Origin of the sequence: Ruminiclostridium hungatei, from assembly GCF_002051585.1 — a bacterium.
GTDB classification, from domain to species: Bacteria; Bacillota; Clostridia; order Acetivibrionales; family DSM-1351; genus Ruminiclostridium; species Ruminiclostridium hungatei.
Genome location: NZ_MZGX01000012.1, coordinates 1 through 57,671, shown reverse-complemented (window position 1 = coordinate 57,671; position 57,671 = coordinate 1). Strand labels below are relative to the sequence as shown.

The following is a 57,671-nucleotide window of genomic DNA, read 5'->3' as shown; positions in this document are numbered from 1 at the left end:
CCCATCTACGGGGTCAAGAATCCACGTATACTTTCCCAGGGTAAAATCGTTGGCTTTGGTTTCCTCTGCAATAATATTGCTGTTTGGAAGAATACCACACAAGCCCTTGATAACTTTTTCCTGTACCATTAAATCAATCTCTGTGACAAAATTAGCATCACCGCTTTTGGTGATGATCTCCCTGCCCTCCATGTCGGAAAGCAGAAGAGCGCTTACTTCCCTGACCAGCTTCTCAGCCTGGTCCAATGCGGTATCCAATAAACTCTCCATCTATTTTTTCAACTCCTGATATCTCTTTATCTTTTTGGTTGTTGTCTTTTCAAATTCAGTGTCCCTCAATGTAAACTCCTTGACATATTTGTAAGTCACAAGTTCTTTGTTTATCCTCTTGACCTCCGAACTGATTATGGAATGAACATCCATCTGCGGAAGCACATTGTTGGCCATATCCTCTTCAATCTTTTCCTTGTCGGGTACAATCTGGGCACAGACTATAACATCATCCTTCCCGTCCGTACCGTAAACCAGGGACTCTTTGATATAATCACTCCTGTTCAAAAGTGTCTCAATCTCTTCAGGGTACACATTCTTTCCGTTTTTTGTTACAATGACATTTTTCATTCTTCCTGTTATATGAATAAAACCGTCGGAATCCAAAAAGCCCATATCACCGGTATAGAACCAGCCGTCTCTTATGGCGGCGTCTGTTGCCTCTTTATTTTCATAATAACCGGACATGACACTTGGTCCCTTGACCTTTATTTCACCCACGCCTTCATTGTCAGGCATGTCTATAACAACACTCAGCCCCGGCAAGGGAAGTCCTGCCGCATCGTCCTTAAACCAGCAGTCCCTGTTCAAGCCCACAATGGGTGCACATTCAGTGAGGCCATAGCCCTGTACCAGCTTTATGCCTATTTCCCGGAACCCCCTTGAAACCTGTGGGTCAATGGCTGCTGCACCGCTGATGAACATCCTCAGATGCCCGCCCAGTGCATCGTGAATTTCGGCAAACAGCTTTCTGCGGATATCAAAACCAAACACTCCCGCAAGCTTGCTCAGCCTTATTCCCATTTTGAGCTTTCCCGGTCCGCCCGGCTTTTTGGCTACCTGGTTCATCAACTGCTTGTAAATTGACTCGAAAACAAGCGGTACCCCATTCATCATTGTACAGCCCGATTCTCTGAGGTTCTTCACTATATGCCGGAGTCCTTCGCAAAAAGCCACCGTGCAGCCTCTGTACATCTGACAGAGAAAACCGCAGGTACACTCATAGGTATGGTGCATGGGCAGCACCGAAAGAAATACGTCCTTATCGTCTATATAAAGCATGGAGCACATGGCCATGAGGTTTTCCGCAATATTCCTGTGGGACAGCATGACTGCCTTGGATTTGTCGGTAGTACCCGAGGTAAATAATAAGATATTCATGGCCTCTCTATCCACCTCTGCCTCAGTAAAATCTCTGTTTCCCTGGTCCAGAAGCTCGTACCCTTTTTTTATCAGACCCGAATATGCTATCTGGCCATTTGAATCCTCATCTGCATCCATGTTGATAAAATACTTGCAGCTTGTAATATTCTTAGAAATATTTTCAATATTTCCAGAAACCGCTCCCGAAAAAATAATCGCATCTGCATGGCTTCTTTGCAGACAGTTCTCAACTTCATTCTGTGGAAGTTCCTTGTCAAGGGGAACTATTATTCCTGTTCCGTTGCAGGCCGCCAGGTATGAGGTTGCCCATTCATATCTGTTCTCACCTATCAAAGCAATTTTCTTACCCTTAAGACCAAGACTCATCAAAGCTGTCCCCAAAGCGTCAATATCTTCCTTGAACTTTTTAAAGGACACGGGAACATAGTCGCCGCCAGTCCTGGGCTTTACCAGGAATGCAGCCTTATCTGCATATATCCTTGAGCTCTGTTCAATCATATCCTTCAGATCCGAAATCTTTCTTACTTCATACAACGGTTTGTTTTTCATTGACGGTACTCCTCCGATTTGCAAATTAGTGCTTAACAATTTTTCGTAAACATTTTATCACATATAAGCTTATCTTAATAGCATAATATTATTAAGCATCTATGGCAAATGGAAGGTTTGCTCAAACATGGATAACAGTGCCAATCGACCTTTATTTCTTACTTCTGAAATAGGTCAGGTATTCCATACAAAATTCGTCCTTACCGGCAATCATTTCGGAAATAAATATCGTACTCTGTATTTGTTCATTTGTTATGTCAACTATGCCGCTGTCCAGGCCTGCATAAATTGCCGTATTGAGAAAGGCCGCATTTATATCCGGCCTTTTTGGCAAGCCAAAGGATACATTTGATACCCCGCATATAATATGAATATCAGACTGTGCTTTCCTCAAAGCCGCTATTGTATCAATGGTCGTTTTTGCATTCTCATTTTCCACCGCAAGGGCTTCCGCCAAAACATCAATATATATCTTGTCCTCCGGAACTCCTGCCTCCTGAAGTATTTCCACAAGCTTCAACGAATTTTCCAGCCTTTTTTCGGAGGTTTTTGGAATTCCGTCCTTATCTATGGGCAGGCCCACAATACCGCATTTGTGGCTTTTTACAACAGGCAGCAGCTCATTTATCCTGTCCTGAAGTGTTATTGAGTTGATAATCACATCTCTGCCGGTTATCCGGCCAATTGCCTTTTCTATTACCGCGGGGGAAGGGGAATCCAGCATTATACCGCAATCGGTGCTTTCCAGTACGATACCCAGCACATATTCCAGCATTTCCGTTTCCTGCTCTCTGAAAATCGCCGTATTGATATCCAGGTAATTTGCACCTGCCTCCTGCTGAGCAACGGCAATTTTTTTAAGTTCTTCGCTATTCCTGGCTTTCATGAGCTCAAAAATCCTTGGAATGGAGCTGTTTAACTTTTCACCTACAATAATCATTCATTTATCTCCTTAATACTTTTAATCAACCGGCATACCACTTGAATCCTCTTAAGCGGGGTCATTATGTAAAAACCGGATACATGTCCATATAATTTATTTATACACTTCAGAGAGTGTTCTATACCAAGCAGCTCTGCTTCCTCCCTGCTCTTGTCACGAAAGCTTTCTACGGTGTCTTCGTCGATTTCTATTCCGGGAACCTCATTATTAATAAATTGGGCATTCTTATAGCCCACTATGGGCATTATACCTGCAAAAACCGGCACCTTTAATTCCTCTATCGCTCTTATGGTATTATTTACAGCCGCTTCGGTATATATGGCCTGTGTCAGGAAAAAGCTTATTCCGTTTTCAAGCTTTTTGGCAGAACGTCTCAGTTCCGCATCAAAATTGGGGGCATTTACATTTAATGCCCCGCCGATTTCAAAGGAAGCCTCTCCGAATATGTTGGCATTCAGACTGGAAACGTAATTTGCCAGGTTTGAGGAGTTCATGCTGAACACACCCTTAATATCCTTCCTCTCAATATTTGCAATGGGATCGCCGGTAACCACAAGTATGTTTCTTATACCCTCAATATTCAAAGCCAGCAGGGTTGCCTTTATACCCAGCAGGTTCTTATCTCTGCAGGTAATATGCGGCATGGCAGGCAAGCCTGCCTCCCTCTGCAGTTTTGCAGCCATGATTGAGCTGTCTGCCCTGGCCTTAGCCAGCGGGGAATCTGCTATGGTTATCATATCCGCACCGGCTTTTTTCAGCAGGAAGGCGTCTCTGAGCATATACTCCCAATTGGTATCAAAAGGCGGGTCTATTTCCACCAGTATGGGCTTTTTCTCAGAAACCAGCCTGCGGAGCAGCGGCTTATCTCCGGTTTTGCCTGTGGCTTTGCCGCTCTGTTGTTCCGGACTGCCCGCGGTGCTTATGTTGTCTGCAAGCAGTTTTGCAGTGACAGCTATGTGGTGGGGAGTTGTTCCGCAGCAGCCTCCCAAAATCCTTACTCCCATGTTCTTCAGTTCCAGCATTTTGCCGGCAAAATACTGGGAATTGTCCACGTAAACGGCTCTTCCGCGCTCCGAGGCAGGGTATCCCGAATTTGGCATTATGCTCAAAAGCCTGCCGTCAAGCTCCAGGGAGCTTACCAGCCTGCACATATGAGCAGGACCGCTTATGCAGTTAAAACCGCAGGCATCAACCAGCCCGCTTGCATTAACCCTGTTGAAAATATCCTGATAAAACAAGCCTTCCTTGGTATACCCATCGGGATAAACGGCAAAGGAAGCAATTATCCCTGCACTTGGTTTTTTTAACCGTATATATGCAGAAATTTCAAGAACAATATCATATTGCGGAAAGGTTTCAAAGAGAAAATTCTCAGCACCGCAGGAGAGAAAAATATCCGCCAGCTTTTTGTATTCTTCCTCCTGGTCAATAACCTGGGCGGAGGGGATGGGGCCGATATCTGCAAAAACAGCCACTTCCCTGTTTCCAGCGGCACTCAAGGCAATTTCAAAACCTTTTTTTATGATCAGTTCCACCTCTGCCTGCTCACAGGACAATGAAAACCTGTTGGCAGCAAAGGTATTTGTTTTAATGGCATTGGCCCCGGCTTCAATATATTCCTTATGTATCTCAAGAATTGCCTGGCTGTGTGTCAGATTAGCGGCCTCACAAGCAATCTCCCCGTTGTATTTGGATGAATAATAGGTCCCCATGGCACCATCAAACAGAAAATAGTCCTTACCTTCAAATATATTCATAACAGCACATTTCCTTTGCTTTAAAGACGAAAGACAGGGAAAATCCATATCCTGCACGCCTTATATCCTTTGAATCATTATACGTTTAGTTGCTGCGCCAGTCAAGAAACGTAGCACGAGGGTTCCATGAGGTTCAATGAAAACCGGTATTATACCCAATGGTTATTGTGGTTTTTATTTAAAGAGTGTAAAATAATGAATATACCTGTAAAGGAGTTGTGTCATATGGATATTGCCGCATTGTCAGTTTTGAAATCCCATGCCTCCATGGGCCAGGCTGTGGGCCTTGCCATAGCAAAGCTCTCTATGAACACGGCAGAGCAGGCCTCTGAAGCCATGAAGAAAATGATGGAACTTAGCGTCAATCCCAATCTTGGGGCCAAGTTTGATCAAAGCGTGTGATTCTATTTTCCAAAAATACGGGCGGCTATGCCCTTTGCAGTTTCTGTGGCAGCAATGCCTCCCATGGCTGTTTCCCTCAGTTGATAAGGCAGCATTTTTCCCACCTTGTACATGGCCTCCACCACCTCGTCAAACGGAATATTGCTTTTGATGCCCGAAAGGGCCAGGTCGGCGGAAGTAATCGCATTTACAGCCTGGGACGCATTTCTTTTTGCACAGGGAACTTCAACAAGGCCGGCAACCGGATCGCATATGAGCCCCAGAATATTTTTAAAGGCTATTGCCGCGGCGTTGAGGCTCATCTCAGGTGTACCGCCGGCCAATTCAACAGCGGCGGCGGCACTCATTGCAGCGGCAGCACCGCATTCTGCCTGGCAGCCTCCCTCTGCTCCGGCAACGGTGGCATGCTTTACTATGATTGCTCCTATGCCGGAGCAGGTAATCAGTCCCCTTACAGCGCTTTCCTCTCCCAGACCCAGCTTCTCGCACACAGATATAACAACCGCAGGCACTATCCCGCAGGAGCCGGCCGTGGGTGCCGCACAAATCCTGCCCATGGAAGCGTTTACCTCACAGGAGGAAAGCGCTCTGGCCATAACTTTTCCCATGAACTCTCCTGACAAGGTTTTTCCTGTTCCGGAGAAAGCATTTATCCTTCCGGAATCTCCCGAAATCATACCGCCCACAGTTTCCAGCGGTTCCTTCAACGCTCTTTGAGCCGACTCCTTCATGACCAGGAATCTTTTTCCCATGGCCTCCAGTATCTCCTGCTCCGACTTTCCCGAGTTCTCCATCTCATTTTCAATGATAATATCCGACAGTCTCGAATTTCTTGCCGCCGCCAGCTCCAAAAGTTCTTTTCCATTGCCGTACATAAGCCCTCCCCGGCATCAGATGCCTTTCTCCACAGCAAAATTCATAACCTTCACATCATCTACATATTTTATTTCCGAAAGCCGTTCAATGATTGACAGGGAAATCCTGTCGTCGGTCTCAATTATTGTGGAGGCTTCAGAGCCCTTCCCCTTTCTGCTGACCCGCATAACTGCGATATTAATATTGTTATTTGCCAATAAAGCGGTTATCTCGCTGATAACGCCCTTCTTATCCCTCATTTTTATAATTATTACGGGATTTTCCGCAGTTATTTCCACCTCAAAGCCGTCTATATTGGTTATGAGAATACTGCCTCCCCCCACAGAAGCGCCTGTAATCCTGTGCTGACGGTTATTGCTGCCGGTTGTCTCCACAAGCACCGTATTTTCATGTGCGTCGGACAGTTCCACCTCCCTGAACCGGTACTCCATACCTTTCTCCCGGGCAATACTAAAAGAATTGCGAATATCCTCATCATCCTCCCTCATCCCCAGTATGCCTGCCACAAGCGCCTTATCGGTGCCATGCCCTTTATAGGTTTTTGCAAAGGAGCCGTGAAGTCCGAATACGACGCTGACTACATCCTCATCCGCCACAGCTCTGGCTATGCGTGCAATTCTTGCAGCTCCGGCCGTATGAGAGCTGGAGGGACCTATCATAACAGGGCCCAACACTTCAAAAATGCTTGTTTCCATATTTGTCACCCTTCCTTTTCTGAAGCCTTTAAAATTTAATCAAAGGTTATGTAGAAAATTTTCTGCCCCTTCGCAGTACATCCGCAGTCCGCATATATAATTTGCCCGTTTTTTCAACAAATAATATTTATACCTGTGGAAATAGTATTGCAATTTGTATTGCAAAAAAGTATAAGAGGGAATATAATGAACATTGTTCATAAAAAAGGAGATGAATCATGCCTAAAAACCTAACCAATGTAAAAGAGGATATTCTGGCTGTCACACGTCAGATGATAAAAGAAACGGGCTATTCCGAACTGAATATACGGAATATAGCCGCGCGGTGCGGTGTGGCCACAGGAACCGTATATAACTACTACAGCTCAAAAAACCAGATAATTGCCGAAATACTTTTAAACGAATGGAACCTCATGTTAAGAAGGGTGGACCAGAGTACCAGGCACTCTGCACCCCGGATTGACAAGCTGAAAATCATATATGATGAACTGAATAATTTTATGATCAATGTTCATGGAAAGTGGTTTCAGACTCATCCTGTTGAAAATACTGAAGAAATGAATGTGAGCAAGCTCAATGAGAAGAGAAAGCTGCTGCGGAATCAAATATCCGAAAAGGTCCTTGCCCTTGTACAGCCGGCGGCCGAAAAAAAACAGCACTCCCGGGAGGCTGTGGATATCAGTGATATTATAGCCCACGTACTCATTTCATACTCAAATGAAGAAGCTGAGTTCAGCAGACTCAAGCCGGCACTGGCAGCTCTGCTGGAACAACTGGCAGATGCGAGCATTTAGTAAAGGAGACTTTTTTATGCCACTGGACAGCAATCCGGCAAAACCGAAGCTTGGAATGATAATGTTCCTGTATATGCTGGGAATATTTATGGGAGCCATTGACACCGGAATCATAACCCCTGCCAGAACAGTCATACAGGCCAATCTTGGAGTTGGAGACAAACTGGGCATCTGGATGATTACCATTTTCACACTGGCTTATGCGGCTTCCATTCCCGTATCAGGCAAACTGGCCGACAGGCTGGGAAGAAAGCAGGTCTATCTGGTCTGTATAAGCTTGTTTGGAATAGGTTCGCTTATCTGCGGCCTTTCCGCAAACTTCAGCAGTTTTCCCATGCTCCTGACCGGCCGCGTTATACAGGCAGTGGGAGGCGGAGGAATAATGCCCATAGCCAATGCAGAGTTTGGAACAACCTTCCCCGAGGACAAAAGGGGTATGGCTCTGGGACTTCTGGGGGGAGTATACGGGCTTGCCAACATACTTGGTTCATCGCTGGGAAGTGCAATTCTGGATATCTTCGGTATTGAGAACTGGCAGTTTCTGTTTTACATAAACCTGCCCATCAGTATTGTTATTATCATTTTCGGAATAATTTTCCTGCCTTTGAACAAAAATAGCCACCAGCCTGGAAAAATAGACATATTAGGTACCATAGCAATTATCTGCATGATAATGTCTTTGATATACGGACTTAAAAACATTGACTTTTTCAACTTCACAGCCACCTTGCGGACCACAGCCGTTTACCCCTTCCTCCTTTTATTCCTGCTGCTTTTGCCGGTATTTGTATTCCTTGAGAGACGGGCACAGGACCCTGTTCTCAATCTGAAATACTTCACCTCGCCAAAGGTGCTGATTACTCTGGCAGCAGGCTTTTTCACAGGTATTTGCATGATGGGGATGATATTCGTACCTCAATTTTCGGAAAATGCACTCTGTATAGCAACCGGCAAGGGAGGATATTTTGTAACGATACTGGGTCTGTTTACTGCCATCGGCGCCCCTTTGAGCGGCAGGCTGGTGGATAGGCATGGCGCCGGCAAGGTACTGGCAGGAGGCTTTGTTGTATCTCTGGCAGGCTCACTTTTTCTTGCCTTTGTGGCAACCGGAGCAAACAACCTGGCCACAGTACTTATAAGTCTGGCCCTTATTGGCACAGGTCTGGGCTTTGTCATGGGCTCACCCCTCAATTACATGATGCTGGGCAATACAAAAAAGGAGAATGCAAATTCGGCACTGGCCGCTCTTTCACTGGTAAGGTCCATAGGAACGGTTATTGCCCCCTCAATCATGATAGGCTTTATCTCCCAGGCGGGAATTGCAGCCCAGCAGGAGCTGCTTGTACTGCTCCCCCAGCCAACAGCGCCGGTAATATCCCAGGCAGTGGAGCTTAAGAAAACCCTTGAGGACATGAAGAAGGAGCCCAGAATGGCCGCCATGCTTAAGGACGTAGAAATCCCGGAGCTGAGCAAGGTCAACGGTATGAGATTTGATGCAGGCGGCACCGGCAGCCTGCCCAGGGAGCTTTTAAGGTCTTTGCAGTCCTCTGATGTGACAAATATAACTGAAAAGGCAAAGGAGCTATCCGTTTACATGTACGATCGGAATACTCCCCAGGTTATTGAACAAATCCAGACAGGCCTGCAGAAGGGAATTGACGGTATCAGCAAGGGAATTTACGGAATTGACGCGGCTATATCACAAATGGAAGGTGAAGCCGTAAATAATAACCAGTATGCCATGGCCGCAGCAGTAACCACCATGAAAAACCAGAGGTCTGTTATGACGGACTCCATGGCCAAAATGGAGGAATTGAGAAAAATAGTTCCAGGTGCCTTTGAAGACGCAAAAAAGGATTACCTGGCAAAAATCGAAAGTATGCAGCCACAGCTTCAGAAATCCTTTCAGAGCTCATTAAGCAAAGGCTTCAGACAAATGTATCTGACAGTGGCAGTGTTCTGTATCCTTTCCATACTTCTGCTGCTTATGTACCGCGAGCCTTCCGGAAAACGGGAATAGCAAAGCATCTGTAAGGAGCCGGGATTTTATATCTCCGGCTCTTTACATTTTATTTACACTATTGTGCATAGCATTGACGTTGGCTGTGTCCATACCTTAACATATAGGCATGGACTTTAATTTGGCAGGTACTTTATCAGCCTTTGCCTATTTTATGTAAACCATAATACTCCTTTCACTTTACTTTACAAACATTTTCTTAAGAGACTATACATCAAAAATATAAAAAAACAGGGTCAAGGTTATATTCGGGGGGACAAAATGAATAAAAATCGCATTCCGGTACAGGTCATAAAAACAACACTGGTACTCCTTATCTGCCTGCTGCTTCCTTTTCAGGTTCTTGCAGCAGCCTGGGATGCCTACGCCAAATATATACCGGACTATACTCCTGTAACCAAAAGCCAGTTGCGCGGTGCCTGGATAAGCACAGTGGTAAACCTGGACTGGCCCTCCTCCAAAACTAAAGCAATTACCGACAGCAGCCTAAGAATTCAAAAATCCAAGGAAGAACTGATAATATTATTGGACAAGGCTGTTTCCCTTAATATGAATGCGGTATTTTTACAAGTGCGTTCCACAAGTGACGCCTTATATAAATCCGAGCTGGTGCCCTGGTCACGGTATCTTACGGGAACCTTCGGGAAAGACCCCGGCTTTGATCCCTTGCAGTTTGCCATTGAAGAGGCTCACAAAAGGAATCTTGAACTGCATGCCTGGTTTAACCCCTACAGAGTATCCATGGATACAAGCGAAGCAACCAAAAGCTCTCTCAATATTTCCAAAAGTGTTTATAAGGAGCATCCGGACTGGATCAGAACTGCCAGCAGCAGGTTTGTTATAGACCCGGGAATTCCCGATGCCAGAAAATGGGTTGAAGACTGTGTTATGGAGGTTGTAAATAAATACGATATAGACGGAGTACACTTTGACGATTACTTTTACTATGAGGCTGTAACAAATGAAATGGGAGACGACGCGACCTTTCAGAAATACAACAATGGGCAATTTGCAAAAAAGGCGGATTGGAGAAGGAACAATACGTATCTTCTGGTAAAGGAACTATCCTCCAAAATCCGGGCTGCAAAGCCCTGGGTCAAATTTGGTGTCAGCCCCTCCGCTATCTGGCGCAATAAAAAGGATGACCCGGCAGGTTCAGACACAAATTCCTCCTACACAAACTATGACAAATGCTATGCGGATACCCGGAAATGGGTAAACGAAGAGCTGATAGATTATATCTGCCCCCAGATATACTTCACTTATGCAAATCCGGCTGCTCCCTATGGCGTTCTGGCGGACTGGTGGGCCAAAACAGTACGGAATAAAAAGGTGCATTTATATATAGGGCAAGCCCTATACCGGGTGAATGAGGGAAGCACTTCCAGTGACAAGGACTTTTCCATTGAAAACGGAGTGCCTGAAATGTCCCGTCAGATAAAGCTTAATACTGTCCATCCTGATATAAAGGGCAGTGTCATGTTCAGAATGAATAATTTTTTTGAAAGCCCCAGACAGGCTGCTGTAGCTGCCTTGCAGACTGATTTGTGGTCTTCCCGGGCCCTTGTTCCCGTCATGCCCTGGAAGGGCGGGCGCGCCCCCGGCATTCCCGCCGGAGGTGCTATTGGTTCAAACCCGGCAGGCATAAAGCTCACCTGGACGGACAACGACACTGCAACAGCGTATTTTGCAATATACAGGTACTCAAGCAGCGAAACCCCGGACATAACCTCGGATGAGAGTTCAAAAAGGCTTATTGCCACCGTAAGAAAAACAGCTTCCGGAATACAGCAGTTTACCGATACCTCCGGAATCTCAATGAATGGAGTCACCTATGTGGTTTCCTCCCTGGACAGGCTCCATAACCAGAGCAAGGGACTTATAATAAACAATAAGTCCAGGTATTTCAACGATGTGGGGCAAAATGTATACTGGGCTATAGAAGCCATTGACAGGCTGTACGAAAAAGGTGTGGTTGCAGGTGCAGGCCAGAATGCCTTCCTGCCCATGAGCAACACTAAACGCGGTGACTTTCTGCTCATGCTGACAAAGGCCTTGGAGCTGAAGGGAGAAGCAGGAAATAACTTTACGGATGTACCCCTGGACTCGTATTACTATAATGCCATTGGAGCTGCAAAGTCCCTGGGGATTACGGCAGGTACGGGAAACGGGAAATTTGAGCCAAAAGCAAACATATCAAGACAGGATATGCTGGTGCAGGTATATAAGGGGGTACAGGCTGCGGGCATTTCCCTGGCACCTGCCTCCGGCTCTGAGCTTGGCAAATTTACCGATGCCTCACAGGTCAGCAGTTATGCAAGGGAAGCCCTGGCGGTTATGGTCAAAAACGGCATAGTGAGCGGTTCCGGCTCAAAACTAAACCCAAGAGTCATGGCCACCAGAGCAGAAATTGCTGTTGTCCTGTCTAAACTGAAATAAACGGGAAGGACAGATTTACTTTTTAAAGTATCTGTTCATTACGGCGGCAGATATCTTTGCCGCCGCGGTTCCTCCGTAGCCGCCTTCCTCCACAAGCACGGCAACGGCTATCTGAGGATTCTTATAGGGTGCAAACCCAATAAACCAGCTATGGGGTGTTTTGCTTTCCACATGCTGAGCGGTGCCGGTTTTTCCGCACACCTGGACTCCGCTCACCTGTGCCCTTGTGCCGGTCCCCTTTTCCACAACCTCCCGCATGTACCGGCTTATTTCAGCGGCATAGCCCTCTGAGGTAACCTGTTCCAAGGCGGAAGGCTTAAGTTCCCTGACAGTTTTCCCGTCGTAATTAACCACCTTGTTCACCAAAACCGGTTTCATCATGGTTCCGCCGTTTGCCACGGTCTGCGCCACCAAAGCCATTTGCACCGGAGTTGCCAGAATTTCAGCCTGTCCTATTCCGGCTTGAGCCAGATTTCCTTTTTCTGAAGCCTTGTATTTGGGAAACCAGCTGTTGTCTATTATTATACCGTCTGCAGGTATATTTCTGTTAAACCCGAATTTACCGGCAGTTTTAAAAAGCTTTTCTTCAAGACGTATTCCCAGGTTTCCAAAGAATACGTTGCTGGATTTTATCATGGCCTGTTCGAAATTGATCTTTCCCATTGCCTTTCCCTTGTCATTGCTTAAAGTATAGTCCTTTCCCAGTACCAGCTTTCCCTGGTCGTTAAAGGTCTCCTCCACCATACCCGTGATATTTTCCAGAGCGCTTATACCGGTCACCACCTTGAAGGTGGACCCCGGAGGATAGAGACCGGAGACAGACCTGTTCAAAAGAGGCCTTTGTTCGTCTGCACTCAACTTCTTCCAGTTGCTTTCCAGAGCATTGGGATCATAGGAGGGCTTGGACACCATGGCAAGAATCTCCCCTGTATCAACCTTTATTACCACAACCGAGCCCCTGGAAGAACCCAGGGCATCATACGCCGTCTGCTGCAAGCCGAAATCCAGGCTGGTGTAAACGTCGTCTCCCTTTTTATTCACCGCTTTTAAGCCATTGCCCACCCATGCCGCCAAAGAAGCGGATATGTTGCTGGACAAATAGCTGTCATACAGGTTTTCAAGCCCGGAGATGCCATACTGGGGATCGTAGTAGCCAAGTACCTGTGCTGTAGCCGGTCCTCCCCTGTAGGTTCTTCTGTACGTTCCGTTTTTTGTTTTCTCACTGACCGAAAGCTCTTTTCCGTTTCTGTCGAAAATGGTCCCTCTGACCACCTTGTTGCGTATATCCCACATTCTTTTGTTATCAGGCCTGGTGGATATTTCAGGGCCTCTGAAAAGTGTGAAATATGCCAGGTAGCTGATAAGAATCACAAATACTACAAGAAAAATTGCCATTACCCTTTTTATATTTACAGTCAGATTATCCATCCTGAGTATCACCTTCGTCCCCTTCCGATACCTTTTGTATTATGCTTAAAGCCAAAAAGCTTATTAACAGGGAGGTTCCCCCGTAGCTCACAAAAGGAAGCGTTATTCCCGTCAATGGAATAAAACCGGTTACGCCGCCTACTATTACAAGTGCCTGAGTGGCTATCATGACGCTGAGTCCCGCAGTCAGAAGCTTTGTAAAATTATTCTCAGCATGTATGGCACTCCTAATGGACCTGTAAAACAGGAGGAAATGCAGTATTAATACGGCCAGACCCATGAGCAGTCCCATTTCTTCACAGATTACCGAGAAAATAAAGTCGGATTCATTGACAGCCACATAGCCGGGATGCCCCATACCCAAGCCTCTTCCGAAAAGGCCGCCCATTGCGATGGCATACATGGATTGCACCAGTTGGTAGCTTTCGTTATAGACATAATCCCAGGGATTGAGCCATATCATAAAGCGCCTCCTGATATGGCCGAAAACGGCATAGCTGGCCAGTCCTCCCCCGCTGAACAAGCCAAGGGAAATAAGTACGTAAAGCTTTTTAGACGTTGCAAGGTATACCATGGTCACTGCCACCGCGAATATTATCAGCGCCGTCCCCAGGTCTTTCTGCAGCACCATGAAGCCCAGTGCCACTATTATTACAATACCGGGCTCAATAAGCTGTTTCCTTGAGGTTATATGGGACAGGGCAGTGGACAGATAAAGAATAAGGAATATCTTTCCGAATTCAGAGGGCTGGAAACCATAGGTCGTCCCTATCCTGACCCAGTTCTTCGCTCCCAGTATCTCCACTCCTATAAAGGTGGCCATTGCCATGAACAATATGGTTCCAGCCAGAAATACATATCTATATTTTGCGTACTTTACCAGTCCTTTTTTCAGATAGAGCACCACAAACAGGAACATTACTATACCTATTACCAGCCAGCCGAGCTGCTTTACGGCGGTATCCCTGTCAAGCCGGAACAGCATTATGATTCCGATGGAGCAAAGCATTGCCGCCAGGAGAAATATAAGCCTGTCACCCATGGGATAATACTTTTTAAGCACCCAGGAGGTCACGGCAATAATAGCCGTTATAACCCCAAAAAACACCCCTGCTGTGGGGTCTATGGGTTTTCCCAGAAAAGCGAGATTAAGAAATCCGAAAAATAAGAATAAATATATTAAAAGCTGTAAGGTTCTAAGTCGTTTTGTCATTGTATCAGCCTGCCGCAAAAAATCCGGTTGGCAGCAATTCCTTTCATAAACTACACATCATCAGAAACAACCAGTACCGTTTGGGATATACTTATCTCATCCCCTGGCTGCAAACTTTTTTTGTCAACCATAACACCATTTATAAAGGTGCCGTTGGTGGAGTTGAGATCCTCCAGCATATAGCGCCCGTCTTCAAAATATATTTTTACATGGAAGTTGGAAACAGACGGTGAAGGCAGTACCATCTGGTTTTGCCTGTTTCTTCCTATGGTCAGTTTATTGCCAATGGGAATAGTATCTCCTTCAACAAAAGCCCCTCCGTCTCCGGGGTATACAAGCTTGAGTCTCCAGCCAAGATTTTTCCCATTCTTGAGCCCGCCCCGCTTAACATCCCTGGACATAATCTTAAGGGCCTGAACTATGATTATATATATTAATACGATAAGTATTATCTTCAGCAACACACCAAAAAAACTCAAGTCCAGTAAGTCAAATTTCATAAAAACCTCCTTACTCCATGTTTTACACTATTATATACAAATACTCGGGATTTTACAAATTGTCTGCCGGCTTAAAAAGTCTCCAAAAATAAAAACAGCATGTCATCAAATTAAGTGATGACATGCCTTTTTTTATTTTTTCTATTTTACATATGAGCAGCAGTAGTCTGTCAATTCCGTTACCTTGAGCTGGAATTTGGAATTTGACTTTACTTCAAACTCCTGTCCCGCTTCCACCGACAGCCAGTTTTCTGCTCCAGGCAGCAGCACGTCCAGCTTTCCTGCCAAAATCTCTATAATTTCCTTATCTGCTGTTCCGAATTCATATTCACCCGGCATCATTATGCCAAGGGTCTTTCTTTCCCCGCTTCCAAAAACCACTGTTCTGCTTGTAACCTTACCTTCGAAATATACATTTGCCTTCTTTATGATATTCACATTTTCAAAATTATCCATAGCTGACTCCGTTTCAAAATTTATTTATGAAAGATTATCATATAATCACCCCTGTGTCAATCTCCTCTGATACCTGAAAAGAGTCATATCCAGGCCTGAAAAAATACGCTTGTAATTGCTGTTAAGAAAAAGCTGGCACTTTTGTGGTATAATATTGTATTATTATAGTATAATACATCTTTAGATACTGGATGAGGTGCGATTATGCAAAATTTTATAATCCCGTTGCTGGCTGTACTGAATATATTTGGCTTTATACTTGTATCACTGGACAAATTCAAAGCGAAAAACAAACTGTGGAGGATACCTGAACGCTCCTTCTTTCTCCTTTCAATACTGGGAGGCAGCATAGGCGTTTACATAGGTCTTTTTCTATTTCATCATAAAACCAGAAACTGGTACTTCATGACATTGATTCCATTTATAATCATGGCTCAGACCATTTTCATATATTACCTGGTCAATAAGTAGAGGATCTTTTATAAGAAAGATACCTCTTTTTATTTTCTCCTGCAAAGGGATTGGGGACCCTGCCGGTAATAAACCTGTCTTATTGTGAATAGCATTTAATAATAAGGCAAAAATGGAGCTACCGCATGGGACTTGACAAATTTTATAAAAATTCCGCAATACTGACTATATCCAACTTAATTACCGGCTTTATAGGCTTCGCATTCTCAATAATTCTTTCAAAAAAGCTTGGGGCAGGCGGTCTGGGTCTCTACGGCCTTGTAATGCCGGTTTATTCCCTGCTTTTGTGCCTCACCGCAGACGGTTTGGTCACCGCCGTTTCGAAGACCTGTGCCGTATACAACAGCAAAAAGGATTACCGGAACCTTCACAGGACCGTAAAGGTGGCAATCTGCTTTTTAGGGTTGTGGAGCATAGCTGTGGCTGTGCTTGTCTTTATAAATGCCTCCAATATCAGCAGCTTTTTCATTAAGGACAGCCGCGCGGCAGATGCCATACGGGTTATCTGTCCTGCACTTGTCTTCATACCCATGTCCGCCATATTTAAAGGTTTTTTCTACGGATTTGAAAAATTCACCATTCCGGCAGGCATTGATATTCTTGAAAAATGCATACGTGTAACCATACTTCTTGCGGTAATGGCAATTTTGTCGGTAAAAAATATAAAAGGAGCCGTAACCACGGCATATTTTGCTTTGGCAGTTGGTGAGTCCATAAGCATGCTGATGCTGTTTACAGCTTTTAAGCTTTTTTCCCGCAAGCTGGTTTCTGTGAAGGCGAAGGTGAAAAATCCGCTGCAATTGCTGACAGATATATTAATAATTTCCTGTCCTCTTAGTCTGAACGGTTTCTTATCCTCTATTCTCAATACCGCATCTACCCTGATATTGCCAAGAAGGCTCATAAGTTCGGGTATGAGCTATGATACCGCGCTGGAGCTGATAGGAAAATTCCTCGGAATGGCTATGACCACTGTAAACCTTCCCTTTATAATCATTGGCTCCATGATGACAGTAATGATACCCGACATGTCCCTGAGCCTGAGCAAAAAGGATTCCTGGAGTACTGAAAACAGAATTTCGCAAGTATTGAGGGCATCCTTCCTGGTGGGGCTGGGAACACTCATTGTCTCTGTATGTATTCCTAAAAAGCTTGGACTTCTGTTTTACAGCCGTGACGACCTGGGGCAGATGATAATGGCAGCGGGCATATGCAATTTTATCAGCTACGTTGCCGCCGCCTCCTTTGGAATCCTTAACGCCCTGGGAAAGCAAAACGTCAATTTGAAAAACTCCATCATCGTTTCCGTGGAAAGCTTGCTGCTGGTAATAGTTCTGACCGGAATACCGGGCCTGAATATTTTCGGATACGGAATTGCCATGGTAATTGCTTCTATTACAGGACTTGTGCTGAATATGCACGAAATCAGAAAGGTCTGCGAAATACGGCTGTCTTTCCTTAAAGGACTGGTGTTCACCCTCTTCGGTGTGACAGGCTATTTTTGCGTAAAGCTTATCAGCAATATCATACCCGATAAGCTTATAGTTTTTGATGTACTGTTTTCAACAGGAGTATGCTTCCTGGTTATTTTTTATCTTACCAGAATGTATAATTACAGACATGACCCCTTGTAGATAATATTATAATTCGTTGTGCTAGTTAATAAAGTCATTAAGAGGCAAGTTTGCAATTCACGTGAGGACGACTTTAAAGAAATGCGTAGTATGATTAAAAGCTTTTGCTGAAATTGTAGGCTTTTGGCATGCTGCTTTGGCAGTTAAACTGACAGGACGTCAATTTAAGCAGCTCCCGAGGCCTGGATGGCCGAGTTGCTGCGACGTCTAAAAAGGCATGCCGAAAGATATTGCAATTTCGCCAAAAGCGTTATATACAAGCATTTATTTGAAGCTTGTCCGGGAGTGAATAGCATTCTCTTCCTTTTATCACATTTTCAATTAGCACTACAGGTTAATTTAATGCTATAATAACAGATATGTCAGCTATAGCCGAATAGCTGACATATCAATATTCAAGTTGGAGGCCGCCAATATGTATAAATACGTTGTATTCGATGTAGACGGCACAATGGTAGATACCGAAGAAGCTGTCATGTTTGCTTACCAGAGTGTAATTTTTCAAAAGCACGGAAGATATTTTACCGACCAGGAGCTCTTAAAGGGCTACGGTGTTCCCACCCGCCAATCCTTGGAAAGATACGGCTTTACCGATATCGAGGGCACAATAAAGGACTATTATAAGTACCTGATAGAAGGTTTTAAACGCTGCCGGACCTTTGACGGCATACAGGAGCTGCTGGACAGCCTCGGCGCAAAAAATGTGCCCCTGGCTGTAGTCACCTCCAGATGTGATTATGAAATAAAGATAGATACCTGCCTGCAGGGCTTGCTAAATAAATTTGCCGCAGTCATATGTTCCGACGACACCGTGAGGCACAAGCCGGAAGCCGAACCGCTGCAGAAGGCCATGGAGAGGCTGGGCGCAGCGCCCGACGAAACCTTGTATGTGGGCGACACTCTTTTTGACAGCCAGTGTGCCAAAAATGCCGGTGTTAAGTTTGCACTTGCCATATGGGGCTCAAATAATTCAGCCAACATTGCTGCCGACTACTATCTGAAATCCCCGGCACAATTGCTCGAACTGCTTGGTCAGTGATTAGTATACATAATATCATAGATAACCCATATGGGTTATCTATGATTTCGGCACCCGGGCACTTCTCCTGCCAGTAAGCAGTCTGAAAGCCGTAAGCACCGCACCTGTGAAGGCAATAAGCCCCGCGCATATATAGGTAACCCTCATGGCATAGGCAAATTCTGCTTCCCTGCCCGCAACAAAGGTAGTGACCGTATAGCCCAGCTTGCTGCTCATGGCACTGTACAGAATCAGGGTTGACACCGAAACTCCCACAACCAGTCCCAAATTCCTTACCAGGGCATTAATGCTGCCTGCAATCCCCACTCTCTCCCTTGGAACCGAAGACATTACCAGAGAATTGTTTGGAGATTGGAACATTCCATTGCCCAAAGCCATTATTGCTATAATCACCACCAGCTTAACCGGCTGAAAATTCTGATTCAGAGTTGCCATAGCCATAAAAGCCCCGCTGAAAATCAGCAAGCCTATAAGAGTAAGCAGTTCCGAGCCCATTTTATCCGACAGATGTCCGCTTATTGGAGCCACCACAAACAGTACAAGAGGGTATGTCATCAGGTAAAGTCCCGAGGCGGACGCGGACAGCTTTATTACATCCTGGAGATAGAAGGGCAGCACCAGATTTGAACAGCTCATAGCTACAAAAAGCAGGAAGCCGCACAATATACTCAGTGAGAACAACTGATTTTTAAAAATGTTCAATTGTATCAAAGGGCTTTCCTCTGTGATTTCCACTTTCAGGAATATTATAAAAGCCACTATTGCCAGTGCAAAACCCGCCAGAACAAGCGGCCTTGTAAAGCCCACCTGTTCTCCCGCAATCAGTGCCGCAAACAATGCCACAATGAAAACCAGAAACAGCAGGCCACCCTTCACATCCAGTCTTGCTTTTTTGTTCTCCTGATCCTTTGGAAGTATTTTCAGTCCAAGTATAAATGCAAAAATACCAATGGGAATATTTATAAGGAAAATATACTGCCAGGCGGCGGCATCAACTATAAAGCCTCCAAGAGGCGGTCCCACCAGCGTTCCCAGTGCAACAAACGATCCGGTTACACCCAGTGCCTTACCTCTTTCTCCCGCGGGAAAAACCCTGGTTATAATCCCCTGGCTCGTTGCCATAAAGCCGGCAGCTCCCACTGCCTGGATTATTCTTGCAAGCACCAGTACGTACAGTGTACTTGAAATAGCACACAAAAAGGAGCCTATTATAAAAATCACAGTTCCTATCTGAAATATTTTCACAGTTCCCTTTATATCACCCAGTCTTCCAAAAATGAGAATTGTTGCAGATATGGCAATCAAATAGGTTGATACCACCACAGATATGGAATTCATACCCACCTTGAAATACCCGGCCATAACAGGCAGCACAACATTTACGATACTGCTGTCAAGACAGGCCATAAAGGTCAGAAGTACGATGTTTATGAGGATAAGCCCCCTGTTTTTATATTGAATCTGAGTCTCCATTTTATTTTAAGAATCTCCATTTCAGTTTTAGTCAATACCGCCGAAGCTCCAGTAAGGAATAAAGTCGTCCTCGCGTGGGCAAACATATCTGTCAAGACCTGTTAACCGGCGCTACAGCCTTAATTTAAAGTAAAATATTTTAAATATAATATAATAGCATACACCTCGTAAGCACAATAAATTCATATAAGAATAGCATATAATTTCATGCATTTCAATTGGAAAGAAGCATAAAAATTCATCAGGGCTTCTGCCTGCACAAATCCTTATTTACTGCCTGACGGGTGGCAACAATGCCCGAAAGCAGGGTAATGCCGGCTATTATAAACATCAATTGCATATTCCCAAACGACAGCTTGAAAACCGAAAGAGAAAACCCGTCTGTTGCAGCTATGAAATATGAGCCTGCAAGAGTGCCCAGGAAGCCAATTACGCCGTTAACCGCCGAAGAGAAGCCCATATAGACCGTTTTGTTTTCAGCCGGAGAAAAAGTGTACTGCAGGTTGCTCAGGGATATATTTATTCCCGCAATTGCGGCTCCGCTAAGAATGTGTGCTATGGGAAGCAGCAGTGCTACGGTGCTGCTGTTTATAAAAAACCAGATAAGAAAGCTCAGTATTTGCAGGAATATCATCAGATTGGTCAAATACAGCCAGGACTTTCTGTCGGCAATTCGCCCCCAGAATTTAACGGATATGACACTTGCCACCGATGCCAGTACCGCCATCAGTGTTATAAGCCCGTATCCCAGCCTTAGTCCGGCTACCATGTATACGGCGGTGAACGGAAAGGCCAACTGGTAGCCAAAATTCCAGATTGCCATGAGCAAGGATATAGACATATACTTTTTATTCCTTAAGGGAATGCGGAAAATATTAAACACGGTGAGGTTTGTCCTGGTTATTTTATTGGGCTGCTCCTTCATTCCTGAGAAGAGCACCAGGTTAACCAGGGTTATGACAATTACAAATATGTACAGGACTACAAAGCCGTCAAGCTGGCGTCCCAGCCTGTGGAACTTGTCAAGCACCTGGCCCGTTATCAGTGTCACTGCTGCCACAGCGGACAAAACTACGGCTTCCCTCCGGCCATAGTACGCTCCCCTTATGCTCTCGGGAGTGATGTTGAGAACCCAGGTCAGAGCTGACGGCATAACGGCTGCAAGAAATAAATTGGCCAGCAGGAACATGGCAATAAGCAATGTAATCTTTAAGGAACCTGCAATATTTATAAACGGGATTACTACCATCATTCCCAGCATTAACCTTCCTATGAAGCAAAACAGCACAGTAATCAGCTTCCTGTTTTCCATCCGCTCAAACCATATGGGAGAGAAAACCGTTACGATTCCTGCCAGCACCGGAATGGCTGAAATAATACCTGATATCTGATTGCTTGCACCTAAATATTTGGCAAAGCCCACCAGAAAGGAACCACTGGTAAGGGTAAGAATGCTTCTGGCTGTACACCCCTCATAAATGGATAGTTTTCTGGATTGGGTCATTTCACCATTACTAAGTTCATTTTTGTTAAAGTAAATACTGCGGAATCTCTCAGACAGTTTCATTAGTGTTCTCCCGTTCTTCCCAGCCAAAACCATTTAACGGGAGCACATACAATTGAAACCCGGATATTTTGGCAAAAACATTATGTTACCTTCATCTAGTCTATCACAGACCTTGCTGAAATGTAAGTGGATTTCATAAGGCCATATGAAACTGACGTACCGGCATCTGTCATTCTGCCGCCAATCCGGCCATATTTATCAGATTCCAGGGCTTGTTATAGTGGGGCTGGAAAAAGAAGTCCGTGAAGGCAAGTTCATCAACCGTCATACCGTTTTGTATGACAACCGACATGGTATTTATCACCTGAGTCAGATCTGCCCTGGATTGTATTTGTGCTCCGAGCACTCTCCTGTCACTGCTGCCGTAAACCACCTTCAGCAGAGCCTCTTCATAGGTGGGCATAAATTCCGGCCTGTAGTTTTCCCTGACTGTAACTGCTTTTACCTCCAGGCCCAGTGCTTTTGCCATGGTTTCTGTGAGCCCGGTGGCCGCACAATTCAAATCATAAATCTTTATTCCGGAAGTGGCCTGTGTGCCCATACCCCTGATTACAGGACCAAGCAGGTTTCTTGCCGCAAGGGTCCCCATCCTCACTGCGTTTGTGGCCAGGGGTATATACTGATGCTTTCCGGAGGGATTGTACCTGACAGCACAGCAATCACCTGCGGCAAATATATCCCTGCTGCTGGTTTGCATGTATTCGTCCACCAGGATTGCTCCGTTGGGAAGCATATCCAGCTTGCCTCTGAAAAGTCCGGTGTTTGGCCTGAACCCTATGCAAAGTATCACCAGGTCGGCTTCATGGCTGCCTCTATTGGTGACAACCCTCTTCACCTTATCAGCTTCTCCCTCAAAGCTGACAACCTTCTCACCAAGAGCCAGCCTGATACCGTGATTTTTATAGGCCTCCTCGGCAGCGTCGGTAAATTCCCCGTCAAAATATTTGCTCATGACCCTGTCTTCCGCATCAATAAGCGTAACCTTCTTACCCTGCTGTGCAAAAGCCTCCACAAGCTCCGCACCTATATAGCCTCCGCCAACCACTGCAATGCTTTGCGCAGTTCTCGACCTGTCTATGATGGTATTTGAATGCTGAAAGTTCTTTGCCAGCAGAACATTCTCCAGTCCTATTCCGGGTATTTCAGGTATAATAGGCCAGGAGCCTGTAGTTACCACCAGCTTGTCATAGCTGTCTGTAAAAATTGTGTCCTTCTCAAGGTTTTTTACAACAATAGCTTTTTCCTCCGGCCTTATCTCCATAACCTCATGTCTCATTCTTGTGATGATGCCAAGCTCATTAAGCTTTTGGGGGGAAGAATAAAACAAGCTCCCGGGGTCCTTTACCACTCCGCCCACATACAGGGCTATCCCGCAGGAGAGAAAGGAAATGTTGTCATTCTTCTCATACACAGTTATTCCGGCTTCATTATATAACCTTGCAATATTGGTTGCTGCCGCCGTTCCGGCATGTGTGCAGCCTATAATTATCACTTTCATATTACCCCTCCAAAAATATTCCACATATAACAATTTATGTTAATAGTTTATTAGGAATACTATACCTCCATGCCGTTTATACAAACCTTTTTCACTAATTTTTTATCGGTCTTGCCCTGGCTTTTCAGATAACAGCTTATGGGGCTGAACCGTCCGGGTCCGCCGAACCTTTATCTGCGGCAGCTCACCGGATTTGTAAACAAAAAGGAACATACAATCTGCCCCCTCGGCAATTGCATGTTCCAGCTTATTCGCATCAGCGGTATAGCAGTCATTTTGCGGCATAGGCCTTGTCCGACTGCAATATGTGGTCGGAAATCCAGTTCAGTACGAATTCCAGTATATCAAGCAGGTACTGCTCATGGTCAGTATCCACCTTTTCCAGGTCCACATTGTTTATTTTTTCAATAAAATCATTGTGCTCCACTTTGTGGCTTAACAGCTTCCGATAGCCAATACTCAGCATATACTCTTCTTCAGAGGTGAAGTGAAAAACCGTGTAATCCTTCAATTCTCCCAAGAGCTTGAGTATGCGGTCATATTTGTCGGTAATCAGTTCATTTTTCAGCAGTTCGTGAATGTCAGCGGCTATCCTGAATAATTGCATATGCTGCTGGTCCAGGTGTTCAATACCCAGTACATATTCTTCTTTCCATGAAATCATAATTTCCCCCCCCAATCGACTATCATATCTTATGCCAAATTATACTTATAAATATCGGGTAAAGCAACAACTAAAATTCATTTTCAGCACTCCAATATTTTCTTTTTCTGCTTTTCTTATGGTTATACATCTTGACATCAATCTCATGTAAAAATTGCTCCATACCCATGTCATTGTTATATGCATCACTGGCACAGCTATATTTTATTAAATACGGCTTGGAGCAGTTGAAGTTATACTTGTCCACCATTTTTTCCATTTTTGAAATCAGCTCATTGACCTTTTCTTCCGGCAGATTATTTATTAATACAAGAAACTCGTCCCCTCCCAGACGGATGACGGTCCCCTCCTTGGAATATACCCTGTGAAGCAGCCTTGCAAAGGTTTTTAACGCATGATCCCCTTCTGAATGCCCATATGAGTCGTTAATGTTTTTAAAGTAGTCCAGATCTATCATTACAACGGACAGCAAGCCATCTGCCTTCCTGGTATAATCATCCCAGCATTTTTTCAGTACCCGCCTGTTTCTTGCGCCGGTAAGAGCATCCCGGTACAATTCCCTCTGCTGTATGAGGATAAACATCATTATGATGGTAAAGCTGCTGCTGCACCAGACAAAGCTTGTCTGCTTCAAGGCAAGCTGCACCGTCATCATAATATTGGTTGTCATACTGATAGCCAGTATATAGCCGTATTCAAACCTCATCAGCATTTTTCTGTTCAAGATTATTACATAAAGGCTGTACAGGAGAAAAACAAGGGCAATGGTAAAAGGAATGACACATTGGAAGAAGTTTTCGTCTTCCAGCTTAATGCTTCCAAACCTGAAAACCCCCACAACCACATTGGAAACAAGCAGCAGTATAAACAGCGAGCGCACCTGCTTTTTGAACTTGACGGGAAAAAGGTAATATGAGCATATAAATTTCAGGAACAAATATGCCAGGAGTGGAGAAAGCATAAAAATAAGGCTGGACAGAACCCGAACCCAGATCAATCCGGTTCGTGCCTCCCTGAGCATGCCGAGTACGATTTCAAAGCATATGAGCAATAGATTCAGGAATAAGGCAGCTATATATATTTTGTTTATATGAGCCTTTTTGTCCAGAACACTTAACGCGTATATTCCGAATAGGAATATGACCGCACCGGACAAAATATTCATCTGCTGATGAATTAAAAACTGCATAAGGCTGCTCCTTAATCCTGCGTTTTTTTCAAAAATATATTAATATTTTACATTATATATCAAATTAATTCAAATAATTTATTGTTACTTTTTACCACATAAAGGGTATATTGTTTGTATACAAGGTTAATTCAGGAGGCTGATTTACATGAGAAACAAATCAATAAATAAAATTGCCATTGTGGGCACAGGCTTTGTGGGTTCCACCACGGCATATACACTAATGCTGAGCGGCTTGATTTCCGAATTGGTGCTGATAGATATCAATGCGAAAAAGGCTGAGGGAGAAGCAATGGATATGAATCATGGGATGCCCTTTGTCCGCCCGGTAAAGATATACAGCGGCACTTATTCTGATTGCAGGGACGCAGATATAGTAGTCATAACAGGCGGAGCAAACCAAAAGCCCGGTGAAACCAGGATTGATCTGGTAAATAAAAATACCGCCATATTCAAGGACGTTGTGGGCAACATAGTCAGATATAACTCGGACTGCATACTTCTGGTAGTAACTAATCCTGTGGATATACTCACCTATGTCACCTACAAGCTTTCCGGCTTTCCAAAGAACAGGGTCATAGGCTCCGGAACTGTTCTGGATTCGGCAAGATTCAAATATATGATTGGAGAACATATGGGAATCGACCCCCGCAATGTCCACGCCTACATTATAGGAGAGCACGGGGACACAGAGGTTCCAACCTGGAGCCTGGCATCCATTGCAGGAGTTTCCATGGACGATTACTGCCGGGATTGCAACTCCTGCGACAGCGATAATTTCAAGGAAACCACCTATAACAATGTGAAAAATGCAGCCTATGAAATCATCGACCGTAAAGGCGCCACCTACTATGCCGTCGCCCTGGCCGTAAGAAGAATAGTTGAAGCCATCGTAAGAAATGAGAACTCAATTCTCACAGTCTCAAGTCTGCTTGAAGGTGAATACGGACTAAATGATATATGCCTGAGCATTCCCAGTCAGGTAAATTCGGATGGTATAGCCAGGATTATAAACGTGCCTCTCAGTGCCGAAGAAAACAGGCTGCTAAACAAGTCGGCTGCTTCCCTCAAGGAGGTAATTGCAGGCCTGCAGTTGTAAGTCCATACCACGTACCGGACCTGTCTGCCGGGAAGGAAGCGTATTCCCACAGTATATGCATATGCCGGGAGAACCTTTCATGAAAGGTTCTCCCGGCATTACTTTGTTGTCGTCAGTTGTAATAAAGCAATTATTACGCCTTCTTCCGCCTTGTAATGACAAAAAATTCTACGCCCAAAAATCCGGTTTTATTATTTAGTCATTCCTAAGTATTTTTTTCAGTATTGCATTGCTCTTAAGCAGCTCCTTGGCCTTGCTCCTGTTTTCCTCCACATGTATGCTGGTAAACCTGTTGGGCTTGATGGAAGGAGCCAGGTCAACAGCCTTTTCAAAAGCTTCCGCCTTAAGGTCCAAGGTTGAAACATAATCAAAAAACCCGGTATCTCCAAGAAATTTTTGTATTCTCTCAGACCTGTGCTGCTGCACCAGGCTCATGAGATAGGTTGCAATTCCCACTTGAATGCCGTGCAACTGCGGCTTCTCAAGTACCCTGTCCAGAGCGTGGGATATGAGATGTTCGCTGCCGCTGGCCGGCGAGCTGTTTCCGGCGATTTCCATGGCAATACCGCTCATGGTTAGTGAATCCACCATTTCCTTCTGGAAAAACTGCTCGGTTATATCGGTATAGGGCATGCGTACAATGCTGTTGACCGACTTCTTCGCCAGCATGGCAGCAAAATCGTCAACCTTTGCGGCATTGTTCCGTTCCTCAAAATACCAGTCGTAAACAGCAGTAATTTTTGATACAATATCTCCCAGTCCCGAATAAATGAATTTTGCAGGAGCATTTTTTATAACCTCAAGGTCTACTATTATTCCAAAGGGCATTGCCGCATGTACAGAAGTCCTTTTTCCGCCAATGAGCAAGGAGCAGCCGGAGCTGGAAAAACCGTCATTGGAAGTAGAGGTTGGAATGCTGACAAAGGGGAGATTGTTCAGGAAGGCTATATATTTTGCAGCATCCAGAACCTTTCCGCCTCCCACTCCAACAACCGCTTCTGCCTTTGAGGGTATGGAAAACCCGCGGGGTATCAGGTTTTCCACAGCAATATCATCAAAGTCGAAGGTTTCAAGCAGTGTCAAAGAGGCCTTCCCCTTTATGGAGGCTATGATCTTTTCTCCAAACAGCTCTCTTATACCTTCTCCAAAAAATAAAACAACCTTGAAAATCCCGGCTCTTTCAAGAAGAGAACCCACATTTTCCATAATCCCGCTGTTTACTTCCATAATAGTAGGAATTTCAATCCTGTGTATGGCTGTGCCCATAAGTACTCCTGTCTGCAAGCGCTTTCTGGTCCGCGCTCACCAATTTACAATTTATAATTTATAATTTTTATTTCCCTGTATGCCCTGCTTTTATGGCTCACCCTGCTGCCGCATTATTTCAGCAGCCCATGGACGGTCATAAATTCCTGAACTTCACTATATTTGTGGAAGGGCACAAAAGAAATATTTTTTTCCGAAAGGAGATTTTTCAGGTCGTTTCTTGCAAATGCCAGGTCGGCAGCCTTGGCAGCCCCCACATCAGGCTCACTGTCACCTGCAAAATAAACCTTTTCATATTTTTCCTTGAGGGACAATATTACCTTTTCCTTGTCCACGCCCCAGGTGCTGGAATAATATTCACTCTCGGGGTCGGGCAGTATCTTTATTCCCCTGTTCATGTATTTTCCCTCCATGGATATGACTGTAACCTTTTCCAGGTTTAAATGAGCCAGCAGCTTTTTTATATAATATGAGGTTCCGGCACTCAATATATAAAAATCTCCTCCGTTATTCTCCACCTTTTCAATAAATTCAACTGCATTTGAATCCAGCGGAAGAGCAATAATATCCTCCAGTATTTCTTCTTCACTTCTGTCCATGGAGCCAAAAATCCTGTTCAGAAAATCCACATTGATTTTTTTAGTCTTTCTCCATTCGTCATAATATTCCCAGGCCCAACCCTTTAAATATTTATCCATTACAATATGGTAAAAGTCTCTGTCAGTCAAAGTACCGTCAAAATCCGATACAAATGCAAAGTTCTTCATAGTATTTATTGCCTCCCGTCGTCTGGTTTGTCTGTTCGTGCCCTCTATTAGCAATGTACAATAGAGGGTATAATAGCATGGTGATACCTGTGGGGCAAATGCTTCCAAATCTTTTATGCTGGTTTTATTCTTTAAAAACGTAGCCGGCATTATTCCTTTTCTGATATAATTTATTTACCAGAAGCAATTCCTGTATGGGAAAATAAATAAACATTGCAAAAAAGGCAAATAATAATTATTATTGTATAGTATATAAAATTAAATGAATATAAAGTAAAGGAATAAAAATGGAAAATTTAAGTTTTAAAGATCTAAACCTTTCAAATGATGTGCTTCGTGCAATTGCCGACATGGGATTTGAGGAGGCCACTCCCATTCAATCCCAGTCCATCCCTCCCATTCTCAGCGGAAATGATTTGATTGGCCAGGCTCAGACAGGTACTGGAAAAACCTGTGCCTTCGGAATACCTGCCATTGAAATGGTCGACCCCCAGGTTGATTCCATTCAGGTGCTTGTGCTTTGTCCCACCAGGGAATTGGCAATCCAGTCTTCCGAGGAACTGAGAAATGTGCTTAAATATAAGGATGGTATTCGTATTTTACCTGTATATGGGGGCCAACCCATAGACAGACAGATAATAGCATTGAAAAAGCGCCCACAGATTATTATCGGCACTCCGGGACGAGTTATGGACCACATGAGACGCAGGACATTAAAGCTGGAATACCTGAAAATGATTGTTCTGGATGAAGCTGACGAAATGCTGAACATGGGCTTCCGGGAGGACATTGATACCATATTGGAAAAAGTCCCTGAGGACAGGCAGACAATCCTGTTTTCTGCTACCATGCCTAAAGAAATACTTGATATCACCAGGAAGTATCAGAAGGATCCCATTCATATAAAAGTAGCACATAAGGAACTGACTGTTCCCAGTATCGAGCAGTACTATCTTGAGGTGAAAGAGTCCGCCAAGCTGGAAGTGCTTTCCCGCCTGATTGATACCAATGATATAAAGCTTTCACTGGTATTTTGCAACACCAAAAAGAAGGTTGATGAACTAACTTCCGGCCTTCAGTCCAGAGGTTATTCCGCCGAGTCCCTTCACGGTGACATGCGCCAGGAGCACAGGGACAAGGTTATGTCACAGTTCCGCAAGGGAAACTTTGATATCCTCATAGCCACAGATGTTGCCGCAAGAGGAATTGATGTTGATGATGTAGAGGCTGTATTCAATTATGACATTCCCAGCGACGAGGAATACTATGTGCACAGAATCGGTAGAACCGGAAGGGCAGGAAGAACAGGAAAATCCTTTACCTTCATATCCGGCAGGGAAATCTACAAGCTCAGGGACATCCAGCGGTACACCAAATCAACAGTAACTTTGATGAAGCCTCCCAGTATCAATGATGTGGAAGAAAAGAAAATGTCAAATGTGCTCAAGACTCTTAAGGAGAACCTGCAATCTGAAGGCATCTCCAAATATGTGAGCAATATTGAAAAATTCGTCAGTACAATAAATTCCGAGGCGGAGGATCAGGAGGATGCCTTTGTCAATTCTCTTGATGTTGCTGCAGCCTTGCTGAAGATGTATGCCGAACAGAGCGGCGCCCTCCCCAGCATGGTCAGTGATATTGACGAAACAGCAGACTTGGATTCGGAAAACCCGATGGTCAGGCTGTTTATAAACATAGGCAGTGACAATAAGATACAGCCCAGGCATATTATCGAAAGTCTGGTGGAAACCTCAGGCCTGCCTGGCAAAATGGTAGGTTCCATAGATATTTTTGACAAGTACTCCTTTGTGGAAGTTCCAAAGGAGTTTGCCGCTGAAGTCCTTATGTCCATGAAAAACTATACCATAAAGGGCAAGCGGATAAACATTGAAAAATCCACTCCCCGTAAAAAAAGCGGCAGAAGCGGTGTAGGTTCCGGCAGAAACAACAGCACCTACAATACCTTTTTAGTACACGGCGGCAATGGAGCCGGACAGCCTTCCAAAAGGAAGTCAGGACACACCGGATTTATTAAAGCCTCGGGCAGCAGCAAGCAGTCAGGCGGCAAGCCCCAGGGAGGAAAACCTTCGGGCAGCAAACCGTACCGTAAGGATTGGTAAGCCGGAACTGAAATTTAATACACAAAGCGCAATATTTATAGATAAGCATAAACAAATATAAGTAAAATGTAAGTAATAATATATTGTAAACAAGTATAAATAAAGGGCCTTCCAAAACAGGTGTTCACATACAACACATTTATTACCGGCAGCGGAAATCCAAGCGGGATATTAAATGTGTGAGGTACAGGAACTGCGTGCTTTTGCTCAGGCCCTTTAATATTGCCGTTTTCGTACGGCACGCCAAAAGCGTTATATACAAGCATTTATTTGAAGCTCGTCCGGGAGTGAGTAGCATTTTCTGACTGTTACCACATTTTTAATTAGCACTACAGGTTAATTTTTATCAGATATAAATTAAAATTGTTTGATATGGCATAATAGTGGTAAATCTATCTTAAATAGATTTATTTGTTTTAAGTATAAATCGTCAGGAGGATCAGAGTATGGCAAAAGATTTTTATAATGCAGTCAAAGACAGACGTTCATTTTATGGAATAAATAAGGAATCACCGGTTTCCGATGAGAGAATCGGAGAAATTGCAGATGCTGCCGTAAAGCATGCTCCGACAGCATTTAACAGTCAGAGCGGCAGGGTGCTGGTTTTGTTGGGTGACAACCACAACAAGCTGTGGGATATAACCAGGGAGGAGCTCAGGAAAATTGTTCCGGCAGAAAGCTTTGCAGCTACAGAAAGCAAGCTCGCTTCATTTAAAAACGGGTATGGTACGGCATTGTTCTTTGAGGATCAGTCGGTAGTCGAAACTCTGCAGAGCCAATTCCCTTTGTACAAGGACAACTTTCCCGTCTGGTCGTTACAGGCAAGCGGAATGCTTCAATATATCCTGTGGACCTCACTTGAAATTGAAGGCTTTGGAGCATCGCTCCAGCATTACAACCCTATTATAGACCAAGAGGTACACAAGCAGTGGAATGTCCCTGCAAATTGGAAGCTGCTTGCCCAGATGCCTTTCGGCAAGCCCACAGCCACACCGGATGAAAAGCAGTTTCAGCCGCTGGAGCAAAGAGTAAGGATTATTCGGTAGAATCCGGCAGTATGCATGAAAAATAGGAATTACTGACCGGAAAAATGCGCCGTTTGGCGCATTTTTCCCTTGCTGTTTCACCAGCTTTTCTTACTTTTAAAACATCTCTTCCTTGATTACCTCTTCAACCGGAATATTTATAAATTCCTCCGTATTCCATGGACCATTAACAAGCCTGTTAATAAATCCTGTATCTCCATGTCGGAGGGAGTGACTTAAACCAAGCAGCTTTGATACCTCCAATGAAGCATCAAGGCATCTCTTTTCCCTGGGATGTCCCGTGTTTATAAAAAGTATGCTGCGGTAGCTGTCATACATGGCATTTAAAACCCTTCGTGCTTTGACTTCGCCATATTTTCCACAAACCCTGTCATACTCGGATATAATTGATTTTCCACTCTCAAGCCACCCGCTGCTAAGATAAAAAGTACCTCTGGACTGCTGAAGCTGTTCAAAAAGCTCTCGTGACCCTAAAAACAAAGAGATGCAGTCATGTATCCTTGGAATTGTTAAAATACAATGCTTTGCTTTGATACCTCCGGCAGCTCCCCCACATAAACCAAAACCCAAAATTATTCTTTCATAACCTTTGGAATCATCAACAATCGTAAGAAGTTCCTTATGAAGTTTTTCAGGCCTTGTATGAAGTTCCATTGAGACAAAGCTATATTCTGTCGGAGTTTCTGGCTTTACCGATAAAAGCTCCTCTTTCATTACTTCACAGGCAATGATTTTTATGCTCATAAGCAGTCACCATATTAAGCTCATAGATTCGCACTGATTTCAAACTCAGATTTTTGTAATTGTGCATTATAACCTTTCAGCTTTAATCGTTTTAAGCTTAAAGAGTTTATCAGTACCGACATGGAGCTCAGCGTCATAGCAGCAGCCGCTACCACCGGATTCAAATGTCCCGATGCTGCTATAGGTATTCCTATGACATTGTATATGAATGCCCAGAACAAATTCTGCTTTATCTTCCTGATAGCCTTTTTTGAAAGCTTAATTGCATTAGGTATATTCAATAAATCGTCCTTTAAAAGTACAATATCCCCGGTCTCTACTGCTATATCCGTTCCTGTGCCTATGGCAAACCCCACATCCGCTGCTGCCAGAGCCGGTGCATCGTTGATTCCATCACCAACCATACCTACTATTTTACTGCTGCTCTTAATTTTTATTATTTCATCAGCTTTATCTTCAGGTAAAACTTCAGCAAGGATATTCTCTATTCCGGTCTTTAAGCCCACCGTTTTAGCCGCATTTGCATTGTCACCGGTTATCATGAATACCTCAATACCCATTCTTTTCAGCTCTTCAACAGCTTTTGCCGAACTCTCCTTTATTCTGTCGGATAGTGATATAACAGCAATTAAACTCTTATCAACAGATACTAAAACAGTTGTTTTACCTTCATTATAAATATCCCATAATATTGTATCTGCATCAGATACAGAGATATTATTTTCATTAAGAAACGCCGGTGTGCCAATTAATATATTTCTATTTTCTATTTCTGCATATACCCCTTTGCCGGGTACAGCTTTAAAACTCTGGGGGTCGGGTAATTCAGCACTTGCTAATTCTTTTCCCCTTTTATAAATTGCTTCGCCTAGAGGATGCTCAGATTTCTTTTCTGCAATGGCAGCTAATATTAAAATATCATTTTTATCATATAAGGCTCTGCTCTTTTCCAGTATGAATATGCCCTCAATTTCAGGTATGCCTTCTGTAAGAGTTCCCGTTTTATCAAAAACCACCGTGTCTATTTTATAGGCCGTCTCAAGGGTTTCACCCTTTTTAATCAGGATGCCGTTTTGTGCTCCTTTTCCCATGCCTGCTATTATTGCTGTGGGTGTTGCAAGTCCAAGGGCACATGGACAGGAAACTACCAACACAGACACAGCATAAATTATAGGTAAGTTAATAACAAAAAGAATTTGCTTGTAAACAATAAAATACCAATATATGAAAGTTGCAATAGAAGCTATTATAACAAAAGGGATAAAATAGCCGGATACCCTGTCTGCAATCTTTTGAATAGGCGCCTTGCTGCCTTGAGCCTCCTCGATGAATTTAATAATCCCGGCAAGTCTTGTCTCACTGCCCACTTTTGTGGCTTTGAACCTGAAGGTTCCAAATCTGTTGACCGACCCTCCCGTGACAAAATCACTTTCTTTTTTATCAACCGGAAAGCTTTCACCGGTGAGCATTGATTCATCAATTGCAGAATTTCCTTCTGTTATCATTCCGTCAACAGGAATTTTTTCTCCGGGCCTTACAATAATTATGTCTCCCACTACAACATCATCTATGGGCAGGTCAATCTCCTCAGTCCCCCGTAATATTCTTGCTGTTTCAGGTCTCAAGTCAATAAGTTCCTGAATTGCCTTTGAAGTCCTTCCCTTTGCAAGTGCTTCCAGGTATTTTCCCAGTAAAACAAGCGTTATTATAACTGTGGATGCCTCAAAGTATACGTTCTGTAGTCCGGAGACATATGCATAATTCTGATAAAAGACTATATAAACACTATAAAAATAAGCCGCTGTTGTCCCAAGAACAACGAGCAGATCCATTGTCGCTTTTCCTGCCAGAACTGACCTGAATGCGTTCCTATAGAATCGGGCACCAATCAGAAGCTGTACAGGTGTCGCTGAAAGAAGCTGAAGTCTCCAGTCATGCAAAAACAAGGCTTTAAGTCTAAGTTCATACAAAGTCCTGCTCCAGCCTGTCTTTGTCCCTGGATCAAGAATATCATGACAAAAGCCCACCCCTTCGGAAAGCATGCATAGAAGCAGTGGTGTGCTGAATATTGCTGAAAGAATAAAAAGCCTGAGCAGTTTTTTTCTTTCCCTGTCACCTATTTTAACACCTGCACCGGTATTTGCTTCACCGTTCAACGCCACAGCAAACCCAAGCTTTTCAATTGATTTCTTTATGTCTTGAAGTGAAATATTTGCAGCATCATATTCAATAACTGCCTTTTCTGAAGCATAGTTTACAGAAGCCTTCAGAATGCCTTTTCTCTTTGAAAGAGCCGCTTCAATAGTTATTGAACATAATGTACACGTCATTCCGTATACTCTTAAAGTTATAGCTTCACCCATATAACACATCCTGTTCAAATTGTTGCTGAAGCAGATATATCTTCTGCCAGGTTTGCACTGCTTTTCTTCAATGGTATATCTGGTTGAGCGTTTTGCAGTATCTCCCATACCTTATGGGTAATCCATGAAAAACTGGCTGAATTTCTTATATCACCGATTCTCCTTGGCCTTGGCAGATCGATATCGATTACTTCCTTGATGTAGCCCGGGTTTGCCGACATTATAGCCACCCTGTCTGCCAAGCCTACAGCTTCTTCAATGCTATGGGTAACAAAAACGATTGTTTTTTTAGTTTCTTCCCAAATACGCAGAAGCTCATCCTGCATTGTTTCTCTTGTCTGTGCATCCACGGCAGCAAAGGGCTCATCCATTAAAAGCACCTCGGGATCATAGGCAAGAGCTCTTGCTATGGCAACTCTTTGTCTCATTCCTCCGGACAATTCATATGGATACCTATCCTCAAACCCTTCCAACCCAACAAGCTTGATAAACCTTGTGCTTATCTCCCTGCGTTCATTTTTTCCTGTTCCTTTAATCTCAAGTCCGAATTCAACATTGTGCCTTACCGTCCTCCATGGAAAAAGTGCGTATCCCTGAAGTACAATTCCACGATCCAATGCAGGTCCTGTTATAATCTTATTATCAATATATATTTCTCCGGAGCTGGGTTTGGACAATCCGGCAATAATGTCAAGTAAAGTTGATTTCCCGCAGCCACTGGGTCCCACAATAGTTAAAAATTCACCGGCTTTTATATTCAAATTTACATCCTTAATTGCAGTAAAATCATTTTTGCTGTCATTATTCCTCTTAATGTTGAAAACCCTATTTATATTTTTTATCACAATTTTATCTGTACCGGTGTTTGCAGGTTCTATATCTACTGCTTTTGACAACACATTCAACATATTTTGATCACTCCCTGACCTATTTTTAAATAAGGGCTGTACTTTTTATACAACCCCCATTTAAAATTTATTTTGTTATTTCACTTCAAATTTGTGTGTAAGCAAATCGGATATCTTGACTTGCCCGTCCTTGAGTTTGCCATTTACAACCAGATCATTCACCCATGGCTTGATTTGCTCTTCATCCATAACCGTGGAGGATGCATACCAATGACTTGCATTGCCATTGGAGCCTATAAAGTCAGCAGTTATCTTTGCAGCTTCATCTGTGTTGTTGTTTGCCCAGACCTGGGCCTCCTGCATGGCTTTTGCAAATTTCAGAACTATGTCGGGGTTTTTCTCTATAAAGTCATCAGTGAAATAGTAAAGGTATAATCCTGCTGCTTCACCCAGCCCGGCATCGGAAGAGTCGCCAATGAGGGTAAGTCCGGAATCCTCTGCAAGTTTATAGAACGGAGGATGCACACATGCAATATCAATATTCCCCTGTTCTAAGGCCTGAAGGGCAGCCTGATCAGTGTCGAAGTTAATAAAATTCAACCGGTCTCTGCCGATTCCATACTTGTCAAAAATCGTACTTGCCACGAAAGTTGTACAGTTTGGAGCCAATCCGTTATGATTAAGCTTCTGGCCTTTTTTATAATCCACAAGATCCTTCCAGGACTTGATTCCGGAATCAGCCTTAACAAACCACCTCATATGCCTGAATTTCGGATCAATCTCCGGACCGGGCTCTATGATTGCGCGTCCGACTGCTTTTATGGTTGCTCCTCCTGCTATATAGGTTGCAAGAGCATTGGGATGCGTTTCGGCAAAATCATTATTCCCGTTTAACACCGAGGGTAAAATTTCAGTACTCTTTAATTCACCTGTAAATACAAGTTTCAAACCCTGCTCCTTGAAAAAGCCCTTTGCATCGGCTACTAAAACCGGGGTTGAGGTGCAATTCTTTCTTGTATAAGTCTTAACCGGTATAAGGTTTTGTTCATCAGTTGCAGATTTTCCTGCACCGGTCTGAGTTGAAGCCTCCCCCGCTCCGGCTTGTTTGGAAACCAGCTCGGCGGGAGAACCGACTTTCGTTTTTCCTATATAGGCTCCAATGCCTATTGCAACGAGTATTACCAATGCGACTGCACCAATTGTGATAAATTTCTTTTTACTATTAATTGACATTACAACACCTCCTGATAATTTTACTATCTTAATTTTCCTGAAAGGAAGCTTCCTTCCAGACTAAAAAGTGATTTTCGAGCTTACTGAAGGATATATTTATAATAACAGCAAGAACCGTAATGAACAGTATGATGCCATACATCAAAGGCACCTGGTAGGATTGGCTGGAGGAAAGATAATACCAGCCCAGCCCCTGGCTTGAACCTGCCATTTCAGATGCTATGATCATAAAAAATGAAATCTGTGCGCTTATTTTTACTCCTGTAAATATTCCAGGGACCGAAGCAGGGAGAATGACCTTAAAAAACAGAACTTTTTTATTTGCCCCCATAGACCTTGCTGATTTGATCATGTTTGGTTCAATGCTTTTTGTACCGGCAATTGTATTAAAAAGCAAAGGCCATTGAGCTACCCAAAATATTAATGCGATCTTTTCCATGTTTCCAATTCCAAAAATAATCATAAATACCGGGAACAATGCAAACGGATTAAGCTTTTCAAGCATTCTCAAAAATGGAAGCAGTGCTTTTTCAAAGGTCTTAAAGAAGGTTCCCAGTAAGAAACCCATGGGAATTGAAATAGCTGAAGCTAATAAAAATCCCAAAGCTGCTCTGGCCAGGCTTACCTTCATATGCACAAAAAGCTCTCCCGACTCCGTTGACCGGACAAGTGCTGTAAAAACCTTTGTAGGCGCCGGAATTACCGATTTTGGAACCAGGCCATACACCGTGGCTGCTTCCCAGAATATAAAGAATAGTATTATCGCTATGCTGCCAAATAAAGTTTTTCTTATTTTTTTAATAGCTGTTTTCATGATGACACCCACGTCTTTCCAATAAAAAGTTAATTTCTTCAGATAGCTTTATCATGGGTCACCTCCTTCCAAATAATAATGTTTTCTTCAAGCCACTGGAAAATGTAATTAACACCCAGACCCAGTACTGCTATCAGAATAGCCGCCAGGTATATCCTCGGTATAAAACCCATGCTCTGTGCATTGTGTATAAGCCATCCCAGTCCCGAGTCGGCACCCAGTGTTTCAGCCCCTATCAGCATCATGAAGCTCATGGTCATACCGGTCCTCATTCCAGTCAATATTGAAGACAAGGCTCCAGGTATTATAATCTTATAGAATATAGTAAAGCTATTAGCTCCCATTGATCTGGCACTTTTTATAAGGATGGGCTCCACACTCTGCACACCTGTGATGGTTGTAAACATAATCGGCCAGAAGGCCGCCCATAAGATTACTGTATAGATACCCTTCTCGCCAATGCCGAATACGACTACAAAAACAGGGAAAAGGATGAAAGGCGGTATTTGTGAAAGAAATTTCAGCAGTGATTTTAAAAAGTTCTCAAGCCGGGGAAATGCCCCCCCAAGTATGAAACCGACCGGCAATGCAAGCAAGGACGCGATAGTAAAACCAATAGATATCCTTTTCAAGCTTACCGAGGCTTCAACGAACAACTGGATAAAGGTCAGTTTCCTGGCTTCAGCAACTATCACTGAAAAAGGGGGTACAAAATGAGGATTAGCCCAGCCGATTTTAGGTGCTATTTCCCAGAGTACAAAAAAAGCAATAATTATGTAAACGCTTAAAAACTTATTGTTAATACTATATAGAGTCTTTTTCATCTTATCTCCCATCTACGCGCATAGCGCATATACAAATAGTAATGAAAGACACGTAGTGGCTTTTGCTGCGTGAAATCCACTTTGACTTACCGCATGTATCTTTCCACGCTATCACCTCGACTAAACGGTATTGCTTTCAATTTACAGGGCTGCACTGTCATCAATATAGGTAAACGGATTCTGCCCGTACCATTCATCGCGGTAAGGAAGCCTTGAATTGCCGATAAAATTGCGGTTAAATATGGGGTTTTTCAGAACCCTTGCAATCCTTCTGACGATTTCATAAGCGCCCAGATATCCCATATAGATTGATGACTGGCCAAACAGCGGATAGATCGGGAAGCCTTGTTTAGCAGTATATCCGTTTGTACCGGTGTGACCGACATACAGATCAGGCTCAAGTCTTTTTAATAAATTTGCCTGTTCAAAAGGCTGACCTGTTGCAACATTAAATATAATGTTTTCACTATTTTCAACCAATTCCAGCAAGGGCTCAGCGAAGTGATCATAATGGTAACCCTTAAGTCCCACAACTTCCATACCCATACTTTGCAATAACTCCGCTGTGGAAAGTATCCTGATTTCTCCGCCACCCAGAAAAACCCGCTTTCCCTTAAGCTGTTCCTTAAATGGCTCCAAGGCTTCTCTCAACTCTTTTGCTTCAGCTTCTACAAGTCTTTTTGCATTCTCTTCCAGTCCGAAAAACTTTGCTATATCCAAAATCCATTGATCCGTATTTTTTATTCCTATGGGTATAGACCTTAAGACAAATGGAATACCGTACTTTTCTTTGATATGTTCAACAAAATAATCATCATGGGTTGCACAGATGCTTACATTTAAAGCCGCATCATCAACATAAGCAAAATCATCCGCAGAGGCATAGCAAGGATAAATCCTCACCTCCAGACCCAAAGCCTTAACCAGCCTTGTAAGCTCTTCTTCATCCTGGCGGCTCATGGAGGATACATTAAGAATATTGACAGTCCTGCTTTTGCGGTACTTCTCTTTTAATATCTCAAGTTCGTCTTCGTATATTTCTTTCCTGGTGTCTTCCGGCTTATCAAGAAGATTGCGGAGTATTCCATGATATACGGAGTCATATGCGCTTGCCATTATTTTTGTTTTAAAGCCTTCACAATGTATTGGTACTATTTTTGCACTTATCTGTTTTTGCAAATCATTCAGTATACTGTCAATGTCATCGCCTATGATTGCCGGAACACAGCTATTTACTACAATAATGGCCTCAGGCCTGAACTCGCTTTCTGCATAAAGCACCGCGCTTCTGAGCTTTTCTTCACCACCGCCGACAACATCATTATCATCCAGATTGGTATTAAGCCAGATAAGTCCTTTTGCATTGGGGTCTCTCAATTTTTGAAAATTCTTACTGATACCGGCCGTGGACAAACTGCTGCCGCCGCAGCCTATGGGTGCATGAACAACTATTACGGCATTTCTTATTGTATTTAGTATTGCCAGACTCAGATTCAACTGGCAGCCTTGTGTTTGTGCAAAAGTTCTTTTTACACCGTTCAAACAGCCCTTTTTTCCTATTCTGTTCAGCTCACAGCAGGAGCCTCCAAATGCATTACATGCCTTTAATCTGTCCTCTCTTACCGGCGGTGCTTTTTCTCTGATATAATCCATACTCTTCTCCCCCTATCTAGTTCCTACAAGTGTGGTGAAAATATCCTCTGTCAGCCTGATAGCACCATCATAGCCCGTATATGCCCTATCCATCACAACCCTGTTGGATATAGGATATGTAACACTTAAATGCGGTGCTTTCAATTCATCCGCCAAAGCTCTTTCAAAAGCACTGCCCAGTATGAAGGCAGGACTGAAGGTATTAAAATATTTGCTTCCGTTGGCACTTGGCCATGTATCCCGGAAGTGCCTTATAATACTTGATGTATCAGTATCAAAGACTATTCTGGGACTGAGCCCTGATTCAAGGTCGGCAAACCTTTTTCTTACATCCTCCTTTTGCTCCTCCGACAGGATATCAGTAATAACAACAAGTTCCGGCAGCCATCCAAGATCATCGCTTAAAAACCTTGTTAAAGCCTGCGCATAGGATGAATCTCCCACAATTACCGCATATCTTTGCAAATCCAGATCATTATAAACATCCGCAATTCTTTCAATATAGCTGAAGTACCTGGCTTTATGCCTTTGTATGACCTTATCGGCAAATGCCTTTTCAATGCCCAGCCTGTTCGAAATACTTCTGATAAACTGCTCGGTTCCATGAGGCCCTATAGGTAGCGGAACTGATATGTAAGGCACTCCATGTACCTCTTCAAAAAGCTTAGCCGGCTCAATTCCTGCCGTGTCGGATACGACAATATTCAAAACTGCGCTGCCGGCATTTTTCAAATTATCCAAAGTCTCGTTCTCTCCAAAGAAAGTATTTACCTGATATCCAAGTTCTTCTAACAAACGCTTCAGGTTTTCCAGATTTCCTTTCCAGAACACGTCCTGTATGGGAACTATCCCCCACAGGTTTAAAAGTTTTTCATTCTTTACATCCTTCTTAAGAGTGAACTCCTTGAATAAAGTACCAAGTACGATGTCATAACCTTTAAAGGAATTTCCGTGAAAACCTCCGGTATCTGCCGCCAGAAGCGCTACATCCCTGTCCTTGAATTTCTTTGCAACACCCTTCACATCATCACCGATCATTTCCACCATACATCCCGATACCAGGAAATAAAGATCACCGTCCATTATTTTCAAAGTATTCTCAACCTGTTCGCAGAGCCGGTCTTCTCCGCCGAAAACAATTTCCTGTTCATATACATTTGAGCTTGAGAGAGCCTGCCCTGCACAATATCCGCTTCCCAGGTAACCAGAAGCATAATTTAAAGCATTGGAGATATTTCCGCCGCAGCCTGCTGCCGCATGCAATATTGGAATCGTCCTCGGCAAATTCTCCAGTGTTCCTATTGCTCCACCAAGTGCGCATAAGTACCTTGGACGATCTATAAACTTACTCATAATCCGACCTCCTGCTTGATAATGTAAATTAAGATGCTTTCAAATATTAATTAAAATTTTCAGGGTTTAAAGGAAATTGACCATATTTCCTTGCCGAGTCCCTGAGTGCATGTATATTCTCTGGTGGTGTGGGTATCGGCAAACCACATCCCAACGCCAGGATATAGCCTTTTGGACTGTCGTAAGCCTTTCTCAGACACTCCCTGGCATTTTCTTCAACATCTGATGGTTTTCCGAGATACATTGTTTCCGTAGGTTTTATATTTCCCACCAGTACAACCCTACTACCCACTGCCTGCTTTGCTTCACCTAAGTCCACCTGATTGTCCAGGCTTAGTAAGCCTGCACCCGTATCAGCCATATCTTCCCATACTTTTTTTGTATTTCCGCATATGTGAAGTGATGGTGCCGGCTTTCCAAGTTCTTTAATATTATCCGTAAGTTCCTTCAAATATGGAAACGCAAACTCCTTAAATTGCTTCCTGCTTATAAGGCTTCCCGATGCACTGGGTTCCGCAATATTAATGTTAACGTCCAGCTTTGCAGCCTCCCTGACAAAAGCAATCGTACTGTCTACAGAAAGCCTTAACAGCCTGTGTGCAAATTCAGGATTTTTGTATAAATCTTTCAAAAACTTTTCAGCTCCCCTTAAATTGCCTGCTGTAGTAAAGGGTCCCGGCACACTTACAGATATTGGTATCTCCCGTCCTAATTTCTCCACAAGCCTCTCAGCGACTTGAAGAATAATGGAAAATCTTCCTCCTTTAATCGGGTCAGGAATACTCAGCCTGTTAATATCTTCAATTTCTTTTACCGCATAATCTGAAACAAAGGGTGCTCCATTATATGGGTATTCCTGCCGGCTGCCGATGGCTTCAGCAATTCCGCCAAGCCCGGGGCCAATTCCTGCACCTTCGGATTCATATGTTTTAAAGGCTGCGATTTGTGCTTCAACAGCTTTTTCAACTGACAAGTGCAATTCGGAAACTTTTGCTCCTATCAGCCTGGCCGCATGATCTCCTATAAATAAATTGCACGGTATTCTGTCATAGGGTTTTCCAGTTATAAAAGCTGCATTTCTTTCTTTTGCAGTCATTTGATCTTTCTTTATCAAAACGTTATTCACATGTAATCCCACCTTTAACAGTTATCTTAAACAAACGTAATCATATATGAATAGCCAGCTTTAATATACTCGGCCCATTACAGGATATAAAAAGGCCACAACCCATTTTTGAGTTATGGCCTCTAGTTATCTAGTCAGTCATATTAAACCAAAGCTATCCTACCAATCTCCTTACAAGCCTCACTGCATCAGCAGCATTAACCGAGTAGCCGTCTGCTCCTATTTTGTCAGCAAAGCTCTGCGATATAGGACCTCCGCCTATGATGACTTTAAATTCTTCCCTGATTTTCTCTTTGTTCAAAATTTTTATAACTTCCCACATTCCATCCATTGTGGTTGTCATCAAGGTTGATAAAGCTATAACCTTAGCGCCTGTTTCCCTGGCAGTCTCCACAAACTTTTGCGGAGGTACGTCTCTTCCCATGTCTATTACATCAAAACCAGAGGTTTCAAGCATGATCTTAACAAGATTTTTTCCGATATCATGAGTGTCCCCTTCAATAACTCCAATGACAATCTTACTCTTTTCGTCCTGCCCACTTGTCCTTATGTGGGGCTTCAGCACTTCAAGCCCGGCATACATGGCATCTGAGCACATTAAAAGCTCCGGTATGAAATATTCTTCCTCCTCAAAAAGTTTGCCTGCCCGTTCCATACCATTTGCCAATCCTTTGTCTATTGCAGCATAAGCATCAATTTCATCTGAAACCGCCTGCTTTGAAAGCTTCACCACTTCCTCTTCATCCATATCTACTACCGAATCAGATAACTTTTCAAATATCTCTTCAGTGTATAGAGCCATAATATTCCCCCTATCTATCAGAACAACCGGTTTATTTTACCGTTGAATCATGTTTCCTGAAACAATGGTGTGGAAAGATATCTTTCACCTGTATCCGGCAGGAGAACAACGATGGTCTTATTTTTGTTTTCAGGACGTTTGGCGATTTGTGTTGCGGCAAATGCAGCAGCACCGGAAGAAATTCCTACCAGAAGCCCCTCTGCGGACGCAAGCTTGCGTGATGTTTCATAGGCTTCTTCATTTTTTACTTTAAATATCTCGTCAATAACTTCTCTGTTGAAATTGTCAGGTACAAAGCCAGCTCCAATCCCCTGGATTTTATGCTGCCCTTTTGCTCCTCCTGATAATACAGGCGAATCAAATGGTTCCACTGCAATTATCTTTGCATCCGGCTTTCTCTGCTTTAATACTTCACCTACACCTGAAATCGTTCCGCCTGTGCCAACTCCGGCTACAAAAATATCCACCTGGCCGTCTGTATCCTTCCAAATCTCTTCCGCAGTTGTCACTTTATGTATTTCCGGATTTGCAGGATTTTTAAATTGCTGCGGAATATAAGAATTTGGTATTTGAGCTGACAGCTCTTCCGCCTTTCTGATTGCTCCGGGCATGCCTTCACTTCCTGGGGTCAGGACTAATTCAGCCCCCAGCGCGTTAAGCAAATTCCTTCTTTCTATGCTGAAAGTTTCGGGCAGGGTTATTATCAGCCTGTAACCCTTTGCAGCCGCCACAAATGCAAGCGCAATCCCCGTATTTCCACTTGTGGGTTCGATGATAACCGTATCTTTACTGATCAATCCCTTATCCTCGGCATCTTTAATCATGGCGTATCCGATTCTGTCCTTCACACTTGAAGCAGGATTGAAATATTCCAGTTTAGCTATAACCTTAGCTTCAAGACCGCTTAATTTATTATAATTTGCAAGTTCCAGCAATGGTGTGTTTCCAATAAGGTCTGTTAAATTTTTTGCTATTTTTGACATAATACTACCTCACTTTTTTAATTTATATTCTTATTACCTCATTCCCATACTCAATAACAGGTTATTTTATTATGCTTACAGTTCCGTCTCTTCTGGGAGCAGGATCAGGCTTTGGGCCGGCAGCATAGCCAAATGCGCCCGAACCTATGGGAACATAACCTTCAGGAACCCCTAGTTCCTTAAACAATTCTTTTCCTTCAACAGTAGTATAAAGATAATTTACCGCATGTATCCAGCAAGAGCCTATCCCTAAAGCTTCCGCAGCCAGGAATGCATTTCCAAGGGCTAGTGCTCCGTCAGCCTGAGGGGCGATGGCTTTTTCATCTACTGTCACAATAATATAAGTAGGTGCATTATGAAAAGGACTGAAGTTATCCGCTCTTGCTCTCTCTTCATATCTCGGGTTCCCTGATTTTTCAAAAGCATTCCTGGTCAAACTGTTTATCCGGGCAAGAAGCTCTTTGTTCTGTACTACTGTAAAATGCCATAGCTGCTGGTTCATGGCACTAGGCGCAAATTTAGCGGCTTTGATTATGATATCGAGCTCATTGTCCTTGATTTGTTCTGTTGTAAAACTCCTGGTGCTTCTTCTCTCAAAAATTATCCTTAAAGGGTCTATATCACACATATTAACTGCCTCCTCCTTGTTTTTTTTATTTTTAGTTTCCTTTGAGATTATTTCAGCATTTGATAACATTATCCGCCTCCGCCGGAACATTAACGGTAGTTTCATCGTTTATACCCATAGCAACAGCTCTTAATAAAAAAAGGCCCGATTTGCATTTAACACTAACAGGATGCAAATCCGGCCTCCAGTATTTCTGGTCGGTTAATATATTTTATTTTATACCAAACTATTCCTACTTGATTTCTTGTGTTTATTCTAATACTAAAGATTTGAATTGTCAATACATTTTATATATATTTCATATATGTTTAGTATGGTATTTGAATTCCACCCCCTAAAACCCCAGGCATCTGACAAAAACCTTGTCAAAACCCTTAAAATTTGCCAATTCCAGCACCTCAACCTGCTTAACTATTTTCTCCAACTGATCCCTGTACGTTTTATTCAACAGAAATGCTTGCCCGCCAGACTTTGAGGTATTGCCCATAAATTCTATTTTTCCGTCAAACTCCTTCGGCAGAAGACCTATATTGATCAGGCTCTTTGCTCTGAGATGATAGCCAAAAGAGCCGGCAATAAGCACTTTATCCACATCACCGGCTTTTACACCCTTGCTTTCCAGTAAAAATTCTATTCCAGCCCTTACTGCACCCTTTGCAAGCTGAACCTGTCTTACATCTTTTTGGGAAAGAAAAACCTTGTCAGTAATTTTGAAAATCCATTTTCCCTCTTGCTTTACCAGTCTTTCTTTTAAAGCGGACTGCAAATCACTTGCTTCTGGCTCAACAAATTTTCCGTTTTTATTAATTACCCCATGTGCTACAAGCTCTCCAACCACGTCCAGCAACCCGCTTCCGCAAATTCCCGATGCTTTTGTATTACCAATCACCTTTGTACTTATTCCCCCTGGTTCATCTATCTCAAAAAACTCAATTGCACCCTGACCTGCCCGCATCCCGTGAGTTATGTTCATTCCTTCAAAGGCGGGTCCCGCTGCTGTTGATGTAGCTGAGAGATTACCATCAAAAGCTATAACCATTTCCCCATTTGTGCCTATATCTACAAAAAGGGTAATTCCTTTCTTCTCATGGAGTTGCGATGCAAGAACCCCTGAAGTAATATCCGCTCCCACATATGCAGAAATAATCGGCGGCACATAGATAATTCCAATTGGTGAAATGCCAATTTTGTGCTCTCGGGCATTAAGATATACCGCTCCGTTAATTTCCGGCGTATATGGATACTTCCCCAGAGATTGCGGATTAGTATTTGTAACCAGATGAGCCATGCAGGTATTGCCACTGAAAACCACTTCATATATATTTTTATTGCTGATACCCTTGCTATCCACTATTTCCTTAATCAAACTGTTTATTTCCCTTACAACTTCAGAATACATGATATATAGCCCATCAGCCTCAGATGAGAACTTGATCCTCGACAGCACATCCTGTGCATGAACAGCTTGGGGATTTAATGCAGATGCAGTCCCTATTTCCGAGCCATCCTTCAGATTGACAACTGCTGCAACTAATGTTGTAGTGCCTATATCAACAACCGCTCCATAGCACTTTTCCCTTGTATCTCCATATTCCACACCCAATTCCTTATCTCCCGCAAATACTTTTGTATAATTCTCTGTGTTGAAGAACTCCTTTTTTATCAGAGGCTTTATGCTTATATCAAAGCTCTGCCCTTTACTTAATATTTTCAATGTACTGTTTCTTTGATTGCTGGTTGCTTCAACACTTATGTTGCCGTAAATTTTTGCTTCACAGGAAAGCACATAACCCTGCTCCTCTTCAGCTTTGGCAAGATGATGCTTACCCCCGGCAACGACATTGTTTAAAGACTCTTTATCCAATCTGACCTTGCATTTGCCACAAGTACCTACGCCGTTACATGGAGACTCAATAACAATTCCAGCCTTACGGGCTGCCTGGAGGATGGTAGCCCCCTCTTCAACAGTAACCGACTTACCCTGGGGGTAAAAATTCACTTTTGCCATTACTCTCTACTCTCCTTTACTGTACCCGTCAGGGCCTGGATATTTTCAATGGAAGAGGATGTACTCAAGCCGCAGGCCGGTGATATGATGTCTATCCCATCACTCAGCAAACGTTCTGTCTGCCTTGATACTTTTTCAGGTGTGCCGAACTCAAGAAGGAAAGTACTCAGGTTCCCCATAGTCGTAAGAAATGGAAACTCTTCCTTTAGCAGGTGGAGATTTACCAGTGCGTCGGTACTGATTGCCTCCGACTTGATTTGCGGAATAAGGTTCTTGACCGTATTCATGTTTCCGCATATATGTACAATAACCGGAGCTTTTAAAGAATGTATTCCATCAATCAATTTGTTCAAATACCTGACAGCATACTCTTCAAACATCCTGGGTCCTAAAATTTCACCTGTTGCAGTAGGATCTCCTATGGATATCAGGTCTGCGCCGTTATCTATCATCAGTTTTGCATATTCAATCAAAAAATTCGTTACATAATCAATTGCCTTATGCGCATTTTCTCTGTCTTTTCGGAGTTCTTTCAAAAACGGCATAGGTTCTACTATAGATGCAGTTGTACTGATTGGGCCTGTCAGGTTTCCTATAACAGGCACATCAGTATATTTTTTTGACAAATGATAGCCTGCTTGTATAACAGCTTCTATTCTGCCCTTCTTAAGTATCTTGTCAATAGCCTTATACTCGATTTTCGTTACTGAAGGAAATACTTCTTTTTCTATTTTTGGTTCACAAGCCAAGGTTCCAAAGTTTATTTCACTTCCCAGCACCTCTGCTTCAACGGTCATGCAAAATGGAATACCAAAATTTTCAAAGCCCGTGTACTCATGTACATCGTGGGACAGTTCAGCCATAAGCTTGTCATCATGGTGTGCTTCCGGAAGTGTATGGCCTGTCTTGTTCATTATCTCTACAATTGCAGCATTCATCATCCCACCTGGGCAAACTACAGGCGGCCGGTCTGCCTTTTCTTTGTTCAAAACTCTCAGGATTCTTTCTTTAGGGCTAAAGCTACTCATTTCCTTCTCCTTGTCTTGATTTAAGGTACAGATTGTTTTTATTTTTCAGCGATTGCCAGAAGGTATAAAAAAACTGAGTCACCATTTCCTGGTTAACTCAGCCTCCGTCTTTCGGTCAGCATAACTTATTTCATATAATTTTTATCAGTTTTATATGTTTTAATTATAGATATATAAATATAGAGTTGTCAATATAGTTAACTTGAATGAGAAAATAAATTCTTTATCTTATTTATCTTTATTCTACCTTCCTTAAGTCAAGTTATTTGCTTAAACTGCTGAAATAATTCTCTTAAGCAGGTTGCCAAGGAAGCTCCCTTCACCTGTTGGAGCTGGTACTTGTATCGGCATTGGCATATCTCCATGCCTCATTGTAAATGAGAATAACCAGCTTTCTAATGCCTTGGTCACATCTATTGAACCTTTGGTATGTATACCTCATTTTCACCAATATAATTATCAGCTACTCTCCATTTTATTTTGGAAGCAGCTATCCAGGTTCTTTTAATTTCATTAATATCATCAATTTCAAAGCTATCCCAATCTGCCCAATAAAAAATATCATTTATTTTTTCCAAAGACGCTTGGTAAATAATGCAATCATAATCACCATTACTTGGTTCCAGATTCATTTTATGAATACCTTCAAAAATCATTTCTATAACAGTCGGATTTTTATACTGCCTCTGAAAAATAATATTTAAAATTCGTTTCGAGTTAAATGGATTCATACGCAGATCCTTATCAACATATCCACCACTTATATATTTCAATTCTTTAATACATCCATCATGAAAGTACCCGTACACGCTCATTAATTTATCGATATCTTCCTGCGTTTCTATTACATTCCAACTCATATAATCATACCTCTATTATTTTGAATTTTTCCATCACTGCCATAATACCTTCTTGTAAGTATCTATTTTGTGTATGAATTAACAGACGAACACTATCTATCTTAGATTAAATTTACCTGCTATTAAGAAACCAAATTTGAAAGGAAAGTTTTTTCGCCCAAAAGCTTTGCTTTGTTAAAATGCATTTTACTTTAATTGGCCCTTTACCTTTTGCATTTTCTGACCAACTTTTTTATTTACCAACTTATTTTTAGGGTCTGATTTGTTTCAATTATTCATACTCCTTGACCACATCTGCCGAATCTTTAGTTCATAGACGTCAAAAGTTAAACGGATTATATTTAAGAATTGATATTATGAATGTGATAGTAGGTTAATCATCCTTCAAATATACTTAGCTGGTACTTCCATACGAATTTAAAGCAATGGATTGCACACAAAGAGCTTACTTGAAATAGTACGCTCACAACAAGTATTACTGCCGTCGCAGCGACTGCTGCTTAAAGTAATGTCCTGTCACTTTACCGGCTATAATCCTTGCTGTTCACCTACAAATCTCAGTAAGTTCTTTTATCATGCTTCCCATTGCTTTAAATTGTACTCGCGTACCAGCTTTTCACTCATTTAGTTCTAGCAGTAATCTTATAATAGTAAGTTCCATCGATTTTATCCTTACTACCTTCAAAGACAGCATCATCAGCGCTAAAACTTAAACAGTTGGGTTCTCCAGATTTTTTTTCAATAAAATACTGCAACTTATTAGGATTCTCCGGGTCATATGGTACTAGTTCCTCATCAGCAATCTGATTGTTATAAACAAATACCATTCCACTAATCAAGTCGGTCGCCCCTTTGTACTCAGCATCTAGTGCCTTACTAATTTCTTTGTTTGAGCTTCCCACTTGAAATATAACCACCTTATCCCATTTAAAATTAGTTACGTCTTTCATTTGAATTTGGCAGGAATTCTTTTCCCCACATTCATTGTCTATTGCTTTGATTAAATTTTCGGTCATATAAGATTCCTTTGTCTGACAGCCCACTAGCACCAGTATTAAGATTATTAGAAATATAGTATTTAGTTTCTTCAAATTGAAACCTCCAATCTTATTAATATTTATGCATTTTATCTCTCTAATCTTCTGCAAAGCCCCAATCATCTAACTTTTCTATTCTATTTAATGCTGCTTTATATTGTCTATCAGATAGCTTTGTTTGACTAATTTTATAACTCCCGTCTGATTGCTTAACTGCAACCCAAAAACCATTTTCATGGTAATATTTTAACGTGGCAATAGCAATATCATTATTACTATAACTTGAAATACTTTTGCCAATACTTATACCAATTATATTATTTGCTAAGTCAATTGATTCATCAGCCTCTAATAATGTCTTAAACACTTTTTTACTTAAGTCTCGTGAAGATAGACCATCAATCGCATTCGGGTTTTCTTCATGACAATAACCAACCTCTCTTGCTGTTTCTTCTCCACCAGGCACAGATTTTGTAATCATGGCCTGCCATAATACATGCCTATAAGCATTTACTTGAGAACCCTCATGGGATGCATTCTCTGTTAATCCCAAGTCATTTGTTGAAAATCTTATTGCAACATTCGTATAATTAATTTTACCTTTTCCAGGCTCAGCCTCTCCAATCTGATAAGCCTCTACTGGATGCCTTATTGCCCATAATATCGTTCTGACTTTTGCACTCAAATGCCCACTAGGGTCAATATAGTCAATCGGGTTATTCCCACAATAAGTATACAAATTCAAACTCAGCGGATCACTATCCTTACCCCAATAGCTATCCTCCGTAATAAACCTACCTATGGTGGGATCATAATACCTCGCCCTCAAATAGATAGTCCCGGTTTCCTTGTCAAAGTACTCACCGCAGTACCTGAACAGGTTTGTATCGTTAGCGTCAGGAGCTTTCTCATTCCCAAAAGCATCATAGTCATATACTTTTATGCTGCTTCCGGTTGTACTGGTAAGCTGCACTGTGTCTCCATGACCATTATACAGGAAATACCTTCTATTTGCACCTTCCCCGAAATATATGAGATTTATTCCACGTATATACTTCTCGGTTGCGTTTCCTGCACCGTCGGTTTCCAGCACCATCTGGTCACCGTCCCATATGTGGTTTGTGGTCACACCGTTTACTGTCTTTGAGGCCCTCAGCCCATCCCAATTGTAGGTATAGCTGTATTTACTGCTTCCTTCGGTTACTTTTACCAATTGGTTCAAACCATTGTATTCGTTTATAGTGTGGTGTTGCTGTTGCTTTCACCTGTATCTGCCGTTTGGTCTTCAAGGCTTAGTACCTGCCCTGTGGTTGTCTCCGGTAAAGCTGCATCCGCAGAAGCTGTTTCTGTAGAGTCTGTTCCCGCAGACGTTATTTCTTCTACTGTTCCGATTGCTGATATATCAACTTCCGTAGTTTGCCCCTGCATAGCCGGTGAAATTGTTTCTGTGTACTTGCAGATTGTATTTCCGTTGTTGTCATAGCTGTAATGGGTTGTTTCTGAGGACTGTCCAGCATTCTTTGTCTCTTCCGTAAGCCTGTTGTTGCCGTCATAGGCATAGGCTGTAGACGACACTCCGTCTACCGTCATGGTTTTCCGGTTGTTGCTGTCGTCATAGGTATAGGTTATTTCAGGCTCTCCTGTGGGTGCTTCATTCGTCAGCCTTCCCAGGCCGTCATATTGGTATGCTGTAACTTTTCCGGTATTATCGGTTTTTGATGCCTGGTTTCCGTCAAGGTGATAGGTGTAGGCATAGCCGGATATTTCTGTCATACCGTCCCTGTTTACCAGGGAGGTCAGCTTGTTGCTCAGATTGTAGTCATAGGTGGTAGCATTGCCGTTTGTATATGCCAATGACTTTCTGTTTCCGTTTTCATCATATGAATATACCGCTGCAAGCTCACTGTTTTCATATACCTGCTCCAGCCTGTTCATTTTGTCGTATACATAGCTTGTGTTTATGTTGGCTGCACCGTTTTTTGTCACCGTGAAGGTTTTTCTGTTGTTATTGGCATCATAGCCATACTCCTTGACCACATCTGCCGAAGTCTTTAGTTCATCGACGTCAAAAGTTAAACGGATTATATTTAAGAATTGATATTATGAATGTGATGGTAGGTTAATCATCCTTCAAATATACTTAGCTGGTACTTCCATACGAATTAAAGCAATGGATTGCACACAAAGAACTTACTTGAAATAGTACGGTTCACAACAAGTATTCCATGCCGTCGCAGCAACTCGACCATCCGGGTCTCGCATGCTGCTTAAAGTGACGTCCTGTCACTTTATCGGCTAAAATATTTGCTGTTCACCTACAAATCTCAGTAAGTTCTTTTATCATGCTTCCCATTGCTTTAAATTGTACTCGCGTACCAGCATAATTAAATCTTTGCCCTTAAGTTTCTTCTAGCAACTATTCGGATATTATTTCTTTGAGATTTGAATATTTCCACACCAAACTGTAAATTTTCATTTCAGGTTTATGCCAGTAATTAATAATCCAAGTAATCAGACTTTCAAAATATTCAGTATTTCCTATATTCTTCAAATAGCAAGTATTAAAATCGGTATCCCATTCCCAAGAGCCACCATGTAGCATTATTATAAATTCTCCAACATATGCAGCAGCTCCAACAAGAATTTCAAAATTCTCATCCAGCGTCTTATCCTTTGTATTTTGCAAAATAATTTCTACTTTTTTTAATGAGTCGTATATATTTACATAGCCTAAAATATATCTTGCAGCAAAATCCTCAGCCTTTTTATGTGTATTAATAATTAACTCTTCAGCCATTTCTATTGAAGGTTCAATATCTGGTGTACTCATTGCATCTAAGCACAATATTCCCTCACTAATTATTATGGATACTAAATCATTTATAACTTTTTCTAACGATATTTCGTCATTATAACTAAGCCAATAGTCAATACTATTTATCAAATGACTTCCCAAAACAGGCATTGAATTGATAGACGTCGTAAATTCAACACGTAAAGCATCCATAAGGTTACTTTTTTGAAAAGTTATATATTGCATAATACCAAACTTATTTCTAGAAAATACCCATCTTACAGCTCCCTGCTTACAATCAAATTTAAAATCATACTTTTTTAACTCTTGCCCTGCAATCTTTTTAATTATATCCGATACTGTCATACGTAATCCTCCAACTTTTTAATCTCAGGGTATTGGAATTGTAAAGTACTCTATTTTATGTATGAATTAACAGCCGAACACTATCTATGTTGAGATTAAATTTATATGCTATTAAGAAACCAAATTTGAAAGGAAAGTTTTTTCGCCCAAAAGCTTTGCTTTATCAAAATGCATCTTACTTTCTGCCAGATTCCCCTCTTTTTCAAAAATCTTTCCCAGAAAGTAATGGTTAATCGCCTTATAAATACTGTATTTCTGTTTATCTAGCAGCTCTTCAAATATACTTTTGCTTTTAATTAAGTCATAATTGTAAAAACTGAATATTCCCTCTATCTTTTTTATGGATTGATTAATTTCTCTATGTCTTTCAATTGTTATATATTTTTCAAACAACTCTTTCTTACCCTCATATATTTCTTTTGCAATGTCGATCCTTTCTAAAAAAATAAGAGCAGTTAGATAATTAAGATAATATTGAACTGTAAAAACTTCATTAATAAAATTACTGTCGATTTTGTCTAACAGTTCAATTGCCTCCTGCCATTTACCCATAAAAATCAAACCCGATACTTTATTAACTAAAAGTGCCCGTTTATACTCATCGGATTTAGCTCTATTTATGTCTTTATCTAATTCGTGCTAAAACATTTCCGGATTCCCATCTTTCATTAATTTTAAATTAACATAGTAAGATCTTAATCTCGGATAATAAAACCGGTAAAATATTGCTGTCAATATTATAATCGCTACAAATATCCTTAAAAAATTCATACAAATACCCTTTCATTTATTCAAGCATCGAAAAACAATATATCTTACATTTGCCACCTTTAATATCATTTGTTAAAGCAAATAAGCTATTCATATTTCCTGGTACAATTCCAACAAGGCTTTCATTATTTATGCAAAGTTCCCAAATCAATTTACCTTCTTTATTGAAGGCTTGTATATACGAGTCATTTTTACCTTTTGCCTTATCAATAGAGCAAGTGCATATACAGTTACCCCATCCAGCTATTGGAGGAAAATCTATAGCATTTCCCCTCATTTTTGCTTCCCACCTTAGAACTCCATTTTTATCAATGCTTATTAATCTAAAATAGTTAGCATAGCAATATAAGTTATTATTGTCATCTGCAAAGAACAAGTTGCTAGGAATGAAGCCTTCTGACGGAGTATATACCCACTTCACTTTATATTCCGAGTCAAAAGCTGTAATATTAGGTGGCAAATATAATGTTCCCTCTGAATCAAAATGAGGTGAATCATACAATTCTGCTTTTTCTAACTCTAATGTATTTACCCTATTTCCATTTTGGTCAAAAATATATAAAAATCCGCTGTTGCATAGTACGTAGATAAGTCCATCTTTTGAAATTATTGGATTACAACAGATTTCACCTTCAATATCGTCTCTATATACCCACTTTATATGCCCCTCTTTATCAAATGAATATAGAGCTGGCTCATCTGTGACGAAAAAAATCGTGCCATCCTTTGAAGTCTTAGGTGAAAATATGATTGATGCTTTTATTTCAACTTGCCACACAATTTTTCCACATGAATTTATAGCAAATAACCTATGGGGAACTTTATTCAAGTTCCCCATAGTCCCAATTATTATTGTCTCATCCTCTGTTAGAGAAATACCATTGCTAAACAATAAATATTCGTTCTTATCCAAATTTATTTCCCAGTTTTTCTCACCTGTGTTTGATATACTTATTAATGTACCATGTGTCTTGACTCCTGCAGCTCTATGTTCATGATTATACGATAACAGAACATTTCCACTCTTATCAGCTATTATTGGTGAAACTGAATGTGCATCATTAAATTCTTTAACCCAATTTAATTGTGGCTTAATTGACCCTTCACCTTTCGCATTTTCTGACCAACTTTTCTTATTGAATAACTGATTTTTGGGGTCTGATTTTTTTGTCTCAAAACTCTCTTTTTTATCACCTATATTCATTGTCTCACCTCAAAATCAAATTATGGTACTGGTACAGGTAAAGGCATTGGCATTGGCATTGGTATCGGGTAGAACATTGGGAATAGAATATCCTCACATATTCTTTTTGCCGCAGCAGTCGACAATTCTTTAGTCTTTCCATCTTCATCAACTGAATAAAAGTAGTAAGTTGCAACTCCCTTTTCTGGAAAGTTAATCCCCATATATAAAGTATAGTCATTTGAAAATATATTGTTTACAGAAAGTATTTTAATCCCACTGATATCACTATAAGTTGGGCCTAAAGCTAAGTCTCCTTTTTCTTTATATAGCTCTAACTGTTCTTTTGGATCTTTTCCATTTAGAGGCTTTATCTCCCATACATATTTTCCAAATTGAGATGTCTTGACTACATCTGCCTCATATTTTATTGTTTTTCCTTTATCGTTTATTGCTTTTATACTGTATTCTAGAGTTACTTCAGACTTTTTGGCCGCCACTTTGTCTCCAACAAATATTTGAGCTATTTCATGAAATCCAACATATGGATTACCTATATTCATCAACAAAATCTGTTTTGCAACAGAATCTCTATTAATTTTACCAGTTCTATACAAATTAAAATAATTTCTAAGCATTTTTACAGGCATATGTCCACTAGGGTCAATATAGTCAATCGGATTATTCTCACAATACGTATACAAGTTCAAACTGAGTGGGTCACTATCCTTACCCCAATAGCTATCCTCCGTAATAAACCTTCCTATGGTGGGGTCATAATACCTCGCCCTCAAATAGATAGTCCCGGTTTCCTTATCGAAATACTCTCCGCAGTACCTGAACAGGTTCGTATCCTCAGGGTCTATGTTCTTCTCTACACCAAATGCATCATACTCATACACTTTTATGCTGCTTCCTGTTGTACTGGTAAGCTGCGCTGTGTCTCCATGACCATTATACAGGAAATACCTTCTATTTGCACCTTCCCCGGCGTATATGAGATTTATTCCCCTTACATACTTATTGCTTACGTTTCCTGCGCCGTCGATTTCCAGCACCATCTGGTCACCGTCCCATATGTGGTTTGTGGTGACACCGTTTACTGTCTTTGAGGCTCTCAGTCCGTTGCCGTCATACGTGTATTCTGCTGTTATGTCCCCTGTAACGGTTTTTACCAGTTGGTTCAAGCCGTTGTATTCATTTATTGTAACGCTGTTATCATTATTTACTTCATTGCTGCTTTCGTCTGTGCCGGTATCTGCCGTTTGGGCTTCAAGACTCAGTGCCTGTCCTGTGGTTATCTCCGGGACTGTTTCCGGTAAAGGTGTTTCTGGAGAGGCAGTTTCTGGAAAGCCTGTTCCTATATAGTCTGTTCCTGCCGACGTTATCTCCTCTGCTGCTCCGGCTGCCGATATATAAGCTTCCGTGGTTTGCCCCTCCGTAGCCGGTGAGATTGTTTCGGTGTACTTGCAGATTGTATTTCCGTTGTTGTCATAGCTGTAATGGGTGGTCTCTGAGGACTGTCCCACAGTCTTTGTCTCTTCCGTAAGCCTGTTGTTTCCATCATAGACATAGGCTGTAGACGACACTCCGTCTGCCGTCATGGTTTTCCGGTTGTTGCTGTCGTCATAGGTATACGCTATAGCCGGCTCTCCTGCAGGAGCTTAACTTGTCAATCTTCCCAGGTCGTCATATTGGTATTCTGTGACCTTTCCGGTATTATCGGTTGCTGTTCAAACAATTTAACTCATTCCTCATTGGTTCGTTTAACTGAGCCCATATATTCCTATCTCCTTGGTCTCAGTTTAACATGCCGTCTGACCTCATGTGTAGGTGTGGATTGCTTTGACACTTACATTGCTTTGACGCTTACCTTACGGTTATAACCTTAGTCCTCAGATTGAGAAAAGAAAAAGCCATGATAGAGTAGATTGTTTGCTCTATCATGGCTAAGATAATTAATATTCTTATTCATTTACTTGAAAACTTTTATTTTATTATTGGAATACATATATTTTACCGTTTACTAAAGATTCACATACTTAACCGTAAACCCTTTGTCCAAAAGGAAAAGTGCCAGTTCCCGATTATTGTCTGGTCATCTTCCAACCCAAAGAGCAGTTCCTTGGATTTTATTTTACTATAGATATACCTGCACGCATTCTTTTTTGCCATGGTTCCCATTCACCGTTATATGAAGATTTCGATACTTCCAACATATAAACCCCATTATTATCAGTATTAATGTTATCCGTGTTGTAATCAATTATGAAAAAATTATACGACTCTTTATCGGTTTTCAAATCAAAAGAGAAGCGAATCATCAGGGAACTTTCGCCACCATCAATTGATTCATCAGAAGACCAACCGTCTTCCAACACCCAAGACTCAATATCCCCTTGAATGAAATTAAACAATAAATCTGTTCCTCTATCAAAATCATTGGATTCATCTAACGCCTTTTTTGAAAACAAAGATTTTAACGCCTTTTTATCCTTGCCCTTAAGCGCTGAAACTATTTGTTCCATTCGCATATCGGCTTTTTTTTCTTCGCTCACAGCTATTCCTCCTCCGCTATCGAATCCGATTTTATTGCACGAGCTTAACATCAGTAAGCTTATGAGTACAAATAGCATCAATACAATTTTTTTATTCACAGATTAAACCTCCCTTATTAAAATTTGAACGTTGCGGTAATTGTTTTGGAGTCAAACACCCATCTTTCATCCCTCTTTTTGCTATTTTTATCACCATATATTCTATAAAAGCTATCATACATGGTTTGGGTATTGAATGTTACTGTGTAAGATACCGTCAAATTATTGGCATTAACCCCCTTATAGTTTGGATTAAAGCCTGTTATCCACCATTGTTTGTCACCAGGACTATAATTAATTATAGTTGATGTCTTATT

The 57,671-nt window shown here is 42.1% G+C and carries 50 protein-coding genes and 1 pseudogene (1 of these 51 running past the window's edge); 10 read left to right on the top strand and 41 right to left on the bottom strand.

Translation table 11 applies throughout. The features are described 5' to 3' along the window. From CLHUN_RS10225 to CLHUN_RS10210, 4 genes are all read right to left on the bottom strand, one after another. A protein-coding gene (locus CLHUN_RS10225) for an inositol monophosphatase family protein (RefSeq protein WP_080064494.1) crosses the window boundary here: on the bottom strand, positions 1 to 270 show its start. The gene continues 522 nt to the left of window position 1, outside the view; the window shows 270 of its 792 coding nt (coding positions 1-270); the start codon lies at positions 268 to 270; the stop codon falls past the left edge of the window. Continuing rightward, positions 271 to 1,983 carry an AMP-dependent synthetase/ligase gene (locus CLHUN_RS10220; RefSeq protein ID WP_080064493.1) on the bottom strand — a complete coding sequence of 571 codons (1,713 nt, stop codon included), beginning with the start codon at positions 1,981 to 1,983 and terminating at the stop codon, positions 271 to 273. 151 nt (positions 1,984 to 2,134) lie between these two features. After that, a complete protein-coding gene (locus tag CLHUN_RS10215; protein ID WP_080064492.1) occupies positions 2,135 to 2,923 on the bottom strand; it encodes a dihydropteroate synthase in 789 nt (262 codons plus the stop codon). Further along, positions 2,920 to 4,683 (bottom strand): bifunctional homocysteine S-methyltransferase/methylenetetrahydrofolate reductase, encoded by a 1,764-nt coding sequence (locus CLHUN_RS10210; RefSeq protein ID WP_080064491.1) that lies wholly within the window; start codon positions 4,681 to 4,683, stop codon positions 2,920 to 2,922. Before CLHUN_RS10210 ends, CLHUN_RS10215 begins: the two co-directional genes overlap by 4 nt. Positions 4,684 to 4,908: 225 nt before the next feature. Between CLHUN_RS10210 and CLHUN_RS10205 the strand changes: the two genes are divergently transcribed. Next, positions 4,909 to 5,085: a YjfB family protein gene (locus CLHUN_RS10205; protein WP_080064490.1), complete on the top strand. Its 177-nt coding sequence runs from the start codon at positions 4,909 to 4,911 to the stop codon at positions 5,083 to 5,085. Positions 5,086 to 5,087: 2 nt separating this feature from the next. Here CLHUN_RS10205 and sdaAA read toward each other — a convergent pair whose 3' ends face one another. Then, complete coding sequence (sdaAA, locus tag CLHUN_RS10200; protein ID WP_080064489.1) at positions 5,088 to 5,960, bottom strand: L-serine ammonia-lyase, iron-sulfur-dependent, subunit alpha; 873 nt, start codon at positions 5,958 to 5,960, stop codon at positions 5,088 to 5,090. Between the two features lie 15 nt (positions 5,961 to 5,975). Next, positions 5,976 to 6,656, bottom strand: a complete 681-nt coding sequence (sdaAB, locus tag CLHUN_RS10195; RefSeq protein WP_080064488.1) for an L-serine ammonia-lyase, iron-sulfur-dependent subunit beta — start codon at positions 6,654 to 6,656, stop codon at positions 5,976 to 5,978. A 218-nt stretch (positions 6,657 to 6,874) separates the two neighbouring features. Between sdaAB and CLHUN_RS10190 the strand changes: the two genes are divergently transcribed. From CLHUN_RS10190 to CLHUN_RS10180, 3 genes are all read left to right on the top strand, one after another. After that, positions 6,875 to 7,450, top strand: coding sequence for a TetR/AcrR family transcriptional regulator (locus tag CLHUN_RS10190; protein WP_080064487.1), 576 nt, complete (start codon positions 6,875 to 6,877; stop codon positions 7,448 to 7,450). A 16-nt stretch (positions 7,451 to 7,466) separates the two neighbouring features. Next, positions 7,467 to 9,470 carry an MFS transporter gene (locus tag CLHUN_RS10185; protein ID WP_080064486.1) on the top strand — a complete coding sequence of 668 codons (2,004 nt, stop codon included), beginning with the start codon at positions 7,467 to 7,469 and terminating at the stop codon, positions 9,468 to 9,470. Positions 9,471 to 9,731: 261 nt separating this feature from the next. Further along, the gene (locus CLHUN_RS10180) at positions 9,732 to 11,909 is read left to right on the top strand and encodes a family 10 glycosylhydrolase (protein ID WP_080064485.1); all 2,178 of its coding nucleotides are present in this window, start codon (positions 9,732 to 9,734) and stop codon (positions 11,907 to 11,909) included. A 15-nt stretch (positions 11,910 to 11,924) separates the two neighbouring features. On the opposite strand, the gene CLHUN_RS10175 is transcribed toward CLHUN_RS10180, so the two are convergent. The 4 genes from CLHUN_RS10175 to ppnP form a co-directional block, all read right to left on the bottom strand. After that, complete coding sequence (locus tag CLHUN_RS10175) at positions 11,925 to 13,337, bottom strand: peptidoglycan D,D-transpeptidase FtsI family protein (protein ID WP_080064484.1); 1,413 nt, start codon at positions 13,335 to 13,337, stop codon at positions 11,925 to 11,927. Further along, positions 13,330 to 14,550 (bottom strand): FtsW/RodA/SpoVE family cell cycle protein, encoded by a 1,221-nt coding sequence (locus CLHUN_RS10170; protein ID WP_080064483.1) that lies wholly within the window; start codon positions 14,548 to 14,550, stop codon positions 13,330 to 13,332. The genes CLHUN_RS10175 and CLHUN_RS10170 overlap by 8 nt, the downstream gene beginning before the upstream one ends. A 50-nt stretch (positions 14,551 to 14,600) precedes the next feature. After that, positions 14,601 to 15,050, bottom strand: coding sequence for an FHA domain-containing protein (locus tag CLHUN_RS10165; RefSeq protein WP_117387041.1), 450 nt, complete (start codon positions 15,048 to 15,050; stop codon positions 14,601 to 14,603). Positions 15,051 to 15,191: 141 nt separating this feature from the next. Continuing rightward, the gene (gene ppnP, locus CLHUN_RS10160) at positions 15,192 to 15,506 is read right to left on the bottom strand and encodes a pyrimidine/purine nucleoside phosphorylase (RefSeq protein WP_080064482.1); all 315 of its coding nucleotides are present in this window, start codon (positions 15,504 to 15,506) and stop codon (positions 15,192 to 15,194) included. A 204-nt stretch (positions 15,507 to 15,710) separates the two neighbouring features. Between ppnP and CLHUN_RS10155 the strand changes: the two genes are divergently transcribed. The 3 genes from CLHUN_RS10155 (at position 15,711) to CLHUN_RS10145 (ending at position 18,650) form a co-directional block, all read left to right on the top strand. Continuing rightward, positions 15,711 to 15,977: a DUF1294 domain-containing protein gene (locus CLHUN_RS10155; protein WP_080064481.1), complete on the top strand. Its 267-nt coding sequence runs from the start codon at positions 15,711 to 15,713 to the stop codon at positions 15,975 to 15,977. A gap of 125 nt (positions 15,978 to 16,102) precedes the next feature. After that, positions 16,103 to 17,611, top strand: coding sequence for a stage V sporulation protein B (gene spoVB, locus CLHUN_RS10150; protein ID WP_080064480.1), 1,509 nt, complete (start codon positions 16,103 to 16,105; stop codon positions 17,609 to 17,611). A gap of 415 nt (positions 17,612 to 18,026) precedes the next feature. Further along, positions 18,027 to 18,650 (top strand): HAD family hydrolase, encoded by a 624-nt coding sequence (locus tag CLHUN_RS10145; RefSeq protein ID WP_080064479.1) that lies wholly within the window; start codon positions 18,027 to 18,029, stop codon positions 18,648 to 18,650. A gap of 39 nt (positions 18,651 to 18,689) precedes the next feature. On the opposite strand, the gene CLHUN_RS10140 is transcribed toward CLHUN_RS10145, so the two are convergent. From CLHUN_RS10140 to CLHUN_RS10115, 5 genes are all read right to left on the bottom strand, one after another. After that, positions 18,690 to 20,123: an MFS transporter gene (locus tag CLHUN_RS10140; protein WP_080064478.1), complete on the bottom strand. Its 1,434-nt coding sequence runs from the start codon at positions 20,121 to 20,123 to the stop codon at positions 18,690 to 18,692. Positions 20,124 to 20,364: 241 nt separating this feature from the next. Next, the gene (locus tag CLHUN_RS10135) at positions 20,365 to 21,690 is read right to left on the bottom strand and encodes an MFS transporter (protein WP_080064477.1); all 1,326 of its coding nucleotides are present in this window, start codon (positions 21,688 to 21,690) and stop codon (positions 20,365 to 20,367) included. Positions 21,691 to 21,859: 169 nt separating this feature from the next. Further along, positions 21,860 to 23,188 (bottom strand): FAD-dependent oxidoreductase, encoded by a 1,329-nt coding sequence (locus CLHUN_RS10130; protein WP_080064476.1) that lies wholly within the window; start codon positions 23,186 to 23,188, stop codon positions 21,860 to 21,862. A 271-nt stretch (positions 23,189 to 23,459) separates the two neighbouring features. Further along, positions 23,460 to 23,852, bottom strand: a complete 393-nt coding sequence (locus CLHUN_RS10120) for a bacteriohemerythrin (protein ID WP_080064474.1) — start codon at positions 23,850 to 23,852, stop codon at positions 23,460 to 23,462. Between the two features lie 70 nt (positions 23,853 to 23,922). Continuing rightward, entirely contained in the window at positions 23,923 to 25,041 is a 1,119-nt protein-coding gene (locus CLHUN_RS10115) for a GGDEF domain-containing protein (RefSeq protein ID WP_080064473.1), read from the bottom strand. Positions 25,042 to 25,189: 148 nt separating this feature from the next. On the opposite strand from CLHUN_RS10115, the gene CLHUN_RS10110 reads away from it, so the two are divergent. After that, the gene (locus CLHUN_RS10110) at positions 25,190 to 26,140 is read left to right on the top strand and encodes an L-lactate dehydrogenase (RefSeq protein ID WP_080064472.1); all 951 of its coding nucleotides are present in this window, start codon (positions 25,190 to 25,192) and stop codon (positions 26,138 to 26,140) included. A gap of 195 nt (positions 26,141 to 26,335) precedes the next feature. Here CLHUN_RS10110 and CLHUN_RS10105 read toward each other — a convergent pair whose 3' ends face one another. Both CLHUN_RS10105 and CLHUN_RS10100 read right to left on the bottom strand, forming a co-directional pair. Continuing rightward, the gene (locus tag CLHUN_RS10105; protein WP_080064471.1) at positions 26,336 to 27,406 is read right to left on the bottom strand and encodes an iron-containing alcohol dehydrogenase family protein; all 1,071 of its coding nucleotides are present in this window, start codon (positions 27,404 to 27,406) and stop codon (positions 26,336 to 26,338) included. 113 nt (positions 27,407 to 27,519) lie between these two features. Further along, positions 27,520 to 28,173, bottom strand: coding sequence for an MtnX-like HAD-IB family phosphatase (locus CLHUN_RS10100; protein WP_080064470.1), 654 nt, complete (start codon positions 28,171 to 28,173; stop codon positions 27,520 to 27,522). 287 nt (positions 28,174 to 28,460) lie between these two features. Between CLHUN_RS10100 and CLHUN_RS10095 the strand changes: the two genes are divergently transcribed. Together CLHUN_RS10095 and CLHUN_RS10090 are read left to right on the top strand one after the other, a co-directional pair. Continuing rightward, positions 28,461 to 30,293: a DEAD/DEAH box helicase gene (locus CLHUN_RS10095; RefSeq protein WP_080064469.1), complete on the top strand. Its 1,833-nt coding sequence runs from the start codon at positions 28,461 to 28,463 to the stop codon at positions 30,291 to 30,293. 446 nt (positions 30,294 to 30,739) lie between these two features. Then, on the top strand, positions 30,740 to 31,339 hold the full coding sequence (locus CLHUN_RS10090) for a nitroreductase family protein (protein WP_080064468.1): 600 nt from the start codon (positions 30,740 to 30,742) through the stop codon (positions 31,337 to 31,339). A 96-nt stretch (positions 31,340 to 31,435) separates the two neighbouring features. Here CLHUN_RS10090 and CLHUN_RS10085 read toward each other — a convergent pair whose 3' ends face one another. The 24 genes and pseudogenes from CLHUN_RS10085 to CLHUN_RS09970 form a co-directional block, all read right to left on the bottom strand. Further along, on the bottom strand, positions 31,436 to 32,083 hold the full coding sequence (locus CLHUN_RS10085; protein ID WP_080064467.1) for a DUF1638 domain-containing protein: 648 nt from the start codon (positions 32,081 to 32,083) through the stop codon (positions 31,436 to 31,438). Between the two features lie 20 nt (positions 32,084 to 32,103). Beyond that, a complete protein-coding gene (locus CLHUN_RS10080; protein WP_080064466.1) occupies positions 32,104 to 34,446 on the bottom strand; it encodes a heavy metal translocating P-type ATPase in 2,343 nt (780 codons plus the stop codon). A gap of 14 nt (positions 34,447 to 34,460) precedes the next feature. Beyond that, positions 34,461 to 35,354 carry an ABC transporter ATP-binding protein gene (locus tag CLHUN_RS10075; RefSeq protein ID WP_080064465.1) on the bottom strand — a complete coding sequence of 298 codons (894 nt, stop codon included), beginning with the start codon at positions 35,352 to 35,354 and terminating at the stop codon, positions 34,461 to 34,463. 75 nt (positions 35,355 to 35,429) lie between these two features. Continuing rightward, positions 35,430 to 36,527, bottom strand: coding sequence for an ABC transporter substrate-binding protein (locus CLHUN_RS10070; protein ID WP_080064464.1), 1,098 nt, complete (start codon positions 36,525 to 36,527; stop codon positions 35,430 to 35,432). 28 nt (positions 36,528 to 36,555) lie between these two features. Further along, positions 36,556 to 37,341: an ABC transporter permease gene (locus tag CLHUN_RS10065; RefSeq protein ID WP_080064463.1), complete on the bottom strand. Its 786-nt coding sequence runs from the start codon at positions 37,339 to 37,341 to the stop codon at positions 36,556 to 36,558. 38 nt (positions 37,342 to 37,379) lie between these two features. Beyond that, entirely contained in the window at positions 37,380 to 38,165 is a 786-nt protein-coding gene (locus tag CLHUN_RS10060) for an ABC transporter permease (RefSeq protein ID WP_080064462.1), read from the bottom strand. Positions 38,166 to 38,306: 141 nt separating this feature from the next. Beyond that, a complete protein-coding gene (locus CLHUN_RS10055) occupies positions 38,307 to 39,818 on the bottom strand; it encodes a nitrogenase component 1 (RefSeq protein ID WP_080064461.1) in 1,512 nt (503 codons plus the stop codon). Between the two features lie 12 nt (positions 39,819 to 39,830). After that, entirely contained in the window at positions 39,831 to 41,171 is a 1,341-nt protein-coding gene (locus tag CLHUN_RS10050) for a nitrogenase component 1 (protein WP_080064460.1), read from the bottom strand. A gap of 46 nt (positions 41,172 to 41,217) precedes the next feature. Beyond that, the gene (locus CLHUN_RS10045) at positions 41,218 to 42,297 is read right to left on the bottom strand and encodes a uroporphyrinogen decarboxylase family protein (protein ID WP_207559155.1); all 1,080 of its coding nucleotides are present in this window, start codon (positions 42,295 to 42,297) and stop codon (positions 41,218 to 41,220) included. 154 nt (positions 42,298 to 42,451) lie between these two features. After that, positions 42,452 to 43,099 (bottom strand): corrinoid protein, encoded by a 648-nt coding sequence (locus tag CLHUN_RS10040; RefSeq protein WP_080064459.1) that lies wholly within the window; start codon positions 43,097 to 43,099, stop codon positions 42,452 to 42,454. 47 nt (positions 43,100 to 43,146) lie between these two features. Then, a complete protein-coding gene (cysK, locus tag CLHUN_RS10035; protein WP_080064458.1) occupies positions 43,147 to 44,082 on the bottom strand; it encodes a cysteine synthase A in 936 nt (311 codons plus the stop codon). Positions 44,083 to 44,143: 61 nt separating this feature from the next. After that, positions 44,144 to 44,779, bottom strand: a complete 636-nt coding sequence (locus CLHUN_RS10030) for a nitroreductase family protein (protein WP_242656489.1) — start codon at positions 44,777 to 44,779, stop codon at positions 44,144 to 44,146. A gap of 265 nt (positions 44,780 to 45,044) precedes the next feature. Further along, on the bottom strand, positions 45,045 to 46,718 hold the full coding sequence (locus tag CLHUN_RS10025) for an ASKHA domain-containing protein (protein WP_080064457.1): 1,674 nt from the start codon (positions 46,716 to 46,718) through the stop codon (positions 45,045 to 45,047). Then, positions 46,718 to 47,746 carry a methylcobamide:CoM methyltransferase MtbA gene (locus tag CLHUN_RS10020; protein WP_080064456.1) on the bottom strand — a complete coding sequence of 343 codons (1,029 nt, stop codon included), beginning with the start codon at positions 47,744 to 47,746 and terminating at the stop codon, positions 46,718 to 46,720. Before CLHUN_RS10020 ends, CLHUN_RS10025 begins: the two co-directional genes overlap by 1 nt. A gap of 413 nt (positions 47,747 to 48,159) precedes the next feature. Continuing rightward, positions 48,160 to 48,606: a hypothetical protein gene (locus tag CLHUN_RS10015; RefSeq protein WP_080064455.1), complete on the bottom strand. Its 447-nt coding sequence runs from the start codon at positions 48,604 to 48,606 to the stop codon at positions 48,160 to 48,162. Between the two features lie 620 nt (positions 48,607 to 49,226). Beyond that, positions 49,227 to 49,697, bottom strand: a complete 471-nt coding sequence (locus tag CLHUN_RS10010) for a hypothetical protein (protein ID WP_080064454.1) — start codon at positions 49,695 to 49,697, stop codon at positions 49,227 to 49,229. A 43-nt stretch (positions 49,698 to 49,740) separates the two neighbouring features. After that, positions 49,741 to 50,856 (bottom strand): RHS repeat-associated core domain-containing protein, encoded by a 1,116-nt coding sequence (locus CLHUN_RS10005; protein WP_242656488.1) that lies wholly within the window; start codon positions 50,854 to 50,856, stop codon positions 49,741 to 49,743. 23 nt (positions 50,857 to 50,879) lie between these two features. Further along, positions 50,880 to 51,680 carry a hypothetical protein gene (locus tag CLHUN_RS10000; RefSeq protein WP_080064452.1) on the bottom strand — a complete coding sequence of 267 codons (801 nt, stop codon included), beginning with the start codon at positions 51,678 to 51,680 and terminating at the stop codon, positions 50,880 to 50,882. Positions 51,681 to 52,059: 379 nt separating this feature from the next. Then, entirely contained in the window at positions 52,060 to 52,803 is a 744-nt protein-coding gene (locus CLHUN_RS09995) for a hypothetical protein (protein ID WP_080064451.1), read from the bottom strand. A gap of 111 nt (positions 52,804 to 52,914) precedes the next feature. Beyond that, a complete protein-coding gene (locus CLHUN_RS09990) occupies positions 52,915 to 53,355 on the bottom strand; it encodes a hypothetical protein (protein ID WP_080064450.1) in 441 nt (146 codons plus the stop codon). Positions 53,356 to 53,590: 235 nt separating this feature from the next. Further along, positions 53,591 to 54,778: an outer membrane protein assembly factor BamB family protein gene (locus CLHUN_RS09985; RefSeq protein WP_080064449.1), complete on the bottom strand. Its 1,188-nt coding sequence runs from the start codon at positions 54,776 to 54,778 to the stop codon at positions 53,591 to 53,593. A 20-nt stretch (positions 54,779 to 54,798) separates the two neighbouring features. Further along, entirely contained in the window at positions 54,799 to 56,361 is a 1,563-nt protein-coding gene (locus CLHUN_RS09980) for an RHS repeat-associated core domain-containing protein (RefSeq protein ID WP_242656487.1), read from the bottom strand. 528 nt (positions 56,362 to 56,889) lie between these two features. Continuing rightward, a complete protein-coding gene (locus CLHUN_RS09975) occupies positions 56,890 to 57,414 on the bottom strand; it encodes a DUF5104 domain-containing protein (protein WP_080064448.1) in 525 nt (174 codons plus the stop codon). A 17-nt stretch (positions 57,415 to 57,431) separates the two neighbouring features. Beyond that, positions 57,432 to 57,671: pseudogene (locus CLHUN_RS09970) on the bottom strand (DUF4474 domain-containing protein); the annotation flags it as partial.

Coding starts and splice junctions, on each gene's coding strand:
- CLHUN_RS10055 (WP_080064461.1), bottom strand. CDS start 39,818: ATGGATTATATCAGAGAAAAAGCACCGCCGGTAAGAGAGGACAGATTA.
- CLHUN_RS10220 (WP_080064493.1), bottom strand. CDS start 1,983: ATGAAAAACAAACCGTTGTATGAAGTAAGAAAGATTTCGGATCTGAAG.
- CLHUN_RS10155 (WP_080064481.1), top strand. CDS start 15,711: ATGCAAAATTTTATAATCCCGTTGCTGGCTGTACTGAATATATTTGGC.
- CLHUN_RS09980 (WP_242656487.1), bottom strand. CDS start 56,361: ATGACGGCAGACGGAGTGTCGTCTACAGCCTATGTCTATGATGGAAAC.
- CLHUN_RS10105 (WP_080064471.1), bottom strand. CDS start 27,406: ATGGGCACAGCCATACACAGGATTGAAATTCCTACTATTATGGAAGTA.
- CLHUN_RS10180 (WP_080064485.1), top strand. CDS start 9,732: ATGAATAAAAATCGCATTCCGGTACAGGTCATAAAAACAACACTGGTA.
- CLHUN_RS10140 (WP_080064478.1), bottom strand. CDS start 20,123: ATGGAGACTCAGATTCAATATAAAAACAGGGGGCTTATCCTCATAAAC.
- CLHUN_RS10185 (WP_080064486.1), top strand. CDS start 7,467: ATGCCACTGGACAGCAATCCGGCAAAACCGAAGCTTGGAATGATAATG.
- CLHUN_RS10115 (WP_080064473.1), bottom strand. CDS start 25,041: ATGCAGTTTTTAATTCATCAGCAGATGAATATTTTGTCCGGTGCGGTC.
- CLHUN_RS10170 (WP_080064483.1), bottom strand. CDS start 14,550: ATGACAAAACGACTTAGAACCTTACAGCTTTTAATATATTTATTCTTA.
- CLHUN_RS10090 (WP_080064468.1), top strand. CDS start 30,740: ATGGCAAAAGATTTTTATAATGCAGTCAAAGACAGACGTTCATTTTAT.
- CLHUN_RS10030 (WP_242656489.1), bottom strand. CDS start 44,779: ATGTTATCAAATGCTGAAATAATCTCAAAGGAAACTAAAAATAAAAAA.
- CLHUN_RS10100 (WP_080064470.1), bottom strand. CDS start 28,173: ATGAAGAACTTTGCATTTGTATCGGATTTTGACGGTACTTTGACTGAC.
- CLHUN_RS09995 (WP_080064451.1), bottom strand. CDS start 52,803: ATGACAGTATCGGATATAATTAAAAAGATTGCAGGGCAAGAGTTAAAA.
- CLHUN_RS10130 (WP_080064476.1), bottom strand. CDS start 23,188: ATGAAAGTGATAATTATAGGCTGCACACATGCCGGAACGGCGGCAGCA.
- CLHUN_RS10215 (WP_080064492.1), bottom strand. CDS start 2,923: ATGATTATTGTAGGTGAAAAGTTAAACAGCTCCATTCCAAGGATTTTT.
- spoVB (WP_080064480.1), top strand. CDS start 16,103: ATGGGACTTGACAAATTTTATAAAAATTCCGCAATACTGACTATATCC.
- CLHUN_RS10095 (WP_080064469.1), top strand. CDS start 28,461: ATGGAAAATTTAAGTTTTAAAGATCTAAACCTTTCAAATGATGTGCTT.
- cysK (WP_080064458.1), bottom strand. CDS start 44,082: ATGTCAAAAATAGCAAAAAATTTAACAGACCTTATTGGAAACACACCA.
- CLHUN_RS10175 (WP_080064484.1), bottom strand. CDS start 13,337: ATGGATAATCTGACTGTAAATATAAAAAGGGTAATGGCAATTTTTCTT.
- CLHUN_RS10075 (WP_080064465.1), bottom strand. CDS start 35,354: ATGTTGAATGTGTTGTCAAAAGCAGTAGATATAGAACCTGCAAACACC.
- CLHUN_RS10145 (WP_080064479.1), top strand. CDS start 18,027: ATGTATAAATACGTTGTATTCGATGTAGACGGCACAATGGTAGATACC.
- CLHUN_RS10120 (WP_080064474.1), bottom strand. CDS start 23,852: ATGATTTCATGGAAAGAAGAATATGTACTGGGTATTGAACACCTGGAC.
- CLHUN_RS10190 (WP_080064487.1), top strand. CDS start 6,875: ATGCCTAAAAACCTAACCAATGTAAAAGAGGATATTCTGGCTGTCACA.
- CLHUN_RS10020 (WP_080064456.1), bottom strand. CDS start 47,746: ATGAGTAGCTTTAGCCCTAAAGAAAGAATCCTGAGAGTTTTGAACAAA.
- CLHUN_RS09985 (WP_080064449.1), bottom strand. CDS start 54,778: ATGAATATAGGTGATAAAAAAGAGAGTTTTGAGACAAAAAAATCAGAC.
- CLHUN_RS10040 (WP_080064459.1), bottom strand. CDS start 43,099: ATGGCTCTATACACTGAAGAGATATTTGAAAAGTTATCTGATTCGGTA.
- CLHUN_RS10070 (WP_080064464.1), bottom strand. CDS start 36,527: ATGTCAATTAATAGTAAAAAGAAATTTATCACAATTGGTGCAGTCGCA.
- sdaAB (WP_080064488.1), bottom strand. CDS start 6,656: ATGGAAACAAGCATTTTTGAAGTGTTGGGCCCTGTTATGATAGGTCCC.
- CLHUN_RS10110 (WP_080064472.1), top strand. CDS start 25,190: ATGAGAAACAAATCAATAAATAAAATTGCCATTGTGGGCACAGGCTTT.
- CLHUN_RS10165 (WP_117387041.1), bottom strand. CDS start 15,050: ATGAAATTTGACTTACTGGACTTGAGTTTTTTTGGTGTGTTGCTGAAG.
- CLHUN_RS10135 (WP_080064477.1), bottom strand. CDS start 21,690: ATGAAACTGTCTGAGAGATTCCGCAGTATTTACTTTAACAAAAATGAA.
- CLHUN_RS10050 (WP_080064460.1), bottom strand. CDS start 41,171: ATGAGTAAGTTTATAGATCGTCCAAGGTACTTATGCGCACTTGGTGGA.
- CLHUN_RS10025 (WP_080064457.1), bottom strand. CDS start 46,718: ATGGCAAAAGTGAATTTTTACCCCCAGGGTAAGTCGGTTACTGTTGAA.
- CLHUN_RS09990 (WP_080064450.1), bottom strand. CDS start 53,355: ATGGGTAAATGGCAGGAGGCAATTGAACTGTTAGACAAAATCGACAGT.
- CLHUN_RS10015 (WP_080064455.1), bottom strand. CDS start 48,606: ATGAGTTGGAATGTAATAGAAACGCAGGAAGATATCGATAAATTAATG.
- CLHUN_RS10065 (WP_080064463.1), bottom strand. CDS start 37,341: ATGAAAACAGCTATTAAAAAAATAAGAAAAACTTTATTTGGCAGCATA.
- CLHUN_RS10205 (WP_080064490.1), top strand. CDS start 4,909: ATGGATATTGCCGCATTGTCAGTTTTGAAATCCCATGCCTCCATGGGC.
- CLHUN_RS10085 (WP_080064467.1), bottom strand. CDS start 32,083: ATGAGCATAAAAATCATTGCCTGTGAAGTAATGAAAGAGGAGCTTTTA.
- CLHUN_RS10080 (WP_080064466.1), bottom strand. CDS start 34,446: ATGGGTGAAGCTATAACTTTAAGAGTATACGGAATGACGTGTACATTA.
- CLHUN_RS10210 (WP_080064491.1), bottom strand. CDS start 4,683: ATGAATATATTTGAAGGTAAGGACTATTTTCTGTTTGATGGTGCCATG.
- ppnP (WP_080064482.1), bottom strand. CDS start 15,506: ATGGATAATTTTGAAAATGTGAATATCATAAAGAAGGCAAATGTATAT.
- CLHUN_RS10060 (WP_080064462.1), bottom strand. CDS start 38,165: ATGAAAAAGACTCTATATAGTATTAACAATAAGTTTTTAAGCGTTTAC.
- sdaAA (WP_080064489.1), bottom strand. CDS start 5,960: ATGTACGGCAATGGAAAAGAACTTTTGGAGCTGGCGGCGGCAAGAAAT.